This is a genomic window from Shewanella sp. MF05960, from assembly GCF_050849305.1.
Taxonomy (GTDB): domain Bacteria; phylum Pseudomonadota; class Gammaproteobacteria; order Enterobacterales; family Shewanellaceae; genus Shewanella.
Window position 1 is genome coordinate 57,672 of sequence record NZ_JBOZPS010000014.1, and the last position, 57,671, is coordinate 115,342.

The 57,671-nt window shown below is 43.1% G+C and carries 48 protein-coding genes (2 of these 48 cut by a window edge); 28 read left to right on the forward strand and 20 right to left on the reverse strand.

Going from position 1 to position 57,671, the window contains the following annotated elements; translation table 11 throughout:
• On the forward strand, positions 1-1,145 hold the 3' portion of the coding sequence (gene fusA / locus ACROAE_RS14410; protein ID WP_432402921.1) for an elongation factor G. The gene continues 949 nt to the left of window position 1, outside the view; the window shows 1,145 of its 2,094 coding nt (coding positions 950-2,094); its start codon lies beyond the left edge, outside the window; it ends in the stop codon at positions 1,143-1,145.
• Between the two features lie 68 nt (positions 1,146-1,213).
• Here fusA and ACROAE_RS14415 read toward each other — a convergent pair whose 3' ends face one another.
• Positions 1,214-2,119 carry a LysR family transcriptional regulator gene (locus ACROAE_RS14415; protein WP_432402923.1) on the reverse strand — a complete coding sequence of 302 codons (906 nt, stop codon included), beginning with the start codon at positions 2,117-2,119 and terminating at the stop codon, positions 1,214-1,216.
• A gap of 93 nt (positions 2,120-2,212) precedes the next feature.
• Between ACROAE_RS14415 and ACROAE_RS14420 the strand changes: the two genes are divergently transcribed.
• Positions 2,213-2,365 carry a hypothetical protein gene (locus ACROAE_RS14420; RefSeq protein ID WP_432402925.1) on the forward strand — a complete coding sequence of 51 codons (153 nt, stop codon included), beginning with the start codon at positions 2,213-2,215 and terminating at the stop codon, positions 2,363-2,365.
• 98 nt (positions 2,366-2,463) lie between these two features.
• Here the strand turns inward: ACROAE_RS14420 and ACROAE_RS14425 are convergent, their stop codons facing one another.
• The 9 genes from ACROAE_RS14425 to serA form a co-directional block, all read right to left on the reverse strand.
• Positions 2,464-2,889 (reverse strand): nitrate reductase cytochrome c-type subunit, encoded by a 426-nt coding sequence (locus ACROAE_RS14425; RefSeq protein WP_432402927.1) that lies wholly within the window; start codon positions 2,887-2,889, stop codon positions 2,464-2,466.
• Complete coding sequence (gene napH / locus ACROAE_RS14430) at positions 2,886-3,800, reverse strand: quinol dehydrogenase ferredoxin subunit NapH (protein ID WP_432402929.1); 915 nt, start codon at positions 3,798-3,800, stop codon at positions 2,886-2,888. The genes ACROAE_RS14425 and napH overlap by 4 nt, the downstream gene beginning before the upstream one ends.
• The gene (napG, locus tag ACROAE_RS14435) at positions 3,797-4,531 is read right to left on the reverse strand and encodes a ferredoxin-type protein NapG (protein WP_432402931.1); all 735 of its coding nucleotides are present in this window, start codon (positions 4,529-4,531) and stop codon (positions 3,797-3,799) included. Before napG ends, napH begins: the two co-directional genes overlap by 4 nt.
• Before the next feature lie 34 nt (positions 4,532-4,565).
• Complete coding sequence (napA, locus tag ACROAE_RS14440; RefSeq protein WP_432402933.1) at positions 4,566-7,049, reverse strand: nitrate reductase catalytic subunit NapA; 2,484 nt, start codon at positions 7,047-7,049, stop codon at positions 4,566-4,568.
• A 344-nt stretch (positions 7,050-7,393) separates the two neighbouring features.
• Entirely contained in the window at positions 7,394-8,548 is a 1,155-nt protein-coding gene (locus ACROAE_RS14445) for a lipocalin-like domain-containing protein (protein ID WP_432402935.1), read from the reverse strand.
• Positions 8,545-11,097 (reverse strand): ABC transporter permease, encoded by a 2,553-nt coding sequence (locus ACROAE_RS14450; protein ID WP_432402937.1) that lies wholly within the window; start codon positions 11,095-11,097, stop codon positions 8,545-8,547. The genes ACROAE_RS14445 and ACROAE_RS14450 overlap by 4 nt, the downstream gene beginning before the upstream one ends.
• A gap of 4 nt (positions 11,098-11,101) precedes the next feature.
• A complete protein-coding gene (locus tag ACROAE_RS14455) occupies positions 11,102-11,806 on the reverse strand; it encodes an ABC transporter ATP-binding protein (protein ID WP_432402939.1) in 705 nt (234 codons plus the stop codon).
• A 169-nt stretch (positions 11,807-11,975) separates the two neighbouring features.
• Positions 11,976-12,938: a tRNA-modifying protein YgfZ gene (gene ygfZ / locus ACROAE_RS14460; protein ID WP_432402941.1), complete on the reverse strand. Its 963-nt coding sequence runs from the start codon at positions 12,936-12,938 to the stop codon at positions 11,976-11,978.
• A 161-nt stretch (positions 12,939-13,099) separates the two neighbouring features.
• Entirely contained in the window at positions 13,100-14,329 is a 1,230-nt protein-coding gene (gene serA / locus ACROAE_RS14465) for a phosphoglycerate dehydrogenase (protein ID WP_432402943.1), read from the reverse strand.
• Between the two features lie 201 nt (positions 14,330-14,530).
• Here serA and ACROAE_RS14470 point away from each other — a divergent pair, with 201 nt between their 5' ends.
• From ACROAE_RS14470 to katB, 5 genes are all read left to right on the forward strand, one after another.
• Positions 14,531-15,151 carry a DUF2238 domain-containing protein gene (locus tag ACROAE_RS14470; protein WP_432402945.1) on the forward strand — a complete coding sequence of 207 codons (621 nt, stop codon included), beginning with the start codon at positions 14,531-14,533 and terminating at the stop codon, positions 15,149-15,151.
• A 413-nt stretch (positions 15,152-15,564) separates the two neighbouring features.
• Positions 15,565-16,233 carry a response regulator transcription factor gene (locus tag ACROAE_RS14475; protein ID WP_432402947.1) on the forward strand — a complete coding sequence of 223 codons (669 nt, stop codon included), beginning with the start codon at positions 15,565-15,567 and terminating at the stop codon, positions 16,231-16,233.
• A gap of 292 nt (positions 16,234-16,525) precedes the next feature.
• Entirely contained in the window at positions 16,526-16,963 is a 438-nt protein-coding gene (locus ACROAE_RS14480) for a PaaI family thioesterase (protein WP_188957193.1), read from the forward strand.
• A 167-nt stretch (positions 16,964-17,130) separates the two neighbouring features.
• The gene (locus ACROAE_RS14485; RefSeq protein WP_432402949.1) at positions 17,131-17,376 is read left to right on the forward strand and encodes a YgjV family protein; all 246 of its coding nucleotides are present in this window, start codon (positions 17,131-17,133) and stop codon (positions 17,374-17,376) included.
• 285 nt (positions 17,377-17,661) lie between these two features.
• Positions 17,662-19,122 carry a catalase KatB gene (gene katB / locus ACROAE_RS14490; RefSeq protein WP_432402951.1) on the forward strand — a complete coding sequence of 487 codons (1,461 nt, stop codon included), beginning with the start codon at positions 17,662-17,664 and terminating at the stop codon, positions 19,120-19,122.
• Positions 19,123-19,221: 99 nt separating this feature from the next.
• Here katB and ACROAE_RS14495 read toward each other — a convergent pair whose 3' ends face one another.
• Positions 19,222-20,223 (reverse strand): inorganic triphosphatase, encoded by a 1,002-nt coding sequence (locus ACROAE_RS14495; protein WP_432402953.1) that lies wholly within the window; start codon positions 20,221-20,223, stop codon positions 19,222-19,224.
• Positions 20,224-20,461: 238 nt separating this feature from the next.
• On the opposite strand from ACROAE_RS14495, the gene ACROAE_RS14500 reads away from it, so the two are divergent.
• The 4 genes from ACROAE_RS14500 (at position 20,462) to putA (ending at position 26,733) form a co-directional block, all read left to right on the forward strand.
• Complete coding sequence (locus tag ACROAE_RS14500) at positions 20,462-21,142, forward strand: TIGR00153 family protein (RefSeq protein WP_432402955.1); 681 nt, start codon at positions 20,462-20,464, stop codon at positions 21,140-21,142.
• Positions 21,143-21,166: 24 nt separating this feature from the next.
• Entirely contained in the window at positions 21,167-22,435 is a 1,269-nt protein-coding gene (locus ACROAE_RS14505; protein ID WP_432402957.1) for an inorganic phosphate transporter, read from the forward strand.
• Between the two features lie 141 nt (positions 22,436-22,576).
• Positions 22,577-23,158: a TIGR04211 family SH3 domain-containing protein gene (locus tag ACROAE_RS14510; protein ID WP_432402960.1), complete on the forward strand. Its 582-nt coding sequence runs from the start codon at positions 22,577-22,579 to the stop codon at positions 23,156-23,158.
• A gap of 380 nt (positions 23,159-23,538) precedes the next feature.
• The gene (putA, locus tag ACROAE_RS14515) at positions 23,539-26,733 is read left to right on the forward strand and encodes a bifunctional proline dehydrogenase/L-glutamate gamma-semialdehyde dehydrogenase PutA (protein WP_432402962.1); all 3,195 of its coding nucleotides are present in this window, start codon (positions 23,539-23,541) and stop codon (positions 26,731-26,733) included.
• Positions 26,734-26,807: 74 nt separating this feature from the next.
• Here putA and ACROAE_RS14520 read toward each other — a convergent pair whose 3' ends face one another.
• Positions 26,808-27,089 (reverse strand): hypothetical protein, encoded by a 282-nt coding sequence (locus ACROAE_RS14520; protein WP_432402964.1) that lies wholly within the window; start codon positions 27,087-27,089, stop codon positions 26,808-26,810.
• Positions 27,090-27,456: 367 nt separating this feature from the next.
• On the opposite strand from ACROAE_RS14520, the gene ACROAE_RS14525 reads away from it, so the two are divergent.
• The 3 genes from ACROAE_RS14525 (at position 27,457) to ACROAE_RS14535 (ending at position 30,389) form a co-directional block, all read left to right on the forward strand.
• Positions 27,457-28,800, forward strand: a complete 1,344-nt coding sequence (locus ACROAE_RS14525) for a Na+/H+ antiporter NhaC family protein (RefSeq protein WP_432402966.1) — start codon at positions 27,457-27,459, stop codon at positions 28,798-28,800.
• A gap of 137 nt (positions 28,801-28,937) precedes the next feature.
• Positions 28,938-29,630 (forward strand): DUF998 domain-containing protein, encoded by a 693-nt coding sequence (locus ACROAE_RS14530; protein ID WP_432402968.1) that lies wholly within the window; start codon positions 28,938-28,940, stop codon positions 29,628-29,630.
• Between the two features lie 27 nt (positions 29,631-29,657).
• Entirely contained in the window at positions 29,658-30,389 is a 732-nt protein-coding gene (locus tag ACROAE_RS14535; RefSeq protein ID WP_432402970.1) for a 23S rRNA pseudouridine(2604) synthase RluF, read from the forward strand.
• Between the two features lie 8 nt (positions 30,390-30,397).
• Here the strand turns inward: ACROAE_RS14535 and ACROAE_RS14540 are convergent, their stop codons facing one another.
• Positions 30,398-32,554, reverse strand: a complete 2,157-nt coding sequence (locus tag ACROAE_RS14540) for a S46 family peptidase (RefSeq protein WP_432402972.1) — start codon at positions 32,552-32,554, stop codon at positions 30,398-30,400.
• Between the two features lie 135 nt (positions 32,555-32,689).
• Positions 32,690-33,892: an aromatic amino acid transport family protein gene (locus tag ACROAE_RS14545; protein ID WP_432402974.1), complete on the reverse strand. Its 1,203-nt coding sequence runs from the start codon at positions 33,890-33,892 to the stop codon at positions 32,690-32,692.
• Between the two features lie 464 nt (positions 33,893-34,356).
• Between ACROAE_RS14545 and ACROAE_RS14550 the strand changes: the two genes are divergently transcribed.
• The 3 genes from ACROAE_RS14550 to ACROAE_RS14560 all read left to right on the forward strand — a co-directional run bounded on the left by ACROAE_RS14550 (position 34,357) and on the right by ACROAE_RS14560 (position 37,360).
• Positions 34,357-34,911 (forward strand): TMEM165/GDT1 family protein, encoded by a 555-nt coding sequence (locus ACROAE_RS14550; protein WP_432402976.1) that lies wholly within the window; start codon positions 34,357-34,359, stop codon positions 34,909-34,911.
• Between the two features lie 273 nt (positions 34,912-35,184).
• Entirely contained in the window at positions 35,185-36,603 is a 1,419-nt protein-coding gene (gene mdtD / locus ACROAE_RS14555; RefSeq protein WP_432402978.1) for a multidrug transporter subunit MdtD, read from the forward strand.
• 376 nt (positions 36,604-36,979) lie between these two features.
• Positions 36,980-37,360, forward strand: a complete 381-nt coding sequence (locus tag ACROAE_RS14560; RefSeq protein WP_432402980.1) for an STAS/SEC14 domain-containing protein — start codon at positions 36,980-36,982, stop codon at positions 37,358-37,360.
• 66 nt (positions 37,361-37,426) lie between these two features.
• On the opposite strand, the gene ACROAE_RS14565 is transcribed toward ACROAE_RS14560, so the two are convergent.
• Positions 37,427-37,615, reverse strand: coding sequence for a cytoplasmic protein (locus ACROAE_RS14565; RefSeq protein ID WP_432402982.1), 189 nt, complete (start codon positions 37,613-37,615; stop codon positions 37,427-37,429).
• 199 nt (positions 37,616-37,814) lie between these two features.
• Here ACROAE_RS14565 and ACROAE_RS14570 point away from each other — a divergent pair, with 199 nt between their 5' ends.
• The 6 genes from ACROAE_RS14570 to lysS all read left to right on the forward strand — a co-directional run bounded on the left by ACROAE_RS14570 (position 37,815) and on the right by lysS (position 45,311).
• Positions 37,815-38,294, forward strand: a complete 480-nt coding sequence (locus ACROAE_RS14570; RefSeq protein ID WP_432402984.1) for a MarR family winged helix-turn-helix transcriptional regulator — start codon at positions 37,815-37,817, stop codon at positions 38,292-38,294.
• Entirely contained in the window at positions 38,284-39,417 is a 1,134-nt protein-coding gene (rlmC, locus tag ACROAE_RS14575; protein WP_432402986.1) for a 23S rRNA (uracil(747)-C(5))-methyltransferase RlmC, read from the forward strand. Before ACROAE_RS14570 ends, rlmC begins: the two co-directional genes overlap by 11 nt.
• A gap of 76 nt (positions 39,418-39,493) precedes the next feature.
• Entirely contained in the window at positions 39,494-40,645 is a 1,152-nt protein-coding gene (gene chrA, locus ACROAE_RS14580; protein WP_432402988.1) for a chromate efflux transporter, read from the forward strand.
• A gap of 119 nt (positions 40,646-40,764) precedes the next feature.
• Positions 40,765-42,429, forward strand: coding sequence for a methyl-accepting chemotaxis protein (locus ACROAE_RS14585; RefSeq protein WP_432402990.1), 1,665 nt, complete (start codon positions 40,765-40,767; stop codon positions 42,427-42,429).
• A 217-nt stretch (positions 42,430-42,646) separates the two neighbouring features.
• Positions 42,647-43,745 (forward strand): peptide chain release factor 2 gene (gene prfB / locus ACROAE_RS14590; protein ID WP_432402992.1). Its coding sequence is split into 2 segments (ribosomal slippage): positions 42,647-42,721 and positions 42,723-43,745, totalling 1,098 coding nucleotides; the frame shifts between segments, so codons are not numbered across the junction.
• A gap of 63 nt (positions 43,746-43,808) precedes the next feature.
• Complete coding sequence (gene lysS / locus ACROAE_RS14595) at positions 43,809-45,311, forward strand: lysine--tRNA ligase (protein ID WP_432402994.1); 1,503 nt, start codon at positions 43,809-43,811, stop codon at positions 45,309-45,311.
• Positions 45,312-45,436: 125 nt separating this feature from the next.
• On the opposite strand, the gene ACROAE_RS14600 is transcribed toward lysS, so the two are convergent.
• The 3 genes from ACROAE_RS14600 to ACROAE_RS14610 form a co-directional block, all read right to left on the reverse strand.
• Entirely contained in the window at positions 45,437-47,146 is a 1,710-nt protein-coding gene (locus ACROAE_RS14600; RefSeq protein ID WP_432402996.1) for an FAD-dependent oxidoreductase, read from the reverse strand.
• Between the two features lie 68 nt (positions 47,147-47,214).
• Positions 47,215-47,646 (reverse strand): transcriptional repressor, encoded by a 432-nt coding sequence (locus tag ACROAE_RS14605; RefSeq protein WP_432402998.1) that lies wholly within the window; start codon positions 47,644-47,646, stop codon positions 47,215-47,217.
• 45 nt (positions 47,647-47,691) lie between these two features.
• Positions 47,692-47,973, reverse strand: a complete 282-nt coding sequence (locus ACROAE_RS14610) for a DUF134 domain-containing protein (protein ID WP_432403000.1) — start codon at positions 47,971-47,973, stop codon at positions 47,692-47,694.
• A gap of 504 nt (positions 47,974-48,477) precedes the next feature.
• On the opposite strand from ACROAE_RS14610, the gene pyrC reads away from it, so the two are divergent.
• Positions 48,478-49,515, forward strand: coding sequence for a dihydroorotase (gene pyrC, locus ACROAE_RS14615; RefSeq protein ID WP_432403002.1), 1,038 nt, complete (start codon positions 48,478-48,480; stop codon positions 49,513-49,515).
• A gap of 114 nt (positions 49,516-49,629) precedes the next feature.
• Here the strand turns inward: pyrC and ACROAE_RS14620 are convergent, their stop codons facing one another.
• On the reverse strand, positions 49,630-53,040 hold the full coding sequence (locus tag ACROAE_RS14620; protein ID WP_432403004.1) for an EAL domain-containing protein: 3,411 nt from the start codon (positions 53,038-53,040) through the stop codon (positions 49,630-49,632).
• Between the two features lie 492 nt (positions 53,041-53,532).
• Here ACROAE_RS14620 and ACROAE_RS14625 point away from each other — a divergent pair, with 492 nt between their 5' ends.
• Positions 53,533-53,988, forward strand: a complete 456-nt coding sequence (locus ACROAE_RS14625; protein ID WP_432403006.1) for a DUF2057 family protein — start codon at positions 53,533-53,535, stop codon at positions 53,986-53,988.
• 180 nt (positions 53,989-54,168) lie between these two features.
• Here ACROAE_RS14625 and ACROAE_RS14630 read toward each other — a convergent pair whose 3' ends face one another.
• Positions 54,169-55,608 carry an OmpA family protein gene (locus ACROAE_RS14630; protein WP_432403008.1) on the reverse strand — a complete coding sequence of 480 codons (1,440 nt, stop codon included), beginning with the start codon at positions 55,606-55,608 and terminating at the stop codon, positions 54,169-54,171.
• 383 nt (positions 55,609-55,991) lie between these two features.
• On the opposite strand from ACROAE_RS14630, the gene ACROAE_RS14635 reads away from it, so the two are divergent.
• The 3 genes from ACROAE_RS14635 to ACROAE_RS14645 form a co-directional block, all read left to right on the forward strand.
• Positions 55,992-56,228, forward strand: coding sequence for a pilus assembly protein (locus tag ACROAE_RS14635; protein WP_124729699.1), 237 nt, complete (start codon positions 55,992-55,994; stop codon positions 56,226-56,228).
• A gap of 66 nt (positions 56,229-56,294) precedes the next feature.
• The gene (locus tag ACROAE_RS14640; RefSeq protein WP_124729700.1) at positions 56,295-56,606 is read left to right on the forward strand and encodes a Flp family type IVb pilin; all 312 of its coding nucleotides are present in this window, start codon (positions 56,295-56,297) and stop codon (positions 56,604-56,606) included.
• Between the two features lie 32 nt (positions 56,607-56,638).
• Positions 56,639-57,671: the 5' portion of a hypothetical protein gene (locus ACROAE_RS14645; protein WP_432403010.1), read on the forward strand. 356 nt of this gene lie beyond the right edge of the window; 1,033 of the gene's 1,389 nt are visible here — the first part of the coding sequence; it begins with the start codon at positions 56,639-56,641; its stop codon lies off the right edge, out of view.

A 57,671-nucleotide genomic window follows, 5' to 3' on the forward strand; every position in this document is an offset into this window, starting at 1 on the left:
ACCGTTTTGGTGCATTAACATTCGTACGTGTTTACTCAGGCCGTTTGAAGAAGGGTGACACCATCCTTAACTCATTCACTGGTAAAACAGAGCGTATCGGCCGTATGGTTGAAATGTATGCTAACGAACGTATCGAAATTGAATCAGCTCAGGCTGGTGATATTATCGCTATCGTTGGTATGAAGAACGTGCAAACTGGTCACACTCTTTGTGATCCTAAGCACCCATGTACTCTAGAAGCCATGGTATTCCCTGAGCCAGTAATTTCTATCTCTGTAGCGCCAAAAGATAAAGGCGGCAGTGAGAAAATGGGTATCGCTATCGGTAAAATGATTGCAGAAGATCCATCTTTCCGTGTTGAAACAGACATCGATTCTGGTGAAACCATCCTTAAAGGTATGGGTGAACTTCACTTAGACATTAAAGTAGACATCCTTAAGCGTACTTACGGTGTTGAACTAATCGTTGGTGAGCCACAAGTTGCTTACCGTGAAACTATCACAGCAGAAGTTGAAGATAGCTACACGCATAAGAAACAGTCTGGTGGTTCAGGTCAGTTCGGTAAGATCGACTACAAAATCCGTCCAGGTGCTGCAAACACAGGTTTTGTGTTTAAGTCTTCTGTTGTTGGTGGTAACGTTCCAAAAGAATTCTGGCCTGCGGTTCAGAAAGGTTTTGGTAGCATGATGAATACCGGTACTATCGCTGGCTTCCCAGTGTTAGACGTTGAATTTGAATTAACTGATGGTGCATTCCACGCAGTTGACTCTTCAGCAATCGCGTTCGAAATCGCTGCTAAAGGCGCGTTCCGTCAATCTATCGCTAAAGCTAAACCACAACTTCTTGAGCCTATCATGAACGTTGACGTGTTCAGCCCAGATGACAACGTTGGTGACGTAATTGGTGACCTTAACCGTCGTCGCGGTATGATCAAAGATCAAAACGCTGGTATGACTGGTGTTCGTATTAAAGCTGACGTACCGTTATCAGAAATGTTCGGTTACATCGGTTCACTACGTACTATGACTTCAGGTCGTGGCCAATTCTCTATGGAATTCGCTCACTACGCACAATGTCCTAACAGTGTATCTGAAAAAGTCGTTGCTCAAGTTAAAGAGCGTAAGGCTGCTGAAGCTAAGAAGTAATTCTTAACTTCTCGCTGATAAAAACCGTTGCTTAGGCAGCGGTTTTTTTATGCCTGCGATTTAGCGCTTCATAGCAAAGGATTTTCAGGGGTAGCTGTATTTGGTGTACTGAGCGATAGTAACGCTTGTGCAGGTGGTGTAAGCGGAAGGTTTTGACGCCATATTAAGGCGAGATCCCAAGTCATTGCAGGTTGCATTGGTTTGAACACTAATTGACTGGCCGTTAAGCGCTGACAAATCGGTTCGGGTAATATCGCTACACCCATATTAGCCTCAACCATTGCGGCGATAAAATCCCATTGACCACTCCTAAAAGCGATATTGAGTTGCACACCAGCTTTGCGGCTGAGGCGATTAATTAATTTGGCTAACGAGAAATCTTCGTTGTATAAAATAAATGGATATGACGCAAAGTCGTGCCACTTAATTTCTGCTTTATCGGCTAATGGATGCCCTACCGGAAGGCAGGCAAGTAAAGGGTACTTCGTCAGTAGTTGGCTCGACAACTCAGTTTTGTGGGTTGTAGGAAGTGCAGTGAAGGCGATATCAAGGCTATTGTTGATCAAGGCTTGCTCACAGCCAAAACCGCCATATTCGTACATCTGTAATTCTATACCAGGGTATTGTTGGCGATAACGGGTTAATAATTTAATAATTAGACTGCTCATCATAGGGCAAACCCCTAGTCGCAATTGTCCCGATTTAAGGCCGCGTAAATTACTCATATCCTCTTGTAAGCGATGCCAATGACCTAATATCTCTTGTGCACTTTGAGCAAATAGACGCCCGGCGGGGGTTAACTCCACCTTTTGATTATTACGAATAAGCAATTGTTCACCGAGGCTATCTTCTAAGCGCTGTACCACTTTGCTCAATGTGGGTTGAGTCATAAAACATTGTTGCGCTGCTCTGGTGAAGTTTTCGGTTTCTACTATCGTGAGAAAACAGCGTAAGGTCTTGATTGGTATATTCATGCTTAAATGGAATCTAGGTTAAGGTGATTATTCATTTTACTGATAAACCGTAAACGATTACTTTGAACTTGTTAACACAACGGAGTAACAGTCATGAAATCAATTTCGAGTTTATGGGTTGGCGCATTGTGGCAAGCAGCAATGCCAGAAGTGAATGAAGTGCAATCTTCAAATGCATCACAAACGGCAGCAGAGCCCAATTCACAAGCCGCACAACAAGCACCGCAAACCATTAACCCAGCATAAGCTGGGTTTTTTATGGGTATTGTTAAATAAATCATAACAATAAAAAAGCCGCTTGCAATGCAAGCGGCACACGTCATCATCGGGGGGAGGGACGTTGACTAGTTAAAGGTGTTTTCGACCAGTTGCTGTTTATTTTCAGCTTGTGGTACATGGCACTGATCGCAAAAATAATACATGCCTTTTACGGTGCCTTTGTCGTCCAGTACGTGCGATGTATCAACGGGTGTCGCCTTCATACGCTTCGCTTTATCCCAACTGTGGCAGCTTAAACAACCATTTTTATCAGTGCTGATTGAGTAGGTCGCTTTATGCGGAATAATTGGCGGTTGATGCACAAAAGTACGCTCTACTGATTTACCACGATTTGGATAAACAGGCATAGCATCTGCGGGACGAACATCGGTAATTTGTGACTCACCTGCGAGTGATGACAATTTTACTGGCTCAGGATTAGCATGTGCTTGTTGACCTGAGTAAGCGCTAATCGCTAGCATTATCGCAGCTAAAGTGATTAATTTTTTCATAACGGGCTCTCCACCTTAAGAGGAATTCTGTTCGAATATTTTGAATTAAATCGGTTTTCATATTGGAATACGCGCGGTGCACAAACATCAATACAACGGCCACACAAGGTACAATCACTGTCGAGTATAAGCGCTTGGGTACTGCCTTTTTTGAGGACAGGTTTTAATACCTGACGCTCAGGGCAAACAGTAAAACAATCCATACAGTTGTTGCATGCATCGGCACGCACAGCGGCAATTTTTACTGGACTCACTTTACCTATTAGTGAAAATAACGCCCCAGTTGGGCACAAGTGGCTACACCAAGCTCGTTCAACCACAAAGGTGTCGAGCAAAAAAATCACGACCAATATCCACAATCCACTGCTTGCACCAAATAATAGCGCGCGGTAGACAATAGGTACTGGGTTTAACCATTCCCACACAGTAAAACCGGTGAAAATAGGCAATATCAACACAAGTGTTAGCATGTAATAGCGCAGGTTTTGCGGTATTTCGCTGGTGCGAGGCAATGATAATGTTCGCCTAACCCAACTTGCCAAATCGGTGATGATATTCACTGGACATACCCAACTGCAAAATACTCTTCCGCCTAATAGAGCGTAGATGCCAACAACGATGATGGCTCCTAGTAATAAGCTTAATTCAGGCCAATGGCCACTCATAAGCACTTGCAATGTGGCTAAGGGATCACTTAATGGGACAGTGTCCAGAAATAAACTGCTTGAGAGGTTTCCCTTAAAAAGCCACAGTCCCAAAAAAGGGCCAATGGCAAATAAGCTCAATACGCTTAATTGCGACAATCTGCGAAGAATAAGAAAACGATGTGATCGCCACCATCCTAATTCTTCAACCGCAGCACTCGCAAAGCGTGTAGCTGATTTAGAGGTTGAGCTATGTTTGCTGCTCATAGTGACAACCCCTTATTTAACATCTCAAGTGTGGTTTCTTCGGTGTGTTGGTAAGTGTCATGAGCTGCCGATTTGCCCATTGCGATATGGCTTGGTAATACTTTTATCACTGCGAGTTCTGTCACGCATGCATGTTCGCATTTACCACATCCGGTACATAAATCTGGGTTTATGGTGGGTAAAAACATGGCATGGTGGCCGCTTTTTTCATTACGTTGCAGTTCTAATGTGATGGCTTTATCGATTAGCGGGCAAACCCGGTAACAAACATCACAGCGTAAACCTCTATAGTTAAGACAGTTTTTCTCATCTATCAGTACTGCTATGCCCATTTTTGCGTCGTCGATATTTTCCAGCTTGTGATCAAGCGACCCACTTGGGCAGGCTTTAACACATGGAATGTCATCACACATTTCGCAGGCAATGTCACGCGCAGTAAAGAACGGTGTACCCGTTGCCGCGCCCTCAAACCAGCGAGCCAGTTTAAGGGTGTCGTAGGGGCAAGCCTCTACACACAGGCCGCAGCGGACACATGCTGATAGAAAGTCGTCTTCTGCCAATGCGCCTGGCGGGCGAATAGCAAATGGGTCAAGTTGTCGGGACTGGGTAGCAACCGTAGTTAATCCCAAACCGACCATGCCCATTACACAACTGGCTTTTGCCGTTGTGGCAAGAAATTGTCTGCGGTTAACACCGTTGACGCTTGCTAATTTGCTATTGGCTTTGCTCATAACATTACTTTCCGTTTATGCACTAGAATATTGATTAAGCTTTCATGACTTTTACAGGACACTTCTTGAAATCTGTCTCTTTTGACAGCGGATCGGTCGCATCAAGTAATAGCTTGTTAACTAATTGGCGCGCATCGAAAAACGGCATAAAGACGACGCCTCTAGGTGGTTTATTACGGCCTTTGGTTTCAACACGCGTTTTGACTTCGCCGCGAGGTGACGCCACGACAACTTCGTCACCGCGTTGCAAACCACGTACTTTAGCGTCTTCTGGGTGCATAAAGATTTGAGCATCAGAATATGCGCGTTGTAATTCAGGTACACGAGCGGTCATTGAGCCTGTGTGCCAATGTTCAAGTACTCGACCCGTTGACATCCATAGGTCATATTCTTTGTTTGGCTCTTCTGCTGCTGGCTCATAAGGCAGAGCAAAAATAACCGCTCTTCCGTCTGGTTTACCATAAAAGTTGAAGCCTTCGCCTGCTTTAACATACGGATCGCTACCTTCAACAAAGCGACGTAAGGTTTCTTTACCATCAATGACGGGCCAGCGCTTACCACGGTTTTCATGGTAGTTGTCAAAGGCGTCTAAATCGTGAGCATGGCCGCGACCAAACTGGGCGTATTCTTCGAAAATCCCTTTTTGTAGATAGAAGCCAAAGTGCTCACTTTCATCGTTATAGGCACCTTTGCATTGCTCTTTCGGGAATTTGTTGATTTCACCGTTAGCAAACAATATGTCGAATAAGGTTTTATCGGCCACATCTGGTTGCTTGGCTATTAACTCTGCAGGCCATACTTCTGACACTTTAAAGCGTTTTGAGAATTCAACTAACTGCCATAAATCTGAAGTCGCGCCTTCTGGTGGCTTCACTTGTTGATGCCAAAAATGGGTGCGGCGTTCAGCGTTACCATATGCGCCTTCTTTTTCAACCCACATCGCGGTAGGTAAAATTAAATCAGCTGCCATTGCGGTAACGGTTGGGTATGGGTCAGACACAACAATAAAGTTTTCTGGGTTACGGAAACCTGGGTAAATCTCATCGTTGATATTAGGACCGGCTTGCATGTTGTTGGTACACATGTTCCAGTAACAATTCAATTTGCCATCTTTCAACATTCTGCTTTGCAATACCGCGTGATACCCAGGTTTTGCTGGAATAGTGCCAGCAGGTACTTTCCACAGCTTTTCAGTGATTTCACGGTGTTTGTCGTTATTAACTACCATATCGGCAGGTAAACGGTGAGAGAATGTTCCTACTTCACGCGCGGTGCCACAAGCAGATGGTTGGCCAGTAAGCGAGAATGGACTGTTGCCAGGCGTGGCAATTTTTCCGGTCAATAAGTGGATGTTGTACAGCATATTATTTGCCCATACACCACGAGTATGTTGGTTGATACCCATGGTCCACAAACTCATGACTTTTTGTTTCGGGTCGGCATAGGCTTTGGCCATAGTGATAAGGTTTTCAACCGGAACACCACTCATTTCTGATGCATATTCAACAGTATAAGTACTGACAAATTTGGCATACTCTTCAAAACTAATCGGTTTTGCACCACCATCACCTGGGTTTTTCGCATTTTTTTCTAATGGGTGTTCAGGGCGTAAACCATAACCAATGTCGGTGACACCAAGGGCAAAGTTAGTGTGTTTACTCACAAAGTCTTTGTTCACTGCATTGTTTTGAATAATGTAATTAGCAATAAAGTTTAAAATCACAAGGTCAGTTTGTGGTTTAAAAATCATTGGGTTGTCGGCTAAATCGAAGCTGCGATTTTCGTAGGTCGATAACACATGCACTTTTGCATCTTTGTGGCTTAAGCGACGGTCAGTTAAGCGAGCCCATAAAATAGGGTGCATTTCTGCCATGTTAGCGCCCCAAAGCACAAAGTTGTCGCCAGCTTCAATATCGTCATAACAGCCCATAGGCTCATCGATACCGAAAGTACGCATAAAGCCACCTACAGCAGATGCCATACAGTGACGCGCATTAGGGTCGATGTTGTTAGTTAAGAAGCCTGCTTTGTGAAGTTTAGACGCAGCGTAACCTTCCCAAATTGTCCATTGACCAGAACCAAACATCCCAACAGAGGTTGGGCCTTTTTTAGCAATACTGGCTTTCCATTTTTCAGCCATGGTGTCGAATGCGACATCCCAGCTGACAGGGGTAAAGTCGCCTTCTTTATCATATTTGCCATCTTTCATTCTGAGTAATGGCGAGGTAAGGCGGTCTTTGCCGTACATGATTTTTGATAAAAAGTAGCCTTTAATACAATTTAGGCCTTTATTGACTGGGCTTTCTGGATCGCCTTTAGTGGCAATCACTTTGCCATTTTTAGTTCCAACCAATACGCTACAGCCAACACCACAGAAACGGCACGGGGCTTTATCCCATGTAATGTCAGTTTTGCCTTCTGCGGCGTGAACCATATTAATTGGAATAGCGATACCCACAGCCGACGCTGCTGCGGCAGCGGCGTTGGCTTTTAAAAACTCGCGACGGCTTATGCTCATGGTGTTCCTCACTCTTAGAATGTTGTTCTTGGTGCGTGATAGTCATTGGAGGTGACGTGATGAAAATAAGTCTAGACCTTACTATTGGTATGGGTATACCTCTGAATGGGTATAGTGGTTAATAGTTGTTCAAGGTCACATTTTTTCGCGTGATGTAAATCTCATTTTAACAATTAGGCAGATCCTGTTTTAGCAATCGCTTGTAAAGCTAGTGTTATCTGAGATGTAGGTTTTAGCTTTGATTGAAATGCAGGTTATCTTTTCAGTGCGGCTTTTGTGGACACTTAAGTTTCCTGGAATGGCAGGTGAAGAGCTCTTTATAGGTAGGGTTGTTGGTGAAGCAGTTAACGATACCCTGTAAGCTCCATGTAGCCTTGGCCTTGATGACTCCCTTGAATATTAATGGGTCCTTCCCAATAAGAGGTTGATACCTGCATGTCGCTATTGGGATTGACGGCTTGAGTGGTTACATCTATTGCCTCACTGTTAATCCGGATCCGCCAAGCAATAGGGTGGTTACCCAGGGCTGTTTGTTGCCACTGTGTTGGTTGCATATCAATATCATTTGGGTTGTCGCGACTATTAATATTTCGGCCGCTACCGTCGGCATACATACGCCTGGCGCTGAAGAAATGGTCTTGTTCAGTTTCGCCGCGCAATCTAAATGCCATTAAGGTTGAGTTGTCATTGAGTCGCAACGAAAACCAGTCCCACCCTTGTTGAGCTTTAGTGAGAAATTGCGAGCTCCATTCACGATCTAACCATGCTTTACCGCTGACTTTTTCGGTGACACCGTGGCGTGTAATCTCACCGGTCACGTCAATAAAAGGTTGGCTGTAGTAATAAGAGGCGACTGCTTGGTCGGCACTTTTACTGCTATAACCATTATCGCCCTGTAATTGTAATGGCTGTTGACTACTCAGTTGCAGTTGATAGTTAAAGGTATCGTTGTTTACCGTTAGCTGAGCTGGGAACAAATCATCAGATTGGCTTAACCATTGCCAATTTTGCAGATGAACTTCAAAGGGCGACGGGTTAACACTGGCTAATTTGGGGTGTCCCCGAGACCACTTTTCGGCAATAAGGTGCTCATCTTTGGAGGTTATCGCAGCATGCGCCATATAGAGTTGATTCGTCTTCCAGTCGTGACTATTTTCTGCTTTATTCGCTGATGGTGGCGTCATACCAATCCGAAATTGAGTCCATTGCACCCCAACATCTTCACCTTTCGCTGTCGTTAAATTGGCTGTTAAATACCACCATTCAATTTTAAAGTCGTTGTGGGCAGAATGGTCCTGCGGAAACTGTAAGCTTTTACCTTGAACAACCTCTTTGTAGCCCGTAGATGACTGTGCTGACATGGTGCTAATAGTGGTGGCTTTGTGGTTTGTGTCTTGCTCAGGCGCGCAAGCTGATAACAATAGCGACAAACCAATAGTGCTCAAACCTATCGCGGCCAAACTTAAGCTGCGTATTTTGTTATCAGTCACAGAGATCATAGCGCTTCCTGTTGCAAGCTTGAAATCAGAGGTTTTCGGGTTTGCCAGTATAAAGGTAAGCTCACTGCCAATAAGCAGCTCACTACCGCAATGACGACAACTTGCACATAGGCTGCCCAGTCCCAAACCATTGCGATACTCCAGCCAAAAGCTTGTAAAGTCACTTTATGGATCAGCAGATAGCCCAACAATGCGCCTGTTGGCAAGGCAACTAAACAGGTTAACAATACGATAAACAGCATTTGTACTATCACCATCATCCGCAACTGGTTACGACTAACACCGAGTGCATACAAGCGTGCTAGCGGTGCTTGTCTGGCTTGGGTGAGCATTACGCAGGCACTGAATAAACCAATCGCGGCAACCAGTAACGTTAAGCTATTGAGTACGACTGTAATCGAGAAGGTTTTGTTAAATATGGTAATGGCTTCGGTTTTAATCCGTTGCTGGCTGTACATATAAGCAGATGATAAGTTAAGTTTTTGGCTAATGCTATTTTGCAATGTGGTGAGTTCACCTTGGTAAGTGACAGCCAAACTGATGGGCTTAGCCGGCAAAGGTGATTGTTGCCATAATGGCTGGCTAATAATGACTTCACCTTTAGGATTACCATAATCGTAATAAATTGCGCCTATGGTTAATGTATGTTGCTGTAATTGCGATAGTTGAACCTTATCGCCAATGTCGAGATGATATTTTATCGATAAGGGCTCACTTATCATAATGCTATGACCAGCAGTAAACGTCGGCCAAAAGTCATCAGCGGTTGTCTTGAATACTGTGGTGTCAGTTAACGATATATGGTCGCGACTCACCAGGTTAATAGGGATGAGTGTTTGCGGTGTTTCAGCACGATTTAGATTGCTGTCAACGGTCCATTGCTCATATACCGCATCAACCTTTGGATCGTTAGCTAATAGTAAAATCAATGTATCGATTTGATTCGGATTAGGCCGAATATACAAATCAGCATGCAGACGTGCATCGAGCCATTTTTTTAAGGTGATTTCAAAGCTACCCACTAAAGTATTCATGGCGATATTGGCACACAACGCCAGTAAAATGGCCATCATGGCGAGGGCAAGCGGTGCGATAATCTCTTTGGTTTCGGCAATCACATATTGCCATAAACCTTTAGGCATGGCTGGCGTGAGTAAATTCACTACCCAATGTAGGCATTGCGGCAGCAGCAATGGAATGGCCACCACCAACATACCTAATAACACCAGACTATGACGATATTGTTCAGTAAAGGCGAAAGCCACGGTACACAGCAATAACAACAGTACCGCGATGATAAACTGGCGTCGGTGGATGATATTAAATTGTTTATTTTGCGGTTGTTTTTGCGCTCCTTGCGCAAGCGGTGTATTTATCAAGCTGATGAGCATTGGAATGCAGGCTGCAAACGCGGCCGATAACGTCAGAATAAGTGCTTGGGCAAACCACTGCCACTGCCAATTCCCGGGTAATAATTTTGCGCCGTATAACTGCTCTAACGTAAGCGCTACCATAGGCTGCAACCATTGTGACAGTTGCAAACCCACAATAAAGCCTAATACACAGCCAATAAAAACCAGGGTAATAATTTCAATGCTTAGGGCTAGCATCACGCTGCGGCGATCGAGTCCTTGTTGCATAATTTGCACTAACAATTTTTGACGTTTCATTAAGCTGTAACGCACGCCGTTATAGGCAATAAATAAACCGACAACAAACGCGAGCATGCTCATGGCATCAAGGTTTAAATGAAAACTTGCCGTTAAAGCGTTGAGTGATTCACCTTCGCTGGTTTTGGTTGAAAAGTGCAGTGTAGTGGTGTCGAATCCTGCTTGAGTCAGTGTTTGATTGAGGCTGGCAATAAGCTGGTTATCGGTTTCTGTTTTATCGGCGCTAAATACGGCAATATAACTCAGCTTTCCTTGCATATTGAGCAATGGCTGTGCGAGTGAAATATCGGCGAGTAGTGCAGAGCCTAATCCCCACTGATCATCAATCGTAATGATGTCTAAAGGCATATTATTTAGCGTAATGCTTTGCGATTGATTGGTCACCTTGCTGATGCGATCGCGCTGGCTGGCAGACATTAACACTTTAGCTTGGCCCGACAATAATTCGGCAAGGGGAATATTAGCTGAGGCCACTGATGTGTTTGCTTGCTCATCTTGGGCTATGCCGCTGCTTATTGCGGCAATAATATCGCTACTATTGACTCGCCATAATCTGCCTTGTTCATCTGTTGCTATGCCTTCAATACTTGCAATCGTGTCAAAGCCAGCATTGGCTAGCGTAAAATAAATCGATTCATCAATGCTATCTTCTGTGAGGTGGCTAATGGATAAACGGGCTTGTTTGCTAAGCAGTTCTGACACATTGCCATAACTTTGCTTGGCATTTTCGTTGGTGGCGTATACTCCAATCAATAATGTCACTGCCAACATAATGCCGAGTAAAATCGCGCTGGCTTGTAATGGCGCATGGCGATAATGGCTAGCAAACAAGCGTAGGCATAACATTAAACGGCTGGTGGCAGACGACTGGGACGTCATGGGCTTACCCCTGCAGCTTATTATCGATAGGGTTGACGACAATTTGCTGGTTTTCAACGTGCCAGCGATGCTGCATAAATTGTGCACATTCTTCACTGTGAGTGACCATTAAAATACAGCAATTAGCCTGTTGTGCGAGATCGGTGAGTAATTGCATAACCTGCATGCCCGCGTGCTGGTCAAGGTTGCCGGTGGGTTCGTCGGCTAAGATTAGTTGCGGTTTATGGGCTAAAGCACGTGCAATAGCGACTCGTTGTTGTTGTCCACCAGAGAGGTTTTCTACACTACGGTCTAACAGTGGTGTGAGTCCCAGTTGATGACATAATTCATCACACCATGGGCTCCAACTTAATTGATTTAATGCCAATGAAAATTGAATGTTGTCGCGAACATTAAGAGGCGTAAGTAAGTTAAATTGCTGAAATATCACCCCAAGAGATTGACGTCGGTATTGGCTCCATTGCTTGTCTTGCCATTGGTTTACCGAGCACATACTGTTGTTTTGACTAATGAGCATGTCGCCGCTATCGATAGTTTCAAAGCCACCAATAATGTTCAATAACGTGCTTTTACCACTGCCACTAGGGCCAGTGAGGGCAATCGTTTGCCCTTGCTCTAATGTTAAACTGACCTGCTGCAATACACAATGGAATGACTCACCATCGCGAAATCCTTTGCTGATGTTGTCTAAGGTGACAATGCTGGTCATAGTCGCTCCATAACGAATGAGTTAAATCAAACTGTCACATTAACATCGCCATAGTGACAGCTTGTTAACGTAATCATAATAACAACAATATACGTCAAATATTGCGTGAGTGTTCAAAAATAAAAAAGCGAACCTAGGGTTCGCTTTAATAATTAACTCTCTGATTTAATTAAGCATCGACTAATGAATAAGGTAATTCAATAATGGTCAATTGCGAGCTTTCATCGTCAGCGATACGCAGCTGCGCATTATTTTCGGTATCGTTGGGCAATACGGCAGTAAGAAGGACTTTATCGCCTTGTTGAACACACTCAATAATATTGCCCCCACGGCGGAAACCATCTTCTAAGGCGATTTCTAATTGGGTGTCAGTATTAATGGTTTGGCTGGTGGTGCCTGACAATATGTACAGAGCGCGTTTGTTGCCACCGCGATATTTCATTCTGGCGATGGTTTCTTGGCCCATGTAACAGCCTTTGTTAAAGCTGATGCCATCAATGGCTTGTAAGTTACACATTTGTGCAACGTATTGGCCTGAATGGCTTGCATCAATATTAGGGTAACCTGCTTTGATTTCTAATGCCTGCCACGCGCTAGCATCCACTAATGTTTGTTGTGATGCATTGATTAACGCAGGCGCTTTTTCATCAGTAATAATCACAATGAAACGTTCGCCATCACGCAGTACCGCACCGCCGTCTACTATGGTTAAAGCAGCTGTGATATCGCCAAATTGTTGCGTTATAAATGCCTGTGCTTCGCTGCCTGCCACGCCAATCATTTGATATTGGTTGCTGACATCGGCGAGCTCAGCTTTACTGAATACCGCGTATTTTTTGAGTTGCGGTAAATCAAGTTCAAGAGTCGATGTCGGCATTAACATAAACAAGCTGTCTGCAATGGCAAATGTACGGAAGCTGGCTAACATTTTACCTTTAGGATCGCAGTGAGCGCCCCATTTCCATTGATCAGCGGTTAACGAGGTAATGTCGGTTGTCACCTGGCCATGAATAAAGCTGCGACCTTGTTCTCCAGTGACTTCGATTAATCCCATGTGAGACAAACGCGATAACATTAATGCTGGAGAGGTGGCAATGAAATCCCAATCGGGTTGGCTTGCTGAAATGGTCATAACGATCCCTAACGAAAGAATAAGACGATATGTTTTGAAGTGTAACGGATTAATACCATACTCAACAGAGGGCAGAGGTTTAAAGCTAATAAAAAAAGCTACCTTGTGGGCAAGGTAGCTTTTATGGGCAGTTAGCCATTCACGAATGAGTTATGAGTTGATTAAAACAATACGCGAGCACGAATCGTGCCTTCAATTGATTTAAGTTCAACTAAGGCTTCTTCAGCTTGATCTGAGTCGACTTCCATTACCACGTAACCGATTTCAGCGGTGGTTTGTAAGTACTGAGCAGCAATGTTGATGCCTTTTTCAGAAAACGCCTGGTTGATTTTAATCAACACGCCAGGACGGTTTTGGTGAATATGCAATAAGCGCGAGGTACCACGGTGCTGTGCAAGAGACACTTCAGGGAAGTTAACAGCAGACAAGGTCGAACCGTTATCTGAGTATTTAACTAACTTACCCGCGACTTCAATACCAATGTTTTCTTGTGCTTCAGCGGTGCTACCACCAATATGCGGTGTCAGTAACACATTGTCTAAACCACGTAATGGCGACACAAATTCATCGTCATTTGATTTTGGTTCAACAGGGAATACGTCAATCGCTGCACCGGCTAAATACTCTGAAGTTAACGCTTGCGCGAGATCGTCAATTTCTACCACAGTGCCGCGAGATGCGTTGATAAAGAAGCTGCCTTGACGCATTTTGGCAAACTCAGCTTTAGCAAACATATTCTTGGTTTGAGGCGTTTCAGGTACGTGTAAGCTCACAACATCGGCTTGGGCGAGTAATTCGTCCATCGAATGAATTTGTGACGCGTTACCCAGTGGCAATTTATCTTCGATATCAAAGAAAATCACTCTCATGCCTAAGGTTTCAGCCAAAATGCCCAACTGCGTACCAATATGACCATAACCAATCACACCTAAGGTTTTACCGCGCACTTCAACACTGCCGTTGGCGCTCTTTAACCAACCACCACGGTGTGAAATTGCATTACGTTGTGGAATGCCACGCATTAGCATAATAATTTCGCCAATGACTAATTCGGCTACGCTACGCGTATTGGAAAACGGTGCGTTGAAAACCGGGATACCCAGTTGTTCAGCGGTAGATAAGTCAACCTGGTTAGTGCCGATACAAAAACAGCCAACAGCGACTAGCTTTTCTGCATGGTGTAACACTTCTGCAGTGAGTTGAGTGCGCGAACGTAATCCAACAAAGTGAGCATCTTTAATGGAGGCGAGTAACGCCTCTTCGCCGAGTGAGGCTTTGTGATATTCAATATTGGTATAACCTGCACGTTCCAGTACATCAACCGCAGTTTGGTGGACGCCTTCCAACAGCAGGATTTTAATTTTATCCTTGTCAAGCGAGTGTTTCGCCATGATATGGGTACCCTCTCATCATTAAATGGTGCTTATGCTAATACATAGACTATTAGTGTTAATGCATGTACTTATAGTTGTGATATAAATGCGGACTTCCAACGCCATCCCAAAGTAGCACTTTTTTTATGGCTTGTGGAGGGCTAGATGGCTAAAGTAATATTTTAAATTTAGAACAATATCGCAGATGAGGAAATTAGGATGAAAATGCGCGTAATATGGATAGCGATTTACCTGTTGGTATTGTTGTGGTCGGTGAGCGACCCCAAAGATATGTTTACATGGTGGCTAGAAGCCATCCCCGCCTTAATTGCCTTACCTATACTCTTTTTTAGTCGTAAACGTTTTCCGCTAACGTCTTTAGCTTATGGGCTTATTTTAGTTCATTGTTGTGTATTACTGGTTGGCGCAAGGTTCACTTACGCAGAAGTCCCTTGGTTTGACTGGCTAGCGCAGGTCATGGGGAGCGAGCGTAACAATTACGATAAAGTGGGGCACTTTGCCCAAGGCTTTATTCCGGTTATTTTGGCGCGTGAGATATTTATTCGTAAGCAGGTGATGCAAATTGGTGCCTGGTGCCAATTTTTAGCGGTGTGTTTCGTACTGGCATTTTCGGCTTTTTATGAACTGATTGAATGGTGGGTTGCCGCGGCAACAGGCGAAAATGCCGAGGCGTTTTTAGGTACTCAAGGTTATGTCTGGGACACCCAGTCCGATATGTTTTTAGCCTTAATCGGTGGCATTGTTGCGTTGTTAGTGTTGACGCCAGTGCACAATAAACAAATAAAGCACATTATGGCGCAAAGCCAGCCCGTCAATTGAGCGAACTGTCGCAAGGCGGTTGATGTTATTACGACATAACCGCTGCTATTGTTAGCTTTTGGTAGTGTAAAACGGTAACGAATGTCAGTCTAACGAACTATTAATACTTTAGATTGACATAATAGTCCTTTGTACTAACAAAAATTAGCTATTATTAGTGTATAAGACAAGAGGCCTAGCCATTGAGCTTTTGCCTGTATTGCCAGCCTAACCAAGCGTATAGAGTTGCTAGAGGTCACTAAACTGTTGTGATGATAACTTTAGTGCTATTGCTCTAAAGTATTAAATGTAAAACAGATTGTTTGCTTTCCTAAGTCTTAATGCTAGTCAATGCGTTTCTTTTACGTATAGAATGGCGCTTAGGATGTGCTCATGTATCAATGAGCAAAATTAGCTTTTCAGGGAGAAGAGTGATGAGTTCTAATATCGATGAGTTGGTGTTTTTACATCAAATCGCAGCACCATGTCATTTGGCTATTTTAGCTGAATCAATCGGCTTGAAAACCCGTATTGTCAAGCATGCGGCCGAGCTTGAACTTGATAAAAATGCCAATAACTTTTATCTCATTTCACAAAAAGGTGCAGCACTAGACGCAAAAGGTATTCCTTTACTTGCGTCGCGTTTAGTTAATCATGTTCCTGTTGCATTATACCAAGTCGAACGCGGGTCATTAGACCAAGAGTCTGCATTATTACTGGGCGTACGCGGGTTATTGTATAGCGATCAGCGTATGGACTTGATGTTAACTGGCCTCAGAAAAATGGTGTCTGATGAATTGTGGTACGACAGACCACTGATTAGTAAAATATTCAGACGCCTTGTAAAACAGCTCGACACCAATACCGAATTGCCAGAAGAAACCGAAGCCATGATGCAACGACTCACTAATCGTGAGCGGACGATTATCCAGCTAGTTTCGAGTGGTGCGCGTAATAAAGAAATCGCTCAGCGGTTATGCATAAGCGAACATACGGTAAAGGCGCATGTGTCATCTATTTTTAGGAAGACAGAGTCGCGTAATCGTGTCGAATTACTGCGATGGGCGCAAACCTATCAAAGTCATTGTGAGTTAGTGAGTTAGTGAGTTAGTGAGTTATTTAGTGAGTTAGTGAGTGAGTTAGTGAGTTAGTGAGTTAGTGAGTTATTTAGTGAGTTAGTGAGTTATTTAGTGAGTTAGAGAATATTGTCACATTGACTGGCATGGAATTGGTATAAGGAGCTTCGGCTCCTTTTTTGTATTTTGGGTGTTTTTCTTTGAATTATTTATACTCAAGTGTCAGAGTAAACAGAGAAAAGCACAATGATAAAACTGAAATGAAAAAGTAGACTCTTGAAGTCGACTGAATCGATAACAATAAAAATGGACTGTAATTATGAGTATTTGGTTTAGCAACGTTACCCTTGAAGATTGCGCTCGCTTAGATGCTGGGATGCAGGGTAAAGGTACATTAATGCAAACATTAGGCATTAAAATCACTGAAATTGGTGATGATTATATGGTGGCGACGATGCCGGCAAATCCATCGGTGCATAACCCGCTGGGGATTGTGCACGGTGGCGCAAATGTCGCATTAGCTGAAACCGTAGCCAGTTATGCGGCAAACTTTGTGGTCGACTTTACGCGTTATTATTGTGTCGGCCAGGAGATTAATGCTAACCATTTAAAAGCTTCACGCAATGGCGAGCTGACAGCCACCGCTAAGCCGGTTCATTTAGGCAAGCGCAGCTCAGTTTGGGAAATCTTAATTCGTAATAGTGCTGGCGAGTTATGTTGTATTTCACGGATGACTGCAGCTGTTGTTGAGCGATAAACGACATTATATTTTAACTAAATCAACGGTAGATCAAAGTTTTAGCCTTATAGGTATTATAATATTCCTACAAGATGCTTTACTTGATTAGTCGTCACGAATATAGCGCTATTAACTGGGGTTAATGGTGCGATAGCGTGATAATCACCTCTTTATAAGGAGAATCCATGGACAGTATTAATATCTGGGAATGGGTAGGTTACTTGGCTTCTGTCGTGGTCGCTATTTCGCTGATGATGTCTGACATCAAAAAGTTACGCTGGTGGAATTTGGTTGGTGCCGTTTTGTTTGTCGCTTATGGTTTAGCGATTGACGCGATTCCCGTGGCACTGGTCAATTTTTTTATTGTACTGATTGATATTTATTACCTCGTTAAGTTATATCGTGAACCTGCCCCAACGAACGATAAATAAGCCAACTTTTACAACACGTTCGTTCAATAAAGCCAAAATGCAGATTTTGGCTTTTTTATTGCCCACAATGTACGGATTGTTACTTCTTAATCGATTTTTCCAATATCATTGTAAAACCCTAAATTATTTTGGCGATTGTGGTTATCTGTTTTAATCGTTTTAATTAATTGCGAACAAGTTCTATTATCACTCCATCGAATGATGAGTTGAGTGAGGAAAATCATCATGGCAACAGTTTACGACTTAATTGAGCAATGGTTAACAGACCAGGCATAGGAGCAAGACATGAATCAAGGTAACTATTTAACAAGCCAAAATGGTGCTCCAGTAGCAGACGATCAAAACTCTTTGTCGGCAGGTGAGCGTGGGCCGCTACTTTTACAAGATTGGCATTTAATTGAAAAGCTTGCCCACTTTAACCGCGAACGTATTCCAGAGCGTGTTGTGCATGCAAAAGGTACGGGTGTTTACGGCACATTTACGTTAACTAAAGATTTAAGCGAATTTACCATTGCCGATCATTTCAACGGTGTCGGTAAGCAGACCGAAACCTTTATGCGCTTCTCAACTGTTGGCGGCGAAATGGGCTCTGCTGATGCAGAACGCGACCCTCGTGGGTTTGGTCTTCGTTTTTATACCGCACGTGGTAATCACGATATTGTGGGTAATAACACCCCAACATTTTTTATTCGTGATGGCATTAAGTTTCCTGATTTTATTCATACTCAAAAACGCCACCCGCAAACTAATTTAAAAGATCCACAAGCCATGTGGGACTTTTGGGCACTTAATCCTGAGGCGATGCATCAAGTGACTATTTTGATGTCAGACCGTGGTATTCCAGCTAACTATCGTCAAATGCACGGTTATGGGTCGCATACATTTTCGTTCTGGAATGCCAAAGGGGAACGTTTTTGGGTTAAGTTTCACTTTAAGTCACAGCAAGGTGTAGTGAATTTAACAGGCGAACAAGCCGATATATTAAAAGGCATTGATCCAGACTCTTCACAGCGCGACATGATGGTAGCCATTAATGATGCTAACTTCCCACGTTGGACGGTGAATGTGCAAATTATGCCCGAGGTAGATGCAAACACCTATGCCATTAACCCATTCGACTTAACCAAAGTATGGCCGCACAGCGATTATCCGTTAATCGAAGTGGGTGTACTTGAGTTAAACCGATTACCACAAAACTACTTTGCTGAAGTAGAGCAAGTGGCATTAGCACCAAGCAATTTAGTGCCGGGTGTTGGTGCATCGCCAGACAAAATGTTGCAGGCGAGACTGTTTTCGTATGCCGACGCACAGCGATACCGTATTGGTACTAACTACAACCAGCTACCGGTTAACTGCCCACATGCAGCCAAGGCAAATCATCATCAACGAGCTGGCGCAATGGCAGGGACACAGTGTCCATATCAAGGCAGTCAAACTGGCGGTGATGCGAGTGTGAATTATGGTCCTAATACTCAAGCACCATTAACTGAAGTGACTGATTTTGCGGAACCACCATTACGTTTAGATGGGGAAGCGGCTCGTTATAGCCGTTACAACCAAGACGATTTTACACAGGCGGGAAACTTGTACCGACTATTTAGCGAAGAAGAGAAAGTGCGTTTAGTTGACACTATTGCAGGTACCTTACGTCAAACAACGTTAGCGGTTCAACAAACCATGGTAGAGCATTTCACCAAAGCCGACGTGGATTATGGATTACGTGTTAAACAGGCTTTAGCTCAGTAATTAAATCAATGTAACGTCATTATTATCGGCGTTATTCTACTAAATAAAAACAGGAAGGTTTGCCTTCCTGTTTTTTTTGTGCCCGATTGCGGATACTATTTACTTTGCTGCACTGATTAACCGATTGACTAATGCTAGCTGTAATTGGCCGTATTGCGGCAGACGCCACAACCGTGCAAGTTGCTCGCTCGGCACTGCATTGGTGGGGCTATTATCTGGTGGCGTAACCCGTGGTAGTGTCTCAAGGATATGATTAAATAATGTGTGTAGCGGATGAGTTTTCTCTGTATCTAATGACACAGTATGTTTTAGAAACTCAATACATTCAGTTAACTGTACCCACAATAGTGTTTGTTGTTCTGTTGAGGTGACCGCTAAGCGTTGTTCAATTAATTGCCAGCGCTCTAATCCCATTGCCAGGTTTTGGATTGAGTGTGCGTTGTCGTGAGAGAAAGGTTGCATAGCGTCTAAAGGCGTTGTCGCTACTGGTTTAGATTTTCCGGCGAGTTGATAACCGCGCAGCGCTTTACTGGCTTTGCCTAAACGAAGCGGCACTGATTGGGCAACTGCAATAGCAAGAGGTAACAACGCCGAAGCATGCCCTGAGAGTAATTCAAACTCAAGCTCGCAAATGGGTTCAATCTTACCGTTGGCAATAATCTCGCCGATATCTAAAGCCACTTCAACAATACTGTCATCAACATTGATATGCCATGTTTGGCGGTTAAAGTTGGTTTCAAAGATACATTCAAGCGCAGTATTGATAACGGCTATATTTTGTTTGTCTGGCCAAATTTTATTCGGGAAAAGTGACAAGTCCGGCACTTTTTGAACAATGCTGACATTATATTCTGGACGTGAATGGATGCCACCAACAACACTGCCTGCTGTTTTTATGGTCTGTTCGAGTTGATCATCAAAGCCTCTTACACGTAACCCCATATCCCAACGACGCAGTTGTAAGTCAGTTGTATCAAAATATCCATTAGACAGTTTTTTTGTCCCTTGGGGTGATGAATTAGGGAGCTCATTCAATATTTTTATTAATAAATCATGGTCTTGTTGTTGAATGAAGAGTTTCAACTCTATTTCTGCGTCCATTTACTTTTTGCCCCAACTGTAATCAAATGTTCATTAATGCGTCATAATATGTTCATAATGTCATATTGCTGTAATAAAAATATCTTAGGATAGCCATGCTCGCATCATATATAATGAGCAACGATAACTGAGAACCTGTGTGTTACAAAATTAAAAAACACAGTTTCATTATGCGGACGCTTAGGTTAACATGCGCCCGCTTTTTCCAAACTGGAATTAATTAAATAGGTAAACGGCAATGCCAGTAAACTCTATTTTAGGTGTGTTTGCAAAATCACCTCTTAAGCCTTTAGAACTGCATATCGACAAAGTAAATGAGTGTGCAATACTTCTTGTTCCATTCTTTGATGCAACCATTTCAGGCGACTGGGATGAAGCGATAAAGATCCGCAAACAGATTAGTTTGTTGGAAAAAGATGCTGATTCACTTAAGCGTGAGATCCGCCTGACTTTACCCGGTGGATTGTTTATGCCAGTTGAGCGAACTGACTTGCTTGAGTTATTAACTCAACAAGACAAGATTGCAAATACGGCAAAAGATATCTCTGGTCGTGTAATCGGCCGTCAATTAGTCCTTCCTCAGCCTGTCCAAGCTGCTTTCGGTGCCTATCTTAAACGTTGTTTAGATGCCGTGTCTTTAGCTAAGCAAGCTATTAACGAGCTCGACGATTTACTCGAAACCGGTTTCCGTGGTCGTGAAGTTGAGTTGGTTGCCAAAATGATCAATGAACTCGATATTATCGAAGAAGATTCTGATGATTTACAAATTCAAGTGCGTCGCCAGTTATACGCATTAGAAGATGGTTTGAATCCAATTGATGTGATGTTCATGTATAAAATTATCGAATGGGTTGGAGGTTTAGCAGATATTGCTGAGCGTGTCGGTTCCCGCCTAGAGCTAATGTTAGCTCGTAATTAATCACAAGGTTATCAAGGAAACAACATGGTTGATGTATTAGTCACCAATGGCCCAATGCTTATTATGCTTGCGGCAACATTTGGATTTTTGATGGCATGGGGTATTGGCGCAAACGACGTAGCCAATGCCATGGGAACCTCTGTAGGTTCTAATGCCATTACTATTAAACAAGCCATCATTATTGCAATGATTTTCGAATTCGCCGGTGCTTTCTTAGCAGGCGGAGAGGTAACCAGTACTATCCGTAAAGGGATTATTGACGCGAGTTTCTTCACTGAAACGCCTGAGTTGTTAGTCTACGGTATGATAGGTTCATTACTTGCAGCAGGCATCTGGTTAGTTGTTGCTTCTGCATTAGGCTGGCCAGTATCAACAACGCACTCTATTATCGGTGCTATTGTTGGTTTTGCTGCAGTCGGTGTGAACATTGATTCTGTTTCATGGGGCGCAGTAGGCGGGATCGTTGGTTCATGGGTGGTGACGCCTGCAATTTCAGGCTTTATTGCATTTATCATTTTCCAAAGCGTGCAAAAACTGATTTTCAACACAGACGATCCATTAAGCAGTGCTAAACGTTATGTGCCTTTTTACATGGCGATTGCTGGCTTTGTGATGTCACTCGTGACCATTACCAAAGGCTTAAAACACGTTGGTTTGCATTTTTCTACCGTTGAAGCATATTTGTTAGCGTTAGTGGTAGCCGTGGTTGTGGGACTGATTGGTAAAGTGGCTATTGGCCGTTTGAAGATGAGCGAAAAAGCGGATATTAAAACCCAATACGGTAACGTAGAAAAAGTATTTGCCATCTTAATGGTTGTTACTGCGTGTTGTATGGCGTTTGCCCATGGTTCAAACGACGTTGCAAACGCGATTGGTCCATTAGCTGCGGTTGTGTCTATTGTTGAAAGCGGTGGCGTGATTGGCTCTAAAGCTGTCTTAAACTGGTGGATTTTACCATTAGGCGCTGTGGGCATTGTATTAGGTTTGGCTATTTTTGGTCAGCGCGTAATGCAAACTATCGGTAAAAACATTACTCACTTAACGCCAAGCCGTGGTTTTGCTGCTGAACTTGCAGCTGCATCAACCGTGGTACTCGCTTCTGGCACTGGTTTACCTATCTCTACGACTCAAACTTTAGTGGGTGCGGTATTGGGTGTGGGAATGGCCCGTGGTATCGCGGCGATTAACATCGGTGTTGTGCGTAATATTGTGGTGTCTTGGGTGGTAACCTTACCTGCTGGCGCAGCATTATCGATAGTGTTCTTTTACATTATCAAAGGTATCTTTAGTTAATTTAACTATCGAACCGCGCATATTTGTAAAAATATGAATGTTTAATTGCATTTAAGAAGGAAGTCATATGACTTCCTTCTTGCATTCAGGGCATTTAATAAATAGCATGACAACAAGTTTACAACGTTTGGATAATTACTCGTGTTAAGACTGCTTTCAATCTTTATTTTAGTGCTTGCGCCAAGTGGTGTTTTTGCTGCGCCAGCTGAACCAGATTATATCTCTGATGATGTATTTACCTATCTTCATGGTGGGCCAGGAAAGGAGTTCCGAATTATTGGTAGCGTAGAAGCTGGTCAGCCTGTCACGTTATTAGATAATACCGAAGGCGACTTTACCCAAATTATCGATCATAAAGGTCGTGAAGGTTGGGTATTAGCCAGTTTAGTTACCGACAAGCCGAGCTATCGCGTACGTTTTCCAGATATGGAAACGCAATTAAGGCAAGCAAACGAGCAACTGAATAAAGAGTCGTTGAGCACAGACAATACCGAAGAGTACTTGAATCTAGCCAATGAGAAAGTTGCTGAGTTGACCGCCTCATTAGCATTGGCGATTAAGCAGCGTGATGAAGCCCAATCTAACATTGCACAAGTGGCTGATGATCAACGCTATGAGTTATGGCAGCAAGGCGGATTAATTGGTGGCCTAGGCGCATTAATCGGTATTATTTTGGTTTACTTACCTCGTCCACAACGTCGTCAGAAAAACCGCTGGATGTAAATTCAAATAACGGTGAGTAAACCGTTTATTGCGATAACCTCGACTTTAAAGGCCAACAATTAAAACGTTGGCCTTTTTTTTTTGCATTTTTTGATGAAATTAATTCATCTATCCCTATTTTAGTATTTACTATTAAAAGCATTATTAATCAGATAATTATATTTATTGATTTCCGCATGTTGAGTTGTTCACCCTTAAATTTTTGATTAATTCAATAGTGTTAATCAAACATTCAACATCAAGGTTTCAACTATAGTGTCCAAGTTCACATTTTGAATGTATAATCGCCGAAAATCAGATCGTACATTGTATACAAAATAAAATATTCGTGAATACAGTGTCCATTCAACAACCATAATAACCATCCTTAACCTGACCAGATGGAAGCGAATACTATGTTCAAAGCGAGTGAAGTACTAGACGGCCGCTACGACAATGCCACCCTTGATGAACTGTTTACTGCAGTGACCAACAATTACATTGTCGATGAAGAGCAATACCTGTCTGAATTAATTAAACTGGTACCTTCGTCTGAACAAGACATTGAACAAGTAACTCGTCGTGCCCATGAGCTCGTGAGCAAAGTGCGTCAGTTTGAGAAAAAAGGCCTCATGGTTGGTATTGATGCGTTTTTGCAACAATACAGCCTAGAGACTCAAGAAGGCATTATCTTAATGTGTTTAGCAGAAGCGTTATTGCGTATTCCTGACGCCGCGACTGCAGATGCATTAATCGAAGATAAATTGTCTGGTGCAAAATGGGATGAACACTTAAATAAAAGTGGCTCTGTGCTGGTTAACGCGTCAACTTGGGGCTTAATGTTAACGGGTCGCATTGTAAAGTTAGACCGTAATATTGATGGTTCGCCAAGTAATTTGTTAAAGCGCCTAGTAAACCGTGTCGGTGAGCCAATGATCCGCCAAGCAATGCTTGCAGCGATGAAAATCATGGGTAAGCAATTTGTATTAGGCCGTGATGTTAAAGAAGCACTTAAAAACAGCGAAGCTAAACGCAAATTAGGCTACACACACAGCTACGACATGCTCGGTGAAGCGGCGCTCACAGCCAACGATGCACAAAAATACTTTACCGATTACAGTAATGCGATTCGCGATTTAGGCGCTCAGCAATACAACGAATCTGACTCACCACGACCGACTATTTCTATCAAATTGTCAGCGTTACATCCGCGCTATGAAGTTGCGAATGAAGACCGTGTATTAAGCGAATTATACGACACTGTTATCACGTTAATCGTGCAAGCACGTGAACTTAATATTGGTATCTCTATCGATGCAGAAGAAGTTGATCGCCTCGAATTATCATTAACATTATTCAAACAACTCTATCAGTCTGAAGCAGCTAAAGGCTGGGGCTTATTAGGGATTGTTGTTCAGGCTTATTCTAAACGTTGTTTGCCAACGCTTTGTTGGTTAACGCGTCTTGCAAAAGACCAAGGCGATGAAATTCCGCTGCGTTTAGTTAAAGGGGCATATTGGGACAGTGAGCTTAAATGGGCACAACAAGCGGGTGAGTCAGGCTACCCACTTTACACCCGTAAGGCTGGCACCGACGTTTCGTATTTAGCATGCGCCCGTTATTTATTATCAGACGCCACTCGTGGTGCTATTTACCCACAGTTTGCGACTCATAATGCGCAGACCGTAGCCTGTATTGATGCTATGGCGGGTGATCGTTTATATGAATTCCAACGCTTACACGGTATGGGCCAAGAGCTTTACGACACCATGCTTGCAGAAAGCGGTGCTAAAGCGGTACGTATTTATGCGCCCATTGGCGCTCATAAAGATTTGCTGCCGTACCTTGTGCGTCGCCTGCTTGAAAACGGTGCCAATACCTCATTTGTTCACAAATTAGTTGACCCAAATACGCCAATCGACACCTTAGTTGTTCATCCATTGGTGACACTATTGGGCTATAAGTCGCTCGCTAACCATAAAATTGTTCAACCAGCTGATATTTTCGGTGCAGAACGTAAAAACTCTAAAGGATTAAACATGAACATTATTTCTGAGTCAGAGCCATTTTTTGCTGCACTGGATAAATACAGTGATACTCAATGGACTGCGGGTCCATTGGTAAACGGTAAAACCTTAGCGGGTGAAGTTCAAACCGTTGTTAGCCCTTATGATACTTCTTTAACCGTGGGTACAGTTGCCTTTGCTGATGCCAATGCCATTGAACAAGCCGTTGCGGGTGCCGATGCAGCCTTTGCAGGTTGGGCGCGTACACCGGTTGAAACACGTGCAAACGCTTTACAAAAGTTAGCTGACTTATTGGAAGAAAACCGCGAAGAATTGATAGCTCTGTGTACCCGCGAAGCCGGTAAGAGCATTCAAGACGGTATTGATGAAGTCCGTGAAGCCGTCGATTTTTGTCGTTACTATGCCGTACAAGCGAAGAAGATGATGGCTAAGCCTGAATTGCTTCCGGGTCCAACAGGCGAGTTAAACGAACTGTTTCTACAGGGACGCGGCATTTTTGTCTGTATCAGCCCATGGAACTTCCCATTAGCGATTTTCTTAGGTCAAGTTTCTGCAGCGCTAGCCGCGGGTAATACCGTTATTGCTAAACCTGCAGAACAAACTTGTTTAGTGGGTTTCCGTGCGGTTCAGTTAGCACATCAAGCGGGTATCCCAACAGATGTATTGCAGTTCCTACCGGGTACCGGTGCTGTGGTGGGGTCGGCTATTACTGCTGATGAACGTATTGGCGGTGTGTGTTTTACAGGTTCTACCGGTACTGCTAAATTAATTAACCGCACATTGGCAAACCGAGATGGTGCAATTATTCCATTAATTGCTGAAACCGGCGGCCAAAATGCCATGGTGGTTGACTCAACTTCACAGCCTGAGCAAGTGGTAAATGATGTGGTTTCGTCATCATTTACCAGTGCTGGCCAGCGTTGTTCGGCGTTACGTGTATTGTTTTTACAAGAAGATATTGCCGACCGCGTCATTGAAGTGATGAAGGGCGCCATGGAGCAGTTAGTGATTGGTAACCCAAGTTCAGTGAAAACCGATGTGGGCCCTGTGATTGATGCTACTGCTAAAGCGAACTTGAATGCCCACATTGATCATATTATCCAGGTGGGCAAATTGATCAATAAACTTGAGCTGCCAGCTGGGACAGAAAACGGTCACTTTGTATCACCTACTGCAGTTGAAATTAACTCAATTAAGTTACTTGAAAAAGAGCATTTTGGACCGATTTTGCATGTCATTCGTTACAAGGCTGCCGATTTAGCTAAAGTGATTGATGAAATCAATAGCACAGGTTTTGGTTTAACGTTAGGGATCCACAGTCGTAATGAAGGCCATGCGCTGTCTTTAGCAGATAAAGTCAATGTAGGTAACGTGTATATTAACCGTAATCAAATTGGCGCAGTGGTTGGCGTGCAACCCTTTGGCGGTCAAGGTTTGTCTGGCACAGGCCCTAAAGCTGGTGGACCACACTACTTAACCCGTTTTGTGACCGAAAAGACCCGCACCAATAACATTACCGCTATTGGTGGTAATGCGACGTTATTGTCGTTAGGTGATGCTGACGAGTAAGCATTACGAGATTGTACGGCAATCGTGAGTAAAAGCGTTTGTCTTATTAGCCCACTGCAAAGTGGGCTTTTTTATTAATGCGGAATGGTATTATTACGTTTTAAACCACGGCTAACGTTAGTGCACATTTTAGCAAAGCGGCTGATATCACCCAATGAGGGTATAACGCCTTGGGCCATGGCGGCTTCCCAATAATTGATTTCAGCGTCGACTAAATCCAATAATTTTTTAGGGCAACCTACGCAAGTATTGCTTGGTCCACAGCTGAAAATATCAGCCTGATCTAACGGGAAGCTAACTTTGACTTGAGTGATGATCAGCCTCATCGCTGTCATTCTGTCTGGTTTACGTTCCATAACTTCACCTTATTAGTATCGTGATGAACACTTGTCAGGTTAGCAAATCGGCATTAGGTTAGTCGTAACACAAATCAATTTTTTGGTAGAAAAATAGCACTAAATCGATAAATTGATTATGTTTATGTAAAATGTTTGTAGCAGTTATCAGGTTTTAGCATAAATTTCACCACGGAAGCAAAGAAGTCTAGACGTCCAGATTGACATGATTGTTTAGTTCTCTTATTCTTGGCTCAACTTGTTAAGATGCGACTGCAGTATTTAGTGTTGTTTTATGCATGCTAGATAATCACCGATGACCGAGATTGTGTCGTACTCGCTTTTCTCATCCGACAACCCCTAATCGTTAAGATAAAGAGAGACTACTTTGACCAAACCAACTTCATCACCAACGACAGCACTTAATAGCCCAGCGTCGTTTGTGGCCTTACTGCCCTTATTTGTGTTTTTGGGTTTATTTATTGGCGCTGGCTTATATTTTCAAAGCCAAGGTGTTGATTATGCGTTTTATCAATTACCGAGCGTTGTTGCGATTTTACCTGCGATAGTGTTGGCCGTTATTTTATCCAAGCAACACATCAACCAAGCCATTGAAACCTTCATTGAAGGTATTGGCCACAGCAATATTATCGCCATGTGTTTAATTTATTTGCTTGCAGGTGCCTTTGCTGCCGTTGCTAAAGCGACAGGCGGCGTCGATGCGACGGTTGCATTAGGGTTATCGTTTATTCCGTCTAATTTACTGTTGCCGGGTTTCTTTGTGATTGCGGCGTTTATTGCCACGTCGATGGGTACCTCTATGGGCACCATTGCAGCTGTAGCGCCAGTGGCATTAGGCGTTGCAGACCAGGCACAAATTGATTACGCATTAATGGCAGGCGCAGTGATGTCTGGCGCATTATTTGGCGACAACTTATCGATTATTTCAGATACCACCATTGCGGCTACCCGCACGCAAGGTTGTGAAATGAAAGACAAGTTTCGTGAAAACCTAGTGTTTTCGATACCTGCGTCAATCATCACGTTGGTGCTGTTTGCACTCGCTGGCCAGGGCCAGGCCGATATTGCGACACAAGATATCGATATTTTAAAAGTTATCCCATACTTGACCATTTTGGTACTTGCAGTGGTAGGGCTTAACGTCTTTGTGGTGTTGTCTTTAGGTATTGTACTGGCGGGCGCAGCGGGGATATTTACCTCGGAATATACCGTGATTCAAATGGGTAATGATATTTACACTGGATTTACGAATATGCAGGAGATTTTTATCCTGTCTATGTTGGTGGGTGGTTTAGCGGCGTTAATGCAGCAACAAGGTGGGTTAACTTTTGTCAGTCAGCTCGTTGAAAAGCTAATCAGCCGATTTTCTAAAGCCAACGGCGGGGCATCAACCCGCGCTGCCGAGCTCGGCATGGCGGCTATTGTTGCCGCAACGAATACCTGCGTTGCTAACAATACGGTATCGATTGTGGTTACTGGTGATATTGCTAAAGAGCTGGCTGAGAAACACGGTGTTAGCCCAAAACGCGCCGCCAGTATTCTCGATATCTTTGCCTGTATCATTCAAGGGTTAATCCCTCATGGCGCGCAAGCATTGTTAATTGCCTCTGTGTTTACTATTAGCCCATTAACTGCAGTATCAAATGCCTGGTATTGCATGGTATTAGCCGTAACGGCAGTCGCTATTGTTATTTTGCGTAAGCGAGCTTAATAAGCCAAAGAACACCCATTGTACGATTATGACCAACATGCCCAGCCCTAAACCGCTGGGCATGTTGTTATTTGCTTTAAATTTAGCCGCTAACAGGTTAATATTTGCCTCCCTTTTTTTAGCATAAAGATTCACTGGTGATATCTAAAACTCGAAATTATGACTTACACCTAGTGATTGTGTTTATGTCTTTGGCCACAGCGATGATCTGTTCATTCGGTGTTGGCAGTGCATTGCTGGCCGAAGTCGGTAGTGTCAGTCTCGATATGCTATTAATCCGCCCTGACACCTTAGGCGACTACATGAATTCGCCATTAGCCGTGGTGTTCAATTTATCTTTATTGGCCGGCGGTTCTTGCTTCTTGTTAGCCATGGTGGCTGTGTTTTATACCTACCAAGATGGGCTAAGTCGTTACCTGGCCATGGTGGGTTGCGTTGTTGGCATCAGCATTATTTTGATGGGGGTGTTTCCAGTAAACTTTTTAGACACTCACCGTAAAGTATCGACCCTGTATTTAGTCAGTTCAATTGTGCTGCATTGCGTGTGTGTATTGGATTATTTTAAACCCGGTAGCACCATGAATAAACGCATGTTATCACTGACAATTATCGCCTTAATCTGTGGCACAATATTGATCGTGTTACTCGATTTTAATCAATTAGATTTTCCTCCTTGCTCAAACTATTTACCGCAGTTTTGTGTGGTGTCGTTAGCGATGTGGTCATTGACGCAAGCCAATATTTTATGGTGTGTCTGCTTGAGTTTCAGCATGATGAAAACCATTAAAGTGCAGCAACAAGTGGCCTATAAGTGGCTCGAAAACTATTAATTTTTAATTTAAAGGTCGCTATAGGTCATGTCTTTGGTTCGCATTAGTCATTATTTAGCGTTATGTGGTGTAGCGTCACGCCGCCAAGCGTCGCGATTAATTGACAGCGGAAGAGTCACGATTAACCAACAATTAGCCACCCATACCGAGCGGGTTGATAGCCTGCAAAACCTCGATATTTGTGTTGATGGTGTTGCTGTTTTGGCCCCGCAAGATAAGCAATATTGGCTATACCATAAACCCATTGGTATCGATTGCCGGTTATTGATAAGCGACCCAAGCAGTTTGATTCATTTGTTGCCGCAAACCCCAAGATTATATCCTGCGGGCCGCTTAGATAAAGACTCTCGCGGTTTGTTGTTACTCACCAATGACGGCGAGTTAACACAAGCGCTAATGCACCCTGATTTTTACCACACCAAAACTTATGTTGTGCAGGTCGATAAACCCCTAACACCTGCGTTTTTAACGCAAATGGCGCAAGGTGTGACTTATCAAGGTGCGCAAACCCGGCCATGCTGTATACGTTCATTGAGTGGTTTTGATGAGGGTGACACTTTTGAGATTGTCTTAACCCAAGGCTTAAATCGCCAAATTCGCCGCATGTGCCAGGCGCTGGGTTATAAGGTGATTGATTTACTCAGAACAAAGTTGATGGACGTGGAGTTAGGCTGTCTGCCAGAAAACACAATGCGGCCAGTTTCGGCCGCAGAGTTATTAAGCTTAACGCAACTCAGTGAGTTAACGTCACTGAGTTAAAGCGGAGACTATTTAGCGATATCCATTTCAGCTAGTAGGTTGTCAGCATTGTCTAAATACTTCATCACCCACAGCATATAGCGGCTATCCACTTGAATTGAGCGATTGCTTTGAGCATCGTAGCCCCAATCGCCAATAATGCTTTCATATACGCCATCAAACAATAAACCGACTAATTCAGCACGACCATTTAACGTCGGTGAACCTGAGTTACCGCCGGTGGTGTCTAAGGTCGATAAAAAGTTAACCGGTACTGAATCAATGGCTTTAACGTAGTAATCGCCGTATTGCTTTTGCTTAATCAGTTCAAGCTGTTTAGCCGGTGCATCAAATGGGTCAACCCCAGTATCTTTGGCTAAAAGTCCTTCTAGGCGAGTAAAGGGTTCGGCCATTAAGCCATCTTGTGGCGAGTAACCTTTAACATTACCTACTGTGACACGTAAGCTTGAGTTTGCATCAGCATATACTGGTTTACCTAACTCACGGTTGTAAGCAATGATGGCATCCATGTACTGTGGGCGCACTTTCATGAGTTCGCCTTCTAATTGCTTTTTGGCTTTTTCTAGTGCCATGTCTGCGTCATAGGTTTGTACTGCAAATTGAATAAAAGGATCGTTTGACGCTTTAAAGTCAGCAACCGATTTATTCATCCAGGCTAAACGGGTGTCTTGATCATCTAGCGTGGTTTTTGAGTACATGTTGTCGAGGGTTTTCGCTAAGGCGTTAGCATCAAACTTATTTGTAATGCCAAATGCCTTGTCTAATGATGCCATGCGTTGCTTGGCAGGCAATGTTGCATAGCGTGTCAGTAAGTCAGCGAGTAACGCTTTATCAACACTGGCAGCATAGCGACGGTCGATTCGCTCCATGCTTGAGGTAAAGTTGGTCATGTCGCGGTCTTGATAACCGGGTTCACGCGCCATATCCGCTAAGGTTTTTTCATTTGCTAAACGATATAAACTGCGTGCAGTGGTCACCATAGTGGTGTAACCGATATAGCCCAGTAATATGTCACGCTCTTGGTTTTGTTGGCTTTTAGCAACCAGTTTTTCTAGGTTTGCTAAGGTTTTGCCATACTGCTGTTGACGCTTTTTATCTTTACCAATCCAGTTTGCTAAATCGGTTTCTACTTTTTCACGTTCGGCCAACATGGTTGATTTGCCATAAAACTCAATCATCGAGGTAAAGTTTTTAGCGTAGTTGGCAAGACCAGCGATTAAGCTTTCGTATTTAATGCGCTCGTCGCTGCCCTCTGGAGCCGTTTCTTTAATGATATCAATCATGCGCTCTTGCAAGACTTTCCCTTCAGGATAAGCCCAGCCAAATTGATTGCTGACTTCATCGGCAGTGCGGTAACGGTTGGTGCGTCCAGGGTAACCGGCAACCATGACAAAGTCGCCATCGCTCACGCCTTTAGCGGAGACTTTTAAAAAGCTTTTTGGCTCATAAGGAACGTTGTCTTTACTGAAGTCAGCTGGCTTGCCATCTTTTGATACATAAGCACGGTAAAATGAGAAGTCACCGGTATGGCGTGGCCACATCCAGTTGTCGATATCGCCGCCGTATTTACCCACGCTTGCAGCAGGGTTATAAGCTAAGCGCACATCGCGAATTTCGAGCTGCTTAACAAGATAATATTCTAAACCGCCATGGAAGCTATACACCTGACAGCGATAACCGTCTTGTTGCTCACACTCAGCCACTAAGGTTTTTTGTTGAAGCTCAATGCCTTTATAGAATTCATTGCCAATTTTATCCATTTGGCCCGCAGTCACTTTGTCTGTCACATTGGTGACGTCTTCGGTAACAAAAATGCGTGAGCCAGGTGTAGCTGGCAACTCTTCGGCGTATGTTTTGGCTAAAAAGCCGTCTTTAAGTAGGTTATTTTCTGGGGTTGAGTTGTACTGAATAGAACCATAAGCGCAGTGATGGTTAGTGACAACTAAGCCTTTTGGCGATACAAATGATGCGGTACAACCGCCTAGGCTGATCACTGCGTTCATTGGGAACTCAGTTAATTTTGAAATTGACTCGGCGCTTATCTCTAAGCCTTTTGCTTTCAGTTCGTCAGCCATTGCAGGTAATTGATGTGGTTGCCACATCCCTTCATCTGCTGCAGCGCCAAAACTGGCGGCGATGGCGGCGGTTAATAACCATTTTTTCATTATAATTATTCCATTTTCGGTAATTTAATTAGTTGCCCACAAAACAAAAAAGTCAGGCTAGGCCTGACTTTAACAAAAGATTCACTCTCATGATAGCGTCTGAAAAACTCGCTTACAAATGATTAACACTCCTGCTTAAGCGAGTGCAACCATGAGCTGGGCAAACACAATAAGTAAGCCGATTAATCCCGCTAATAATAATGCAACGTTACCACCAGCAACCTGATAGCCACCCAATTTTTGAGCGCGCTGTTTTAATGCCATCACAATCGGTAAAAAGATGATCATCACCACCAATGGTATTGCTGCAAACCCAAGAACTTGAAAAAAGCCGTCCGGGTAATACAGTGCACAAAGCAGTGGCGGGACAAAAGTGATTAGCCATGTTTTAGCGCGCCCAGCAACGTCATTTTTAGCGCGCGTCAGTTCAGCAACATAATCAAATAAGCTCATGGTGACCCCTAAAAACGAGGTAATTAATGCAAGGTTGGCAAACAGATCAATAGCCTGGCTAATGATGCTCGATTGAACGAGGCCTTGTAGTGCAGACACCAGTTTAGGCAGTGAACCGCCAAAGCTATGTACGGCTTCGCCACCTAACGACCCTAGTGTGACCAGTAGCCATAAAATGTAGCAAACTAAGGGGATGGTTGAGCCAATCAATAACACTTTTCTCAGCGATACAGCATCACCATCCAGGTAGCGCACAATTGTCGCAATACACACATGGAAACCAAAAGAGGTAAACACCACAGGAATAGCGGCTAACCAAAGTTGCTGCAGTGCATCGCCAGAGGCTACGGTTGTAGAGTAGTTATTTAATGCACTCATTAAGTTCACGTCGGGTAGCAAGAAGCTCACAACGACAACTAATAACAACACCATCGCAGTAAATAATATCCGCGATATTTTATCAATCCACTTTACGCCGATGGCAATAATTCCGCCAAAAAAGACGGTGAATAATATGACTGCAATTTGATTGCTCATGGTAATGCCGATGGGTTGTAAGCGGGTTTCTAATAGTGATGACCCTCCCATTAGATACACCATGGTTAAGGCGAATAATAAACTAAGAAATGAGCCGCCTTGAATAAGTTGGCCTGCTTTACCAAGGGTTTTACCTGTGATGGCATGGACGTTATCGCCGACACCACTGCGCAAATTGATTTCTAGCATCAGTAAAGAGGTATAAGCTGAAATAGCCCAGATGATGACCAATAAGATTAACGCAGGGATAATGCCTAGTGCCGCGGTGGCTAATGGTAAGGCGAGCATTCCACCGCCAATCGCAGTTCCGGCAACGATAGAAATAGAACCTAAGGTTTTCAAATTCACAGCAAACGTCCTGTCTAATTATTATTTTATTTGTGTCGGACATTAGCAGAATGGTGACTGAGCAGGCAAGGATCTTCGGCAGTTAAAGGCCAACAGCCGTGTTTATAAACAATTACATAACATTAAGCCAAACTACTTTACACGCCAACATTGCAATAGCGTAGCATTACAGCGCTACAGTGTGTTCGCGATGATATTAAGTCACGTTTACAATGTAAAAACAGTTGATTGAATAAATAAAATTAATCGTTATAATGCGCCTAGTTTTAGGGGAGTAGCTAATCTTGCAATGCTGTTAAGCACGCAAGGTGTCTGTATCAACATATTTGGCCTCATGCCATGGTGCAGACAGTAACATGCAGTTAATCACTGATGTTTACCCAGCGAGACCTAAGCACAATCACTGCATCAAGGGGTATGCGGCGGCTTGTGCTTAGTTGTCATTTACCCCTAGGATAATCACATTGGACGCGTTACTCACTTCAACCTTTTCTGTTGCAATTGCTGAAATCGGCGATAAAACTCAATTATTGGCGTTGTTATTAGCGATTCGTTTTAGCAATAAAACGGCCATCATCAGTGCGATTTTATTCGCCACCTTAATTAATCATTTTATAGCTGCGTATTTAGGGCAATGGTCGATAGGCTGGCTTGATCCTCAATGGTCGCGTTATCTTATTGCCGCGAGCTTTTTTGCCATTGCATTATGGGTATTAATTCCAGATAAAATCGACGATGATGATAATCGTTTTTATAAACTCGGGGCTTTTGGCGCGACGTTTATTTTGTTCTTTATTGCCGAAATAGGTGATAAAACACAAATTGCTACCGTGGTGCTAGCCGCTAAATATCAATCATTAACTTGGGTAGTTATCGGTACCACATTAGGCATGCTTATCGCCAATGTGCCTGTGGTGTTAGCGGGGCATTTTAGTGCGAACAAGTTACCCATGACCCTTATCCACCGAGGTTGTGCCGTATTGTTTGCACTGCTTGGTGTGGCCACGCTCATGTGGTAAATACCATTCCGCATTAATAAGTGACCACTCAGAATGCGTCCAGCGGTTTTTGATTAAGGCGTCGCTATGTAGTAATGGTTGTTCCCTTTCAAATAGCGAGAACGCAGAGCAAAAGCGGCTGGGGCATTCCTTTCAGGCGAGTTTTAAAAGGACTTACACTGCGTTGCATGACTTCGAAAGAGAATAACTATTCATTCAGTCATTCGCCTTGTTTAAGCCCTTTTAAATTCTCGCTGAGAGATCACTTACTAACGCGCAATGGTATAAAGAGGTATGATGATAAATAGCCCTTTACTTGATAATAGAACCGCCAGAGCTTTGCCTTGGGTGGTGGCGATTGCATTTTTTATGCAATCACTGGACGGCACGATTTTAAACACCGCCTTGCCTGGAATGGCCAGCGACTTAAATGAAGATCCACTGCGCATGCAAGGCGTTATTATTGCCTACATGCTTACCGTCGCGTTATTGATCCCCGCATCAGGCTGGATAGCCGATCGCTTTGGCACCAAAAAGATCTTTTTCAGCGCGATTGTATTGTTTAGTTTCGGATCGTTACTTTGTGCCTTATCAAATTCACTTGATATGTTGATTGGCGCGCGGGTGGTGCAAGGGCTCGGTGGCGCATTGATGTTTCCTGTCGGGCGATTGGTGATACTGAGGGCTTATCCGCGATCAGAGTTGGTACGGATTATGGGGTTTATTACTATCCCAGGATTACTCGGCCCATTAATAGGCCCAGCAATGGGCGGTTGGATGGTGCAATATTTAACCTGGCATTGGATTTTTTTAATTAACCTGCCAGTAGGGCTCATTGGTTGTTATGCCGCGCTCAAGTTTATTCCCGACTTACGTGGCAAACAAAAAACACGCTTTGATAGTGTAGGTTTTTTGTTGTTTGGTAGTGCAATGTTGTTGATTACCATTGCGATGGAAGGATTGGGCGAACTGCATTTACCCCACTTACGAGTCATGTTGCTGTTATTTGCAGGCATGGCATGCTTGATAGCATATTGGTTACGAGCGGGCCGCATTGCAAAGCCACTATTTTCACCCTCATTGTTTAAAACTAACACTTTTTCCATTGGTATTTTTGGTAACCTTTTTGCCCGTTTGGGGAGCGGTGCTTTGCCATTTTTAGTGCCGTTATTATTACAAATCGCATTAGGTTATTCTCCCTCTCAAGCGGGGATGAGCATGTTACCGTTGGCCGCAGCAGCAATGCTCGCTAAGTGGTTGGCTCGTCCAATCATCGAGCGTTTTGGTTTTCGTATCGTATTAACCGGGAATACTTTGGCTCTGGGTTTGATGTTGGCTAGTATGGGATTAGTCAGCGAACAAACACCATACTGGTTTATGTTGTGTATGTTGGCGGTTCTGGGGGCCATTAATTCATTGCAATTTACGGCCATGAATACCGTGACGCTGATTGATTTAGATGACGAGAGTGCCAGTAGCGGTAACAGTCTATTGTCTGTGGTTGCTCAACTAGCATTAAGTCTAGGCGTGGCCTGTGCGGGGGCATTGTTGGGTGGCTTTAGTGCGGGTGTCAGTAGCGGCAGTCAAGCAGAGGTGTTAAGTGCATTTCAATTAACCTTCGTTACCGTAGGCATCATGACGATGTTTGCAGCGGCCATTTTTTCACTGCTGCCTAAAGAGGTTGGCCGGCAGGTTTATACCCAATCAACTTGAAGAGACGTGATTCAGAGCTTCACCGTGTTTTCAACGCTAGGCGCGTTAATGCGGATACCTTATAAATTAGCACAACAACGCTCTTGATTTAATCATCAGGGGAACACGGTGAAACTCCCATAGGGCAAGTTTTACACGCGTTGATACTGCGGCATTTGTTAATTTAGCTGATTTTGGAAAGGGAGCAACCATTACCCGCAATCAATGCCTTGCCTAAACGCGTGTAAATTCTTGCTGAAATCGAGCATCTTCAGGTTGTTTGGGCACAAGATAGAATACTTAACTCAAATTTGTGCTCTAAGGCACACTCCAGTTGACTTAGTTGGTTAAAATATAAACATGAGTCTCGTTTTTTTATATCACTAAGGAGTGGGGTATGAGTATTAAAAAACACGGTTTATCAATTGGCATTAATCGTATTGAGAATGTTTTCTTTGTGACGTTAAAAGCCGTCGGAACGTTAACCCATGAAGATTATCTGGTGATTACGCCAATGCTTGAAGGTGCGTTAAGCCAGGTTGATCAACCTAAAATTAGCTTATTACTCGATGCGACAGAGCTTGAAGGTTGGGATTTGCGTGCTGCCTGGGATGACTTACAGCTGGGGTTAAAGCATGAGTCTGAATTTGAACGCGTTGCCATATGGGGTAATAAGACCTGGCTAGACTGGGCCACTAAAATGGGCAGTTGGTTTATGTCAGGTGAAATGAAGTATTTTGAAGACCAACATGACGCATTAAAATGGTTACGCTATTAGATATTAGTGGCCTTGAAAAAGAAAAACCTAGCGTAAATTGCTAGGTTTTTTTTAAGCATCATGTATCTATGCCGTAGTATTAATATTATGACCGCTATTACCCACAGGTTGCGGTGGCGCGGCGGCTTCAATCAACTGCAGTGCCATTTGGCCTTCTGCTTCTTGCTGATCTTTCGCCATTACAGCGACTTTCAAACTGTTACCAGAATCAATCGTTGTAGGCATTGATGATGGTGCATTCACACTGATTGGCATGCGTTGTCCTCAGTTTTGACTTGTGTTTATTTCTATCGGCTTAACAGTGTAAAACTTGAGCGATAAATCATTTTATTTCTCGTGACGCGTTAATACATTGCGCGCAATTAATGTGTGATATAATTAAATTTTGATGAAATTCCGTGTTAGATCTGTCTGGATACAGATTTGAATATTATTGGTGAGCTGAGTAAAGCCTATGTCTATTAAAAATGCCCCCGAGCAAGCGGTTAATCCTTTAGCACTTGAAAACCAAGTGTGTTTTTCATTATACAGTGCTACCAATGCGATGGTCCGCGCATACCGACCACTGTTAGACGGATTGTCGCTAACATACCCGCAATATTTGGTGATGATGGTGTTGTGGAAAGAACCTGGTATTAGCGTGAAAACCCTAGGTGAAAAGCTGCATCTTGATTCTGGTACATTAACACCGTTACTTAAACGCCTTGAGGCTAAAGAGTTAGTCAGTCGTGGCCGCAGTGAATTAGATGAACGAGTGCGGGTGTTACACGTTACCGAAGCGGGACGTGAGTTACATCAACAAGCGTTAACGGTTCCAGAGCAAATGCGCTGCAAAGTGGGCGGAACGCTTGAGGATCTCGCTCAACTTAAACAATTATGCGATCAGGCATTTGCCATGCTGAATTCGGGCGAGGCAACAAGCTGTGAAATGTGAATATTTTCAGCGCGGTGATTGTTTATCATGCCGCAACATTTTGCAGCCGATGCCACAACAAATAGACAAAAAACAACAGCAGCTTATTGAACTATTTAGCGATCTTAGCGTAGCAAAATGGTTAGCTCCGGTATTAAGCGCCGAGTCTGGTTTTCGTAACAAGGCTAAAATGGTGGTGTTGGGCGCTGCGCATCAACCTATTTTAGGCCTGGTGAACCCACAAGGTGAGGCGGTTAGTTTATGTGATTGCAGCTTGTATCCGCAAGACATGCAAATTCTTCTGCATCGATTACAACGTTTTGTGCAACAGGCCGGGTTACCGCCTTACCGAGTGGATAAAGCCAAAGGTGAACTGAAGTATATTTTACTGACTCGTAGCCAAATACAGGGCCAGTTTATGTTGCGCTTTGTACTGCGCAGTGAGCAAGCCATTACCCGAATTGAACGTGAGTTACCGCAACTATTACACGAGTTTCCAGCGATCGCGTTAGTGTCAGTGAATATTCAACCTGTGCACATGGCGATATTAGAGGGCGAGCAAGAAATCTTTTTAACCGAGGCCACTCGTTTAGAAGAGCAGTTTAATCATGTGCCGCTGTTTATTCGGCCTAAAAGCTTTTTTCAAACCAACCCAGATGTGGCGGCCAAGTTATATCACACTGCCCGCGAGTGGGTTGCAGAGTTTAACCCGAGTTATATTTGGGATCTATTCTGTGGCGTAGGGGGTTTTGGCCTGCATTGTGCCGACAAACATATTCGTTTAACGGGTATTGAAATTGAAGCGGAAGCGATTGAGTGCGCCAAAATGTCTGCTGAAAAGTTGGGGTTAACAAATGTTGATTTCAGTGCGCTTGACTCGACACAGTTTGCTCAAGGGCAAGCAACTCAAGACAAGCCTGATTTAATTATCGTCAATCCTCCAAGACGTGGTTTAGGCGAAGCATTGTGTCGTTCATTAAGTCTTTTTGCCCCTAAAGCGATAGTGTACTCAAGCTGTAATCCCAACTCCTTAGTGGTTGATTTAGCCAATATTGAGGGCTACCAGATTACCAAGGTGCAGTTGTTTGATATGTTTCCGCATACTGACCATTTTGAAGTGTTAGTCATGTTAGAAAAACAGTAAGTTAACAGTAGTGTGGTCATGAAATTGTCATTTTTATGTCATAAAATGATGGCTTCACACAAAAAGGAACTGGGCGATGTGGCAAATATTTAGTCGTTTTTTAGCATTAGGCTTAATCAGTTTTGGCGGCCCTGCGGCTCATATTGGTTATTTTAGAAAAGCATTTGTTGATGAATTACAATGGCTTGATGGTAAGCAATACGCCAGTTTTGTTGCCTTAAGCCAATTTATGCCAGGTCCGGGCTCAAGCCAGGTTGGTTTTGCCATTGGTTACCACAAAGGGGGTTTATTTGGTGGGCTCGCGGCATTTTTAGGCTTTACGTTACCGTCATTTCTATTGTTGTTTTTATTTGCGGTAACCAGTGCGCAGTGGCTAGAAATCACTGCAGTGCAGGGCATGATCCACGGATTAAAACTGTTAGCCGTCGTGGTCGTTGCCGATGCGACATTGTCCATGTTTAGCCAATTTTGTCAGCGTAAAACCGCCAAAGTATTAATGGCTGCAACTGCGGTGGCCATTATCTTAATGCCGTCAATGCTAATGCAAATTGCAGTGTTAGTGATTGCCGCCATTCTTGGCGTGGTATTACTGACGCGTGGTGAAAATATTACCCCCGAAAATCCCCCTATCGAACTTGATTATCGTTGGCTGGCTTTGTTTATTTTGTGTTTAGCCAGCTCACTGTATTTTATGGGGCATGATGACAGTTTAGGGCAAATTTTTGCGCAGTTTTTTCAAGTCGGAAGTTTAGTGTTTGGTGGCGGCCATGTGGTGCTGCCATTACTCGAGGCCAGTGTAGGTGACTACATTACTCCCGACCGCTTTTTAACCGGCTATGCACTTGCGCAAGCCATCCCTGGGCCTATGTTTACCCTTGCCACCTTTTTAGGGGCCGATTTATGGTTAGAGTCTCCTATTTTAGGCGCCATAGTCGCCACTTTAGCGATATTTTTACCGGGTTTTTTACTGATGTTAGTCGGATTGAAAAGCTGGCATACCATTAGTCAGCGCCCCAATATTGCCGGCGCATTAGCAGGTGTAAATGCGGCGGTTGTCGGTTTACTGTTAGCGGCACTGTATCAACCGGTATTTACCAGCGCTGTCATCATGCCGCTTGATATGGCATTGGTAATTATTGGATTTAGTCTTTTAAAAGTATTCAGGCCAGGCATTGTTTGGCTTGTTGTGGGTTTTGCTGCAATAGGCGCGTTATTGACGCTAATCTAAGTTCAACTTCCATCTTGTTTATTTTTGCGACATGTTTCACTTTATTTGTGTGCAAAGTTTGGCTACATGCTGTAAACATCTATACTTAATAGATTATTACAACAAAAAGGCTGCCAACTATGCTGAAATCCTCCCTCCGCAATAAGCTTTTGGGATTATCTCTAATTCCATTATCATTAATTTTAGCCGTTTTATTGAGTCTGTTTTATGTTAACGAGGGGACTTCGTTAGAAAATGATATTGCCCAATTTAGGGGCGAGTTAGTTTCAGAGAGAAAAAACCAACTGGCTGAAGCCACTGAGATTGCTCGTGGTGTTGTGGACTATCAACTATCGCTAGGCAGCAGCGGTGATGTAAAACAAGCCTTACGTGATTTACGCTTCGGCAGTGCAGGATATTTTTACATCTATGACACTGCGGGGGTAAACATCTTCCATGCGACGATGCCTGAGCTAGAAGGGCAAAACAAAATTGATATGGCTGACCCTAATGGTACCAAAGTTATCGTCGGGTTATTAAATTCAGCTAAATCTGGTGATGGTATCTTTTCTTATTTTTATAAAAAGCCCGGTACGGAGCAATTAATTGAAAAGCTCGGTTACGCCGTAATGGTGCCTAACACCAACTGGATGTTGGGAACTGGTGCATATATTGATGATATTGAAGAGTCCATCGCCAAGTTTCACGATGAAAAAGCCGAACGCATGAACAGCAAAACTGTCATGTTTTTATTAATGGCGTTGGGATTAACCGGTATTACGGCATTTGTGGTTGTGTTGATGGCTCACAAGCTGGTTGTTCCTATCCAGAATATGGCCAACTCACTAAACGATATTGCCAAAGGTGACGGTGACTTAACCAAACGTTTAGACGTGACGAGCGAAGATGAAATTGGCCAATTAGGCAGTGCGTTTAATTTATTTGTCGATAAGCTGCAAACGATTATCGGTGATGTAGCGAGTGCGACAGACAGAGTTAAACACGGCGCGCAAAGCATTAGTGGCCAAATGGTTTCAATGACCGAACAGCTTTATAGCCACAATAATGAAATCGATCAAATCGTGACGGCCATTACTGAGATGTCAGCAACGGCAAATGATGTGGCGCACAATACCAGCATGGTTGCAGAAGCAACGCATACCGCATCTGGCAACGTGACGAAAGCACAAGAGTGTGTCGATACTTCATTAACGGAAGTGTCTAATTTAATGAAGCAAATCGATAACGCAGCAGCAGATGTGAAATCGTTAAGTGAGCAATCGCAGAAAATTAACTCTGTATTGAGCGTGATTGGTGGTATTGCAGAGCAGACTAACTTACTGGCGTTAAACGCAGCCATTGAAGCAGCACGTGCTGGTGAACAAGGGCGTGGTTTTGCGGTTGTAGCCGATGAAGTGAGAAATCTCGCCAGCCGAACCCAAAGTAGCACAGTAGAAATTAACGACATGTTATCGCAATTACATAAGTTAGTGACTAAAGCGGTGCAGACTATGCAAGAAAGCCAAACGAGTTGCTTAAGCTCGGTAGAGTCATCGCGGGCAATCTCAGAAAGCCTAGGCGCGGTTACATCCTCAGTGACCAGTATTAGTGACATGAGTACCCAAATTGCGACCGCTGCGACTGAGCAAAGCTCTGTGACTGAAGAGATCCATCGCAATGTTAACTCGGTGCAAGAAATTGTTAACTCACTATTGGCTGCCAGCCAGGATGCATCTGGCTTGAGTAAAGATGTGGCCAACGAGGGGCAAACTCTTGCGAAGTTAGTGGGGCAATTTAAGGTGTAACTCGCCGTACAGTTTCACTATTAACTCGACAGAAAATGAACCCGAAGTGGGTTCATTTTTTTATGGCTAAACGCTTATGAAGTGAACGGCCGTTGTCGTGAAATATATTCGCCATTAGTTTGTTAATAATCGACCTTTCGGTCTAGGTTTAGCGCGTGTCATGGGGTAAAATGCGCCGTTGCACCTTTTGTTAACTGCTAATTTAAGTTGAATATTCATGTTTGAAGTTAATCCGGTAAAATTCAAAATCAAAGAGCTCGCTGAACGTACTGAGTTACTTCGGGGGTATCTTTGACTACGCTGCTAAAAGTGAGCGTTTAGAAGAAGTCAGTCGTGAACTGGAAAGTTCAGAAGTGTGGAACGTACCTGAACGTGCGCAAGCACTGGGTAAAGAGCGCGCGGCATTAGAAGCGGTTGTTAAAACCATTAATGATATGGACGCAGGTCTTGAAGACATCGAAGGATTGCTTGAATTAGCCATCGAAGAAGATGACGAAGAGACGTTTAACGATGCCGCGGCTGAACTTAACATTTTAGACACCCGTTTGGCTGACTTAGAATTCCGCCGGATGTTTTCGGGTAAAAGTGACGCATCGAATTGTTACCTGGATATTCAATCTGGTTCGGGCGGTACTGAGGCGCAAGATTGGGCCAACATGGTATTACGCATGTATTTGCGTTGGGGCGAAGCCCACGGCTACAGTCCAGAATTAATGGAAGTCACCGACGGTGATGTTGCGGGTATTAAAGGCGCAACCATTAAATTTAACGGCGAATATGCTTTTGGTTGGATGCGCACCGAAACGGGCGTGCATCGTTTAGTGCGTAAGTCGCCATTTGACTCATCTGGCAAGCGTCATACGTCTTTCTGCTCGGTGTTTGTTTACCCAGAAATTGACGATGACATTGAAATCGAGATTAATCCATCTGAACTGCGTATTGATACTTACCGAGCCTCTGGTGCGGGTGGTCAGCACGTTAACAAAACGGATTCTGCGGTACGTATTACTCACTTGCCAACCAATACCGTTGTGCAATGTCAAAACGATCGTTCGCAACACAAAAACCGTGACTCAGCCTATAAGCAATTAAAAGCGAAGTTGTACGAGTTAGAAATGCATAAACAAAATGCCGACAAACAAGCTGCTGAAGATGCTAAATCAGACATCGGCTGGGGCAGTCAAATCCGTTCATACGTATTAGACGATGCACGAATTAAAGATTTACGTACAGGGGTTGAGAACCGCAATACTCAATCTGTGTTGGATGGTGATTTAGATAAGTTTATTGAAGCCAGCCTAAAATCAGGACTTTAGTTTAATCAAATTAACTTTTTTCGCCATGTATCAAAGTGTGGCGAGCAAACGCGAGAATATAACATGACCGAACACGTACAAGATGAAAACAAACTGATTGCAGAGCGTCGCGCTAAACTCGATCACATCCGTACTAGCTGCCCTGCAAATGCTCATCCTAATACATGGCAACGTAGCCATAAAGCGGCTGAATTACAGGCGCAATATGGTGAACAAACTAAAGAAGACCTTGAAACGTTAGGTTTTCAAACCAGCATTGCTGGTCGTATTATGGCTAAGCGTGGTCCATTTTTAGTGATTCAAGACGTGTCTGGTCGTATTCAAGCGTATGCTGGCAAGCCAGTACAAGGCGACTTAAAAGAACGTTATCAAGGTTTAGATATCGGTGACATCATTGGTGTTAAAGGTCAGCTGCACTTATCTGGCAAAGGCGACTTGTACGTCAACATGGAAGAGTATCAGTTGCTGACTAAAGCGCTGCGTCCATTGCCTGAAAAATTCCACGGTTTAACCGACCAAGAAACGCGTTATCGTCAGCGTTACGTTGATTTGATCGTTAACGAAGACTCACGTAATGCCTTTATCATGCGCTCTAAAGTGGTTGCTGCCATCCGTAACTTTATGGTCAAAAAAGAGTTCATGGAAGTTGAAACCCCAATGATGCACGTTATTCCTGGTGGTGCATCTGCACGTCCATTTGTCACGCATCACAACGCATTAGACATGGCAATGTACTTACGTATCGCGCCAGAGCTATACCTTAAGCGTTTAGTTGTAGGTGGTTTTGAGCGTGTGTTCGAAATTAACCGTAACTTCCGTAACGAAGGTTTGTCGCCACGTCATAACCCAGAATTCACCATGATGGAATTCTATATGGCTTATGCTGATTACAAAGACTTGATGGACTTAACCGAAGAAATGCTAGGCTCAATTGCTCAAGAATTATTGGGCAGCACTAGCATGCCTTATGGTGAAGAGACCGTTGAGTTTGGTGGCGCTTATGCTCGTTTAAGCATGTTAGAAGCGATTCAAAAGTACAATCCAGACAACGCGACAATTCAGGCAATGACCTACGAGCAAGTTAAAGACGTAGAGTTTATGCGTGATTTAGCCAAGAGCCTGGGCATCAAGTTAGAAAAATTCTGGACTTGTGGTCAGCTACTAGAAGAAATCTTTGGTGAAACAGCAGAACCTAAGTTAATGCAACCTACGTTCATTACCGGTTACCCAGCTGATATTTCGCCTCTAGCACGTCGTAACGACAACAATGATTTCATTACCGACCGTTTTGAGTTCTTTATCGGTGGCCGTGAAGTGGCTAACGGCTTTAGCGAGCTTAACGATGCAGAAGATCAAGACAACCGCTTTAAAGCGCAGGTTGATGCCAAAGATGCGGGCGATGACGAAGCGATGTTCTACGATGCAGATTACATTACTGCACTTGAGCACGGCTTACCGCCAACAGCAGGCCAGGGTATTGGTATCGACCGTTTAGTGATGTTATTCACTAACACTCATACTATCCGTGACGTGATTTTATTCCCAGCGATGCGCCCACAAGCGTAATTGCCTTGTTGGCTCTTCGTTGAGTTAGCGCTAATCGTTGATGAATTGAGTTTATCGCCGATTAAAAAAACAAAACCAGCCTGCGGGCTGGTTTTTTGTTTTAGTGAATCTCTCTAACCCTTTAATTAAAAACGGGCGTTGACCATTTGGAAGGTTTTGTAACCGCCAGTGAGGTTACGCACCTTAAAGCCGTGTTGAGTGAGCATGCGATAAGCAACATGTCCACGTAAACCAACCTGGCATAATACCAGTAACTCTTTGTCTTTAGGGAGCTCGTTGAGTCGGTCACGCAGCTGTGGTAGTGGCATATTAATCGCGCCGTCAATGGCGCCCGCAGTGGTAAGCTCGCCTGGGTTGCGCACATCGACAATGACTTGCCCGGCGTTAACTGCGCTTATATCGTGCGAGTGGCAAATCTGCTCATCACCTAATAATACGTTAGCGGCCACCATACCCGCCTGGTTTACCACATCGCGCGCCGAGCCAAATGGTGGTGCGTAGGTGAGCTCAAGGTCGGCCAGGTCGTATACCGTCATGCCAGCACGTTGTGCCACCGCTAATACGTCAATCCGCTTATCGACACCATCAAGTCCTGCCGCTTGAGCGCCTAAAATAGCGCCACTGTCTGGGCTAAATAATAACTTTAGCGTAATAGGATGCGCGCCTGGGTAATAACTTGCGTGGCTGGCGGTATGCACATAAATTTTCTCAAATGGAATGGCTTGTTTACGTAAGCTTTTTTCATTGAGACCGGTAGATGCAATGGCCATATCAAATAGCTTACAAATCGCAGTGCCTTGAGTGGCGCGATATTTTATATTACCACCTAACATGTTATCGGCCGCCAAACGCCCTTGTCGGTTAGCGGGGCCAGCAAGTGGGATTAATGTTGGGTTTCCAGTGACAAAATCAGCAGTTTCTATGGCATCGCCTACGGCATAAATATCAGCATCTGAGGTGCGCATTTCATCATCAACCTCAATACCGCCAAGCTTACCCAATGAAAGGCCGCATGCCGTTGCCAAACTTGTTTCTGGTTTAACACCAATCGCCAAAATCACTAAATCTGTGGCTAATGTTGTGTTATCACTCAGCGTTAATTGCAAATGAAAGTGTGGCGATGCAGGTTTATCGTAATCATCTGTGTTGTCTGCGTCTGCTAGTGGAATAGGGCATTCAGTTACGGCGGCCAATCCGGTTTTTAAACGTAAATCAACATCATTATCAACCAGTTTTTGGTGCAGCATATTGGCCATTTCAAGGTCAACAGGCCCCATAACCTGGTCGGCAAGCTCAAGCAAACTGACCTCTAAGCCTAAATGACGCAACGCTTCGACCATTTCTAAACCAATAAATCCACCACCCACAACCGTGGCATGTTTTGGCTTGTGTAACATTAAGGTGGCGAGAACCTTATCCATATCGGGAATATTACGCAGGCTATGCACAAAGTGGCTATCAATGCCTGGTAGTGGCGGTTTAATCGGTGAAGCGCCAGGGCTTAGTAATAATTTATCATAAGATTCTAGGTAGGTTTCATTGTTTACAAGATTGCGTATGGTCAGTTGTTTAGCCTGGCGATCGATCGCGATCACTTCGTTTAATACTCGCACCTCAACATTAAAACGTGATTTAAAGCTTTCGGGTGTTTGCAGTAATAACGCATCTCTTGATTCTATCTCGCCACTAATATGGTAAGGCAGGCCGCAATTGGCAAACGACACAAACTCGCCTCTTTCTAACATAATGATTTCAGCAGTTTCAGATACTCGTCTTGCTCTTGCGGCTGCCGATGCGCCGCCGGCAACACCACCAATTATGACAATCTTAGTCATGCTTATCTCCAATAAAGTTAAGTCATTAAACCTATTTGTAGATGTGCAATAGGTTTACGGAATAGGTTCTAGGTAATCGATTCGTTTAAATGTGCTTTTTGACATTCAAAACACTGGCCATACATATTGAGGCTGTGGTGATGAATGCTCATACCATGATGCTCAGCCGCTAAGCTTAAACGCAGTTCAATTAACGGGTCGACAAAATCAATGACCTTGCCGCAAGTGAGGCAAATTAAATGATCATGGCGTGGTTTATTGCTGAGCTCGTAAATCGTTTTTTCAGATTCAAGCAAACGACGAGTCACAAGTCCTGCTTGCTCAAAATCAGACATCATCCGATAAACACTGGTGAGTCCAATGCTCTCGCCTTGTGCATTAATGCCTTGAAAGATGCTTTCAACGGTTAAATGCTGCTCATCAACCTGGTTGATAAATTCGAGTAGTTTACATCTTTGGCTGGTTACTTTGAGGCCCGAGTCTTTTAATACTGCTTGCATTAGCCCTACCTATTCACGCCGAACCGTGTTTACTTTGCTGCTGATTTAGCTGATGTTTTTTGTCATCAATGCTTTACCATTAATTAAACTATCAACCACCTTGAACCTTGCTGCTTTCACTAAATTGGCCAGTGTTTGGCGAGAGACTGCCATTGATTTAGCCGCCTCTTGCTGCTGCATACCGAGCAAATCAACTAAGCGTAATGCTTCCATTTCATCCTCAGCCAGAGGTACCTGTTCCAACTGTGTCATTGGAATACCATTAGGCTTGAAACAAATATTGGCAGCTTGGCCGCATATTGTTCTGGGTATTTTGGGTCTCGCCATAATGCACCTCGTTATTGGCATATGCTATTTATACTGGGTTTGATGAAGACTTGCAAGCGTTGTTGAGTATCGATTAGCGATACACAAGCAGAACTTTGAACTAGGGCATATTTTGTCTATATACGATATTGCCGCCATACTTAAAGGGTACCGCAACACTCGTAAGCGTAATCCTACGCGGGTATTTTATCTGTAGAATGGCTCAATGCCCAGCAAGGTTTGGTGCTGCGATACTTGGCTCAATAGCCTAAAGCAATGACACATGTTCTAGCAATAATACGACAATACTTCATTGTGCTGAGCTTTAGTGAATTGAGCTGGGATTATAGAGATGTTACTGCCGTTTATTGTGTGCTAAGCCGCTATGTTGACGATGGTTATTATTCGGTTTTGTTAGCGATTCCAGATTCACTATTCGGTGAATCACACCGTGGCTAACCTATTAAAAATAGTTAGTTTAAGGCACAATAGCCGCATTTAATGCTGTAGCCCAAAGGAACTCACATGACGCAAATAACCCTAACGACGCCAGACGATTGGCACCTTCATTTTCGTGATGGCGACATGCTGCGTGAAACCGTACCCGCTACAGCAAGATTATTTAAACGTGCGATTGTAATGCCCAACTTAGTGCCGCCAGTGACTAATGCCGACATGATTGTGGCTTATCGTGAACGCATTTTAGCTGCGCGCCCACAAGGCTGTGACTTTGAGCCGCTGATGACGCTATTTTTAACCAACAACACCAGCGCCCAAGATATTATCGACGCTAAAGCTGCTGGTGTGGTTGCAGCTAAGTTATACCCTGCAGGCGCGACCACTAACTCTGATACAGCGGTAAAAGCCTTAGATGCGCTATTTCCAATATTTGAGGTGATGGCAGAGCAAGGTATGTTGTTGTTAGTGCACGGTGAAGTGACCGAGTCACATATCGATATTTTTGATCGCGAAAAGCTGTTTATTGACCGCTATTTATCACGCATTGTTGAAGCCATTCCTCAGCTTAAAGTGGTGTTTGAACATATCACCACCAAAGAAGCTGCCGAGTTTGTTGCGGGCGCATCAGCTAATGTAGCCGCCACCATTACACCGCAGCATTTATTGCTAAATCGTAATGATTTATTAGTCGGCGGTGTGCGTCCACATAACTTTTGTTTGCCAGTATTAAAGCGCAATATCCACCAACAAGCACTGCAAGCTGTTGTGGCGACTGGTTCAAGTAAGTTCTTTTTAGGCACAGATTCTGCCCCGCATGAAAAACACCGTAAAGAGTCCGCGTGTGGGTGTGCTGGCTGTTACAGTGCCTGGAGCGCGTTAGAGTTATATGCTCAAGTGTTTGATAACTTGAATGCACTCGATAAACTCGAAGGCTTTGCCAGTTTCCATGGCGCAGACTTTTATGGTTTACCGCGCAACACAGGTACTGTGACATTAGTGAAACAAGAGTGGACAGTACCTGAAGAAATTATTTTGCCAAACGGTAACCCTATTGTGCCATTTTTTGCTGGCCAAACTGTGAATTGGAAAGTGAAAAACGCTTAGCTATCTGGCAGTAAGCAAATAAAAATGCCTGTGGTATTAATGGTCATCCATTTAATAGCACGGGCATTTTTTATGGCAATATTATTGTGTTTAGCATCGCCGTCAAAACAGAGTTTAAAGGGATTGCATACTTGCTTGTGTTTCGAGTAGAGCTTCAAATTCAGCTTGCGGTAAAGGCTTACTGAATAAATAGCCCTGACCATAATCGCATTTCAATGCATTGAGTAATTGATATTGCTCCTCAGTTTCAATGCCTTCAGCCACCACACATAAATTAAGTCCATGGCCCATTGCGATTGCCGCGCCCACCAATTCTAAATCACCTGGATCGACGGTAATGTCATTAATAAAGCTCTTATCCACTTTTAATGTATCAAATGGGTAGCTGCGTAAATAACTTAATGATGAGTAGCCTGTACCAAAATCATCCATAGAGATACTGACACCAATATCGCTTATGGCAGATAAATTATTATCAATAATCTGATCACCACTGAGTAATACCCCTTCGGTGATCTCTAACTCAACGCTATTAGGTTGAATGTCATATTGGGCTAATAAGGCTTTAAGCAAATAGACAAATTTGTGTTCTCTAAATTGCTTTGGTGACACATTAATGGCAATTTTAAATTGGCGATTAAAGTAAGTTTGCCAATGATAAGCCGCAGAAAAAGCGGTTTCTAAAACGTATTGGCCAATAGGGACAATTAACCCTGTTTGCTCCGCGATAGGAATAAACTCATCGGGAGTGACATGGCCAAGCTCTGGGTTATGCCAGCGTAGTAACGCTTCAGCACCAATGATTTTACGGGTTTTAATCTCCACTAAGGGTTGGAAGTGTACCGACAGCTCATGGTTTTTTAAGGCGCCACGAAGTTGCTCTTCTACCCTTAGTCGGCGATGCATGTCCTGATTCATTTGTTGAGTAAAAAAGGTATAAGTATTGCGGCCCAGATCTTTAGAATGATACATCGCAGAGTCGGCTTGCCTCAGTAACTCTTTAGCGTCCAAGCTGTCATTAGGGTAAAGCGCAATACCAATACTAATCGTTGATACCAGTTCACGATTTTCAAGCTTAAAAGGCGTGTCAAATTGTTGCAGTAACTTATTGGCTGTCACTTCAACATCAAGCTGATCATTAATGTTATTTAAAATAATGATAAATTCATCACCGCCTAAACGGCCCACTACATCGTTTTCTCGGATCGTGTCTTGCAGCCGAGTTGCGGCTAACACCAAGAGATCGTCGCCAACAGAGTGCCCTAAAGTATCATTCACTTTTTTAAAGTCGTCTAAATCTAAAAAGAGTATTGCCACTTGTTTTTTCGCTCGGTGAGCTTCTTTAATCATTTGTGCCAGCCTATCAAGTGACAGTAAACGATTAGGCAATCCAGTTAAACTATCGTAATGCGCTTGATGAAGGATTTTTTCTTCTTGCTGTTTATAATGTGTAACATCTTGTTTTAATGCTAAATAATGTTTTATTACACCATTAATATCAAAAATTGGAGCAATATGAGCTTGTTCCCAAAATATCTCCCCGTTTTTCTTTCTATTTTGCAGTTCGCCTTGCCACGATTTTCCAGTAACAATAACCTCCCATAACTCTTTGTACTGTGATCTTGGGGTTAACCCCGACTTTAAGATACTGGTTTGTTGACCAATCACTTCGTCGGCACAATATCCTGATATTTTTTCAAAAGCGCTGTTTACGTATTCTATTTTGCTATTGGTATCGGTTAACACCATCGATATTGGACTTTGCTCAATAGCTTGTGACAATGTTAATGCTTGAGCTTCAGCTTTTTTCTGGGCACTTAAATCGATGTCGAGACAGTACATTTCAATTTCATTTTCTGTGTTGTTAATTAATGCATGAGACGAATACACCTGCACATTACTGCCGTCAGATCGCATGAGTACTAACTCTTCTGCCGGAATGGGTAAGCCCTCGTTTATCCAGGCATTTACATTGTCGATAACATGTTGGCGATACGGCGCAGGAATAATAAGGTCTTCAAGCTTACTTCCCAGAGCTTGTTCTTTGCTGTAGCCGTAAAGGTTTTCACTGGCTTGATTCCAGAAAATCACCTCACGATTTTTGTTATATCCTTGAACCGATATTGCAGGGATCCGTTCAAAGATATGTCTAAACTTCGATTCACTGAGTAAGAGTTTCTTTTCTGCCTCAATGCGCTCTGAAATATCTTTAACAAAGCAAAAAAACATGCCGTTATCACCGTCCCAATAACTGACCGTTACTTCTACATGGTAAAGGTGACCTTGTTTATGTTTGTGTAATGACGTGTAATTAAAACGCTGATCGCGTTTTGCGCGGTCAAGGTTATGCGTTGAAAATTGGCGTTTATCATCGGTTTCAATTTGATTAACTGACAGGCTAATTAACTCATCTGTAGTGTAACCCGTCATATTGGCAAAGCTTTGATTCACTTCAATAATGCTGCCGTCTAGTGACGCAATAACAAAACCATCTTGGGCGGTGCTAATAATATTATGGTAAGTGGACTCACTGCGCTGTAGTTGCTCTTCGATATGTCTTTTTTCTGCTACATCCTGGCTTACTCCAACAATCCCTAAAATATCACCATCGACATTGGTAAATGGTGTCTTTTGAGTGCGGTAAATGTGTTCAATACCATTGGCTGCGACAATCTTGTCTTCGCAAACCATGGTCGCTCTTTGTGTTAATGCTTGAGTGTCATCGTGAATAAACTTGTTGGCTTGTTGCGCGCTAAAAAATTCATGGTCGGTGCGGCCCTTGATTTGATCTAATGTCAGGGTCATTTCGTTGGCAAAGGCTTTATTACAGCCTAAATATTTACCGTCAGTCGATTTATAAAAAATGAGATCGGGTATGCCATCAATAATATTTTGCAGGAGGTTTTTTTCGGTTTCGAGTAACTGTTGATGGCGCAATAACTCTTGTGCGAGTTTTTTGCTGTCAATGCGATGTTTAAGCAACAACCCTAATAAAAATGAGAGAGCGGTAAAGACCGAAAGCAATGTTAGGCTAATGGTCGAAAGAATCTTGTATCTATCGTCAATGGGCATCAATAGCAAACAAGCAATCACCACAAGTTCAACGATGAAGCTCATCGCGAGAATATTTTTCCAGTTAAGGTGATTGTGGGATTTTTTTAACCAATATCGCCAACTTAACCCCACTAGCGCGCTGGTGAAAATGATCAAACTACCAATGTAAACGCCATCACCACCCAGGTAAACTCTGAAGCTTGTAGCGAGCAATACTGCGACAAATGTAGGAATAAAACCAAAAAATAAACCGCTTAAACTGAGTAGTATCCAGCGTGCATCAAAAAACACCCCTGGGCGCAGCTCCCAAGGATTACTCATAACGCTTATGGCGATGATGCCAATAAAAATACCGCTTAATATTGACTTGTAGCGGATGGAAGCAATGTTTTGTAATCTAACCGCGTCGAAGATCACGACGAGTGCTAGCAATAAGACTGCGTTATTCAATAAGCTAAAAAAACTATCCATTTATACCCCGCAAGTAAAAGGGAGTGTCATCCATTACGCTTTACATCGCCAATACTTGGGCGATCAAACAGGGTTATCGTTATCGTATCAATATGTTGCCCTTTATCATCATATTGGCGACATCGCTGTTTGCACATTTAACACTATCTATTGAGTTTAGTCGTAAATTGATTTTTAACATAAAATCAGACATTAAATTTATCGATATAAAGGCAGCATTCTTTGTCGTTAATCTACACGCTAGCATGCAACATTATAGATGGCTAAACAATGGCGGATATTGTTTTAATTAATGTGAAATAACGCATAGGTATTTTATTTTGATATTATTTCTATGGCGGTTTAAATAATTAATACAGTGAGATAAACGTAATACTCACAATCAACAAGCAAAACTAGCGATAAAATCTGTAAGAAAATCGCTAACGCTGGGGTCTTTTAAATCAATACAACTTGCTTGATGGCCAAGCAATACATTAAAAGGACAACCCCATGAAATTATTATCAACCAAGACGAGCGCAATTAAGTCTATCGTCACCCCCGCTATTATCAGCTTGAGTTTACTATTTGGATTTCAGGTACAGGCATCAAGTTTAACCGTGCCAGATTCGCTCATTGTAGAAACCGTTAACGGCGAAAATGTAAGCTTTGACAGCACCATCGGCCTTAAGCGCGGCCAACAGTTGGTAGAGATAAATTACCGTGATTTGTTTCAAGACAATGCGGATGACTCAGGTTACTGGGTTCGCTCAAAGCCACTTTATCTCACGTTAAATGTGGCTAAAAACCAGCGCTACGAAATCATCACTCCGACAATTTACAGCGCCGAAGATGCACGCGAGTTTTTAGATAATCCACAAGTTAAATTAACGGTAAACGGGCAGCATCATGATAACGTTGAGCTACTCACTCAAGCACAATTATTGACTCAACTGATGCTTAAGTAGGGGTATTGTTAACTCCGCAATAAGTTTATTGTGCTTCCACATGGCCATTACTCCCACTAAAAGCCCAGGCCCTAAAATAGGAATAGAAATAAAAAGGTAGCCTAGGCTACCTTTTGTTTTTGCATCATAAGCGTAAATGGTATAACCAATGACTCACCAAATAGCTCATGTTGTGAATGATTACTTACTGTCTGAACGAATGACCAGTTCAACCCGGCGGTTTTGTTTCTGGCCCGCTTCATCAAGGTTATTGGCAATAGGCGAGTACTCACCAACCCCTTTGGCTTCCACTTGCTGTGCAGAAATAGAGAACTGTTTAATCAAACGGGTTTTAATTGCTGTAGCACGTTTTTCTGACAAGGTTTGGTTATACGCTTGCGAACCTTGGTCGTCTGAATGTCCTACCACATAAAAAAGCTGTTTAGGGTGCGTTTGAAGGTATTGAGCGACCACTTCTACAATCGGATAAGCCTCAGGCAGTAGTTCATCGCTATCATACTTAAACAGTAAACCGTCTAGTGCCACATGGCCGCTTTTAGCAATCTCGTCGGTTAAGCCCTGCAAATCAATTCCGACTCGATTATTATTTAATGTGGTTTCTTCAATGATTCGGATTTCAGCAGATAATCGCCCTGAAAACCCAATGACGTATACCATAGCGTAAACGTCACCTTCAGCTCTTTCTAGCTTATAGAGTCTATAAAATTGGTTTTCTTCGCGACCAATTGCTGAATGTAATGCTATCTTAGTTTCTAATGTATCTTCGTCTCCGCATGCTTTCCCTAAACAGGTATAAACTTCAGTAAAACCAAGTTTGGTTAATGCGTTATGATAGTTTGCATCAATCTCAAATTCTGAGTAAGTACGTGGCAATATGTATACAATATCGGTAACTTTCCCTTCCAGTTCCAACGTTTTGTAGTTATCTCCAGCAAGTACTAAGGTTTGGTTAAAGCCATGAGTGATATATTCCTGTATGTAAGCTCCTGGGACTCTGCTTAGCATCGGGTGATCAACTGAGCTTTTAGTATCTTTATCGCTATTGTCTTTAACCGTTATTTCACTCACAGCCTGAGATAAATAATCTTGATTTGTCGTCACCAAATCTAATGGTTCATCGATGATTTCTATAATATCCAATTCTACATTGGTCGCATTCTGCCAGCCAGCCGCATATATCGATATGTAAACTTGTTTTTTAGGCAGGGTAATATGTGCTGTTATTAGTGATGGAGAACTACTGGAAATATTTGTCAAAGGCGATATAAATGAAGATAGTTTACGTTCATGACCGCAAGTGGCTTGCTCACATTCAAAAATAATCTCAGCATTGAGCGCGTTAAGCTGTTTTTTGTAGTTATTGATTAAATGAGCAGAGGTATAAGATGGCGGTAGCTCATAGTTGGTTCTAGTCAGTTTGCCTTTCACTTCTTTCGATTGAATATTTTGATCGTCGATTGCCGTGATCAATTGCACCGGTGTGAAGTGTCTAAGTTCACTCTTTGTATCTTTTACCTCTTTGGGCTCAGAAAATAATTCTTGTGTTGTCGCAGAAAACGCATTCATTGCTGGCATCATCGCCATGATGACGGCTAATGATATAAGTGCGGGTTTTAACATTTTAACTCCCTGTTGTGTATGTGGGTTGTGAATAAAATAATAACTACAAAATACCGCATTAAATGTTCGTGTTCAAAAAAATGATATAAAATATAGAAAATTTATTATCAGAATTAACCGATTATATTCATTAAGTTACTATCTTGATTACATTAAATTGTATTACTGTGCACTATCCTAGGAAAAGTGAAATCACACAATAGTACATTACAAAGTATGTATTGTTGTTCTGCGGTAATACTTGGTGATAATTGATTTGTTTTTTTTATGTGAAATAATTTAAGAACTGTAATTAAACTTTCAGTAAATGAATAACTTTAACATTGAATAACTTTAACATTGGAGGTTCGAGGGTGAACAAATTGAAGCAAAAAGGTCAAGGTATGACCGAATACATAATTATTGTAGCGCTAATTGCTGTTTCAGCGATCGGTGTATACAGCTTTTTTGGCCAAACAATCCGTAACCAAGTTGCAGGTTTATCGGCTGAAATGTCAGGTCAGGAGTCTACTGCTCAAATTGGTGCAGCTAAGGCTTCTGCGGTTACTGCAACTACAGTAGCGGCTAAAAAGTATAATTTAGGCAATTATGATGAAGCTGCAAACAAAAGTGCTAAATAATTAACTATTAACCTACTTAATTATATTCAATTAGGTAGGTTACCTTATTATCAAAAGGATCCTGATATGAAAAAAAGTCAATTAGGTCAAGGTATGACCGAGTACATCATTATTGTGGCATTAATTGCTGTTTCGGCGATTGGTGTATACAGTTTTTTTGGACAAACCATTCGTAATCAAGTTGCTGGTCTTTCGGCCGAAATGTCAGGACAAGATTCGAGTTCACAAATTACTGCAGCACAAACCGCCGCAGGAGCTGCCAGTACCACCGCTAATAAAAAGTATAATTTAGGTAATTATAATGAAGGTGCAAATTCGGCTGCGGGAGGAAGTACTTCAGGCGGTGGAAGTACTGGTGGCGGAACGGTTGTAGATTAACGCCTTATCACAACTCATGGATGAACTAACGAATGGAAAGTAATACAGGATTTTTAAAGCAAAAAGGTCAATCTTTAGTCCTTTCTTTGATATTAATGTCTTTTGCTGCAATGACAGTGTTGTACAGCTATAACACTGCTCAATTAAATATAAAGTCAACAAAACTACAGCATACAGCTGATAACGCAGCTTATAGTATAGCAACCATCGCAGTGAGAGATTTTAATTTTAAAGCGTACACAAATAGAGCTTCTGTTGCCAATCAAGTTGCGGTAGCCCAAATGGTTGGGTTGTCTTCATGGTTTAATATGGCAGAACGCTTTTCTGAAAATGCATGTGATGTTCTTTGTTGGGTTCCTTATCTTGGGCAGGTTATTGGTGCTATAAGAAGCAGTGTTGGTTATGCAAATCAAGTAGTACAACCATTTACAGAAATAATGATTACTGCTGAAAATACAATATTAGGTATTCTTCGTTTCTCTCAAAATGCAATTCATTTTGCAAGTGCAAGCGCTTCATTTATTACAGCAACTAAAATCGTGCATGCAAACGATGAGAAAGCTGAATTAAGTTTTGCGCAAAACCCTCAGCTTATCGAAAATATACACAATGTTTGGTTTACCTTTCAAAAGGAACACAATCGAAATCTTCAAAACAGAAGTAATACGCAGTTTATTGACTTTAAAACTGTAATTTTGAAATCAAGAGATCCCTTTAGTACAACCCGTAGATATAAATTGAATTTTCCTTGGACTTTTACTTTCTGGCCTATGAAACGAAGGTGGAAAACAGAGAAAGCCGGTGGTAGTGAACTTATTTCTAATCAAAATGAGGCGGAATCTTGGACATCAATGGATACGCTAAGTTTTGACTTATCAAAATGGAGTTGTGGTTGGTCTGGGTGTGGTTGGCGTGGTTATAAAGAAACTCCTTTAGGCTGGGGGGCTACTCGTTCAGATGACAGAGCAGATATAACTCGGCTAGGAAGTCAATCCCTTTGGGGGCAAAGTCGAGCTGTAAATAAAACAGCGTCAAAATACGCAGCGAATAATCAGCAGACATCAG

Coding starts and splice junctions, on each gene's coding strand:
- ACROAE_RS14570 (WP_432402984.1), top strand. CDS start 37,815: ATGTCTATTAAAAATGCCCCCGAGCAAGCGGTTAATCCTTTAGCACTT.
- ACROAE_RS14445 (WP_432402935.1), bottom strand. CDS start 8,548: ATGATCTCTGTGACTGATAACAAAATACGCAGCTTAAGTTTGGCCGCG.
- ACROAE_RS14605 (WP_432402998.1), bottom strand. CDS start 47,646: ATGCAAGCAGTATTAAAAGACTCGGGCCTCAAAGTAACCAGCCAAAGA.
- ACROAE_RS14565 (WP_432402982.1), bottom strand. CDS start 37,615: ATGCCAATCAGTGTGAATGCACCATCATCAATGCCTACAACGATTGAT.
- ACROAE_RS14620 (WP_432403004.1), bottom strand. CDS start 53,040: ATGGATAGTTTTTTTAGCTTATTGAATAACGCAGTCTTATTGCTAGCA.
- ACROAE_RS14420 (WP_432402925.1), top strand. CDS start 2,213: ATGAAATCAATTTCGAGTTTATGGGTTGGCGCATTGTGGCAAGCAGCA.
- ACROAE_RS14520 (WP_432402964.1), bottom strand. CDS start 27,089: ATGGAACGTAAACCAGACAGAATGACAGCGATGAGGCTGATCATCACT.
- ACROAE_RS14500 (WP_432402955.1), top strand. CDS start 20,462: ATGCCAGTAAACTCTATTTTAGGTGTGTTTGCAAAATCACCTCTTAAG.
- ACROAE_RS14485 (WP_432402949.1), top strand. CDS start 17,131: ATGGACAGTATTAATATCTGGGAATGGGTAGGTTACTTGGCTTCTGTC.
- napG (WP_432402931.1), bottom strand. CDS start 4,531: ATGAGCAAAGCCAATAGCAAATTAGCAAGCGTCAACGGTGTTAACCGC.
- ACROAE_RS14470 (WP_432402945.1), top strand. CDS start 14,531: ATGAAAATGCGCGTAATATGGATAGCGATTTACCTGTTGGTATTGTTG.
- ACROAE_RS14415 (WP_432402923.1), bottom strand. CDS start 2,119: ATGAATATACCAATCAAGACCTTACGCTGTTTTCTCACGATAGTAGAA.
- pyrC (WP_432403002.1), top strand. CDS start 48,478: ATGACGCAAATAACCCTAACGACGCCAGACGATTGGCACCTTCATTTT.
- ACROAE_RS14475 (WP_432402947.1), top strand. CDS start 15,565: ATGAGTTCTAATATCGATGAGTTGGTGTTTTTACATCAAATCGCAGCA.
- ACROAE_RS14635 (WP_124729699.1), top strand. CDS start 55,992: ATGACCGAATACATAATTATTGTAGCGCTAATTGCTGTTTCAGCGATC.
- chrA (WP_432402988.1), top strand. CDS start 39,494: ATGTGGCAAATATTTAGTCGTTTTTTAGCATTAGGCTTAATCAGTTTT.
- ACROAE_RS14450 (WP_432402937.1), bottom strand. CDS start 11,097: ATGACGTCCCAGTCGTCTGCCACCAGCCGTTTAATGTTATGCCTACGC.
- lysS (WP_432402994.1), top strand. CDS start 43,809: ATGACCGAACACGTACAAGATGAAAACAAACTGATTGCAGAGCGTCGC.
- ACROAE_RS14495 (WP_432402953.1), bottom strand. CDS start 20,223: ATGGACGCAGAAATAGAGTTGAAACTCTTCATTCAACAACAAGACCAT.
- serA (WP_432402943.1), bottom strand. CDS start 14,329: ATGGCGAAACACTCGCTTGACAAGGATAAAATTAAAATCCTGCTGTTG.
- ACROAE_RS14560 (WP_432402980.1), top strand. CDS start 36,980: ATGAGTATTAAAAAACACGGTTTATCAATTGGCATTAATCGTATTGAG.
- mdtD (WP_432402978.1), top strand. CDS start 35,185: ATGATGATAAATAGCCCTTTACTTGATAATAGAACCGCCAGAGCTTTG.
- ACROAE_RS14600 (WP_432402996.1), bottom strand. CDS start 47,146: ATGACTAAGATTGTCATAATTGGTGGTGTTGCCGGCGGCGCATCGGCA.
- napH (WP_432402929.1), bottom strand. CDS start 3,800: ATGAGCAGCAAACATAGCTCAACCTCTAAATCAGCTACACGCTTTGCG.
- ACROAE_RS14540 (WP_432402972.1), bottom strand. CDS start 32,554: ATGAAAAAATGGTTATTAACCGCCGCCATCGCCGCCAGTTTTGGCGCT.
- ACROAE_RS14455 (WP_432402939.1), bottom strand. CDS start 11,806: ATGACCAGCATTGTCACCTTAGACAACATCAGCAAAGGATTTCGCGAT.
- ACROAE_RS14640 (WP_124729700.1), top strand. CDS start 56,295: ATGAAAAAAAGTCAATTAGGTCAAGGTATGACCGAGTACATCATTATT.
- ACROAE_RS14505 (WP_432402957.1), top strand. CDS start 21,167: ATGGTTGATGTATTAGTCACCAATGGCCCAATGCTTATTATGCTTGCG.
- ACROAE_RS14480 (WP_188957193.1), top strand. CDS start 16,526: ATGAGTATTTGGTTTAGCAACGTTACCCTTGAAGATTGCGCTCGCTTA.
- ygfZ (WP_432402941.1), bottom strand. CDS start 12,938: ATGACCATTTCAGCAAGCCAACCCGATTGGGATTTCATTGCCACCTCT.
- ACROAE_RS14610 (WP_432403000.1), bottom strand. CDS start 47,973: ATGGCGAGACCCAAAATACCCAGAACAATATGCGGCCAAGCTGCCAAT.
- napA (WP_432402933.1), bottom strand. CDS start 7,049: ATGAGCATAAGCCGTCGCGAGTTTTTAAAAGCCAACGCCGCTGCCGCA.
- katB (WP_432402951.1), top strand. CDS start 17,662: ATGAATCAAGGTAACTATTTAACAAGCCAAAATGGTGCTCCAGTAGCA.
- ACROAE_RS14630 (WP_432403008.1), bottom strand. CDS start 55,608: ATGTTAAAACCCGCACTTATATCATTAGCCGTCATCATGGCGATGATG.
- ACROAE_RS14425 (WP_432402927.1), bottom strand. CDS start 2,889: ATGAAAAAATTAATCACTTTAGCTGCGATAATGCTAGCGATTAGCGCT.
- putA (WP_432402962.1), top strand. CDS start 23,539: ATGGAAGCGAATACTATGTTCAAAGCGAGTGAAGTACTAGACGGCCGC.
- ACROAE_RS14535 (WP_432402970.1), top strand. CDS start 29,658: ATGTCTTTGGTTCGCATTAGTCATTATTTAGCGTTATGTGGTGTAGCG.
- ACROAE_RS14585 (WP_432402990.1), top strand. CDS start 40,765: ATGCTGAAATCCTCCCTCCGCAATAAGCTTTTGGGATTATCTCTAATT.
- ACROAE_RS14625 (WP_432403006.1), top strand. CDS start 53,533: ATGAAATTATTATCAACCAAGACGAGCGCAATTAAGTCTATCGTCACC.